51 protein-coding genes and 1 pseudogene (1 of these 52 only partly in view) are annotated in these 57671 nt (G+C 61.6%); 22 read left to right on the top strand and 30 right to left on the bottom strand.

Going from position 1 to position 57671, the window contains the following annotated elements; genetic code table 11:
* Positions 1-1208 carry the 3' portion of a precorrin-3B C(17)-methyltransferase gene (gene cobJ / locus J3P96_RS24785; RefSeq protein WP_434653779.1) on the top strand. It extends 490 nt beyond the left edge of the window, so only the last 1208 of its 1698 coding nucleotides appear in the window; its start codon lies beyond the left edge, outside the window; it ends in the stop codon at positions 1206-1208.
* A gap of 23 nt (positions 1209-1231) precedes the next feature.
* Here cobJ and J3P96_RS24780 read toward each other — a convergent pair whose 3' ends face one another.
* Entirely contained in the window at positions 1232-2086 is an 855-nt protein-coding gene (locus tag J3P96_RS24780) for a hypothetical protein (protein ID WP_434653778.1), read from the bottom strand.
* 22 nt (positions 2087-2108) lie between these two features.
* On the opposite strand from J3P96_RS24780, the gene J3P96_RS24775 reads away from it, so the two are divergent.
* Entirely contained in the window at positions 2109-2930 is an 822-nt protein-coding gene (locus J3P96_RS24775; RefSeq protein ID WP_434653777.1) for a hypothetical protein, read from the top strand.
* A 4-nt stretch (positions 2931-2934) separates the two neighbouring features.
* Here the strand turns inward: J3P96_RS24775 and J3P96_RS24770 are convergent, their stop codons facing one another.
* From J3P96_RS24770 to J3P96_RS24710, 13 genes and pseudogenes are all read right to left on the bottom strand, one after another.
* Complete coding sequence (locus tag J3P96_RS24770; protein ID WP_039593516.1) at positions 2935-3531, bottom strand: MarC family protein; 597 nt, start codon at positions 3529-3531, stop codon at positions 2935-2937.
* A gap of 62 nt (positions 3532-3593) precedes the next feature.
* Positions 3594-6368: a response regulator gene (locus J3P96_RS24765; protein WP_434653776.1), complete on the bottom strand. Its 2775-nt coding sequence runs from the start codon at positions 6366-6368 to the stop codon at positions 3594-3596.
* A 99-nt stretch (positions 6369-6467) separates the two neighbouring features.
* A complete protein-coding gene (gene purD, locus J3P96_RS24760) occupies positions 6468-7763 on the bottom strand; it encodes a phosphoribosylamine--glycine ligase (RefSeq protein WP_434653775.1) in 1296 nt (431 codons plus the stop codon).
* Between the two features lie 188 nt (positions 7764-7951).
* Complete coding sequence (purH, locus tag J3P96_RS24755) at positions 7952-9559, bottom strand: bifunctional phosphoribosylaminoimidazolecarboxamide formyltransferase/IMP cyclohydrolase (RefSeq protein WP_434653774.1); 1608 nt, start codon at positions 9557-9559, stop codon at positions 7952-7954.
* 83 nt (positions 9560-9642) lie between these two features.
* Positions 9643-9963, bottom strand: a complete 321-nt coding sequence (fis, locus tag J3P96_RS24750; RefSeq protein WP_025211617.1) for a DNA-binding transcriptional regulator Fis — start codon at positions 9961-9963, stop codon at positions 9643-9645.
* Positions 9960-10967 (bottom strand): tRNA dihydrouridine synthase DusB, encoded by a 1008-nt coding sequence (gene dusB / locus J3P96_RS24745; RefSeq protein WP_434569938.1) that lies wholly within the window; start codon positions 10965-10967, stop codon positions 9960-9962. The genes fis and dusB overlap by 4 nt, the downstream gene beginning before the upstream one ends.
* A gap of 184 nt (positions 10968-11151) precedes the next feature.
* Positions 11152-12381, bottom strand: a complete 1230-nt coding sequence (locus J3P96_RS24740; protein ID WP_434653773.1) for a DUF3426 domain-containing protein — start codon at positions 12379-12381, stop codon at positions 11152-11154.
* Between the two features lie 30 nt (positions 12382-12411).
* Complete coding sequence (gene prmA / locus J3P96_RS24735; RefSeq protein WP_434653772.1) at positions 12412-13290, bottom strand: 50S ribosomal protein L11 methyltransferase; 879 nt, start codon at positions 13288-13290, stop codon at positions 12412-12414.
* A 152-nt stretch (positions 13291-13442) separates the two neighbouring features.
* On the bottom strand, positions 13443-14801 hold the full coding sequence (gene accC / locus J3P96_RS24730; protein ID WP_007971365.1) for an acetyl-CoA carboxylase biotin carboxylase subunit: 1359 nt from the start codon (positions 14799-14801) through the stop codon (positions 13443-13445).
* Positions 14802-14818: 17 nt separating this feature from the next.
* Positions 14819-15283: an acetyl-CoA carboxylase biotin carboxyl carrier protein gene (accB, locus tag J3P96_RS24725; protein ID WP_053118072.1), complete on the bottom strand. Its 465-nt coding sequence runs from the start codon at positions 15281-15283 to the stop codon at positions 14819-14821.
* A gap of 48 nt (positions 15284-15331) precedes the next feature.
* The gene (aroQ, locus tag J3P96_RS24720) at positions 15332-15784 is read right to left on the bottom strand and encodes a type II 3-dehydroquinate dehydratase (protein WP_305497076.1); all 453 of its coding nucleotides are present in this window, start codon (positions 15782-15784) and stop codon (positions 15332-15334) included.
* A gap of 360 nt (positions 15785-16144) precedes the next feature.
* A pseudogene (locus tag J3P96_RS24715) lies at positions 16145-16651 on the bottom strand (methyl-accepting chemotaxis protein); the annotation flags it as partial.
* Between the two features lie 1492 nt (positions 16652-18143).
* Complete coding sequence (locus J3P96_RS24710; protein ID WP_434569935.1) at positions 18144-19814, bottom strand: diguanylate cyclase; 1671 nt, start codon at positions 19812-19814, stop codon at positions 18144-18146.
* A gap of 429 nt (positions 19815-20243) precedes the next feature.
* Here J3P96_RS24710 and J3P96_RS24705 point away from each other — a divergent pair, with 429 nt between their 5' ends.
* The 6 genes from J3P96_RS24705 (at position 20244) to J3P96_RS24680 (ending at position 26900) form a co-directional block, all read left to right on the top strand.
* Entirely contained in the window at positions 20244-21311 is a 1068-nt protein-coding gene (locus tag J3P96_RS24705; protein WP_434569934.1) for a DUF2333 family protein, read from the top strand.
* A 3-nt stretch (positions 21312-21314) separates the two neighbouring features.
* The gene (locus J3P96_RS24700; RefSeq protein WP_434602708.1) at positions 21315-21872 is read left to right on the top strand and encodes an NUDIX hydrolase; all 558 of its coding nucleotides are present in this window, start codon (positions 21315-21317) and stop codon (positions 21870-21872) included.
* 171 nt (positions 21873-22043) lie between these two features.
* Positions 22044-22415, top strand: a complete 372-nt coding sequence (locus J3P96_RS24695) for a translation initiation factor Sui1 (protein WP_434626306.1) — start codon at positions 22044-22046, stop codon at positions 22413-22415.
* A 208-nt stretch (positions 22416-22623) separates the two neighbouring features.
* The gene (gene speA / locus J3P96_RS24690) at positions 22624-24537 is read left to right on the top strand and encodes an arginine decarboxylase (RefSeq protein ID WP_039593533.1); all 1914 of its coding nucleotides are present in this window, start codon (positions 22624-22626) and stop codon (positions 24535-24537) included.
* Between the two features lie 246 nt (positions 24538-24783).
* On the top strand, positions 24784-26106 hold the full coding sequence (locus J3P96_RS24685; protein WP_434653771.1) for a type VI secretion system Vgr family protein: 1323 nt from the start codon (positions 24784-24786) through the stop codon (positions 26104-26106).
* Positions 26103-26900: a DUF4123 domain-containing protein gene (locus J3P96_RS24680; RefSeq protein ID WP_434653770.1), complete on the top strand. Its 798-nt coding sequence runs from the start codon at positions 26103-26105 to the stop codon at positions 26898-26900. Before J3P96_RS24685 ends, J3P96_RS24680 begins: the two co-directional genes overlap by 4 nt.
* A 5-nt stretch (positions 26901-26905) precedes the next feature.
* Here the strand turns inward: J3P96_RS24680 and J3P96_RS24675 are convergent, their stop codons facing one another.
* Positions 26906-28255 carry an MATE family efflux transporter gene (locus J3P96_RS24675; protein ID WP_434653769.1) on the bottom strand — a complete coding sequence of 450 codons (1350 nt, stop codon included), beginning with the start codon at positions 28253-28255 and terminating at the stop codon, positions 26906-26908.
* Positions 28256-28475: 220 nt separating this feature from the next.
* Positions 28476-28769, bottom strand: a complete 294-nt coding sequence (locus J3P96_RS24670) for a hypothetical protein (RefSeq protein ID WP_305497064.1) — start codon at positions 28767-28769, stop codon at positions 28476-28478.
* A gap of 164 nt (positions 28770-28933) precedes the next feature.
* Here J3P96_RS24670 and J3P96_RS24665 point away from each other — a divergent pair, with 164 nt between their 5' ends.
* Genes J3P96_RS24665 through J3P96_RS24650 form a run of 4 tightly spaced genes read left to right on the top strand, consistent with a single transcriptional unit; the run spans position 28934 to position 31196 of the window.
* Complete coding sequence (locus J3P96_RS24665; protein ID WP_434569928.1) at positions 28934-29239, top strand: MazG-like family protein; 306 nt, start codon at positions 28934-28936, stop codon at positions 29237-29239.
* Positions 29236-29985 carry a methyltransferase gene (locus tag J3P96_RS24660; protein WP_434569927.1) on the top strand — a complete coding sequence of 250 codons (750 nt, stop codon included), beginning with the start codon at positions 29236-29238 and terminating at the stop codon, positions 29983-29985. The genes J3P96_RS24665 and J3P96_RS24660 overlap by 4 nt, the downstream gene beginning before the upstream one ends.
* A gap of 24 nt (positions 29986-30009) precedes the next feature.
* Positions 30010-30618 carry a DUF4136 domain-containing protein gene (locus tag J3P96_RS24655; protein WP_305497058.1) on the top strand — a complete coding sequence of 203 codons (609 nt, stop codon included), beginning with the start codon at positions 30010-30012 and terminating at the stop codon, positions 30616-30618.
* 20 nt (positions 30619-30638) lie between these two features.
* A complete protein-coding gene (locus J3P96_RS24650) occupies positions 30639-31196 on the top strand; it encodes a DUF4136 domain-containing protein (RefSeq protein ID WP_434569926.1) in 558 nt (185 codons plus the stop codon).
* Between the two features lie 120 nt (positions 31197-31316).
* On the opposite strand, the gene J3P96_RS24645 is transcribed toward J3P96_RS24650, so the two are convergent.
* Entirely contained in the window at positions 31317-32171 is an 855-nt protein-coding gene (locus tag J3P96_RS24645) for a MaoC family dehydratase (RefSeq protein ID WP_434653768.1), read from the bottom strand.
* Positions 32172-32173: 2 nt separating this feature from the next.
* Entirely contained in the window at positions 32174-33526 is a 1353-nt protein-coding gene (locus tag J3P96_RS24640; RefSeq protein WP_434653767.1) for a 3-oxoacyl-ACP reductase, read from the bottom strand.
* 181 nt (positions 33527-33707) lie between these two features.
* Here J3P96_RS24640 and J3P96_RS24635 point away from each other — a divergent pair, with 181 nt between their 5' ends.
* Positions 33708-34985 (top strand): acetyl-CoA C-acetyltransferase, encoded by a 1278-nt coding sequence (locus J3P96_RS24635; RefSeq protein ID WP_434653766.1) that lies wholly within the window; start codon positions 33708-33710, stop codon positions 34983-34985.
* Here J3P96_RS24635 and J3P96_RS24630 read toward each other — a convergent pair.
* Positions 34972-36000 carry a bile acid:sodium symporter family protein gene (locus J3P96_RS24630; RefSeq protein WP_434653765.1) on the bottom strand — a complete coding sequence of 343 codons (1029 nt, stop codon included), beginning with the start codon at positions 35998-36000 and terminating at the stop codon, positions 34972-34974. The two genes, J3P96_RS24635 and J3P96_RS24630, sit on opposite strands and share 14 nt — an antisense overlap.
* A gap of 79 nt (positions 36001-36079) precedes the next feature.
* Between J3P96_RS24630 and J3P96_RS24625 the strand changes: the two genes are divergently transcribed.
* Positions 36080-36871 (top strand): AraC family transcriptional regulator, encoded by a 792-nt coding sequence (locus J3P96_RS24625; RefSeq protein WP_434569921.1) that lies wholly within the window; start codon positions 36080-36082, stop codon positions 36869-36871.
* Positions 36872-37076: 205 nt separating this feature from the next.
* Positions 37077-37970 carry a PA4780 family RIO1-like protein kinase gene (locus J3P96_RS24620; RefSeq protein ID WP_072410317.1) on the top strand — a complete coding sequence of 298 codons (894 nt, stop codon included), beginning with the start codon at positions 37077-37079 and terminating at the stop codon, positions 37968-37970.
* A gap of 359 nt (positions 37971-38329) precedes the next feature.
* Here the strand turns inward: J3P96_RS24620 and cueR are convergent, their stop codons facing one another.
* The 3 genes from cueR to J3P96_RS24605 all read right to left on the bottom strand — a co-directional run bounded on the left by cueR (position 38330) and on the right by J3P96_RS24605 (position 41589).
* Positions 38330-38719, bottom strand: coding sequence for a Cu(I)-responsive transcriptional regulator (gene cueR / locus J3P96_RS24615; RefSeq protein WP_434653764.1), 390 nt, complete (start codon positions 38717-38719; stop codon positions 38330-38332).
* A complete protein-coding gene (locus tag J3P96_RS24610) occupies positions 38716-41109 on the bottom strand; it encodes a heavy metal translocating P-type ATPase (protein WP_434653763.1) in 2394 nt (797 codons plus the stop codon). The genes cueR and J3P96_RS24610 overlap by 4 nt, the downstream gene beginning before the upstream one ends.
* Positions 41110-41205: 96 nt before the next feature.
* Positions 41206-41589 (bottom strand): hypothetical protein, encoded by a 384-nt coding sequence (locus tag J3P96_RS24605; RefSeq protein WP_434569918.1) that lies wholly within the window; start codon positions 41587-41589, stop codon positions 41206-41208.
* A gap of 148 nt (positions 41590-41737) precedes the next feature.
* Between J3P96_RS24605 and J3P96_RS24600 the strand changes: the two genes are divergently transcribed.
* Positions 41738-41935, top strand: coding sequence for a heavy-metal-associated domain-containing protein (locus J3P96_RS24600; protein WP_434569917.1), 198 nt, complete (start codon positions 41738-41740; stop codon positions 41933-41935).
* A gap of 95 nt (positions 41936-42030) precedes the next feature.
* Positions 42031-43233 carry a multidrug effflux MFS transporter gene (locus tag J3P96_RS24595; RefSeq protein ID WP_434653762.1) on the top strand — a complete coding sequence of 401 codons (1203 nt, stop codon included), beginning with the start codon at positions 42031-42033 and terminating at the stop codon, positions 43231-43233.
* 1 nt (position 43234) lies between these two features.
* Here the strand turns inward: J3P96_RS24595 and J3P96_RS24590 are convergent, their stop codons facing one another.
* The gene (locus J3P96_RS24590; RefSeq protein ID WP_305497035.1) at positions 43235-43405 is read right to left on the bottom strand and encodes a hypothetical protein; all 171 of its coding nucleotides are present in this window, start codon (positions 43403-43405) and stop codon (positions 43235-43237) included.
* Between the two features lie 146 nt (positions 43406-43551).
* Positions 43552-44565: a zinc-binding alcohol dehydrogenase family protein gene (locus J3P96_RS24585; protein ID WP_434653761.1), complete on the bottom strand. Its 1014-nt coding sequence runs from the start codon at positions 44563-44565 to the stop codon at positions 43552-43554.
* 321 nt (positions 44566-44886) lie between these two features.
* Between J3P96_RS24585 and J3P96_RS24580 the strand changes: the two genes are divergently transcribed.
* A complete protein-coding gene (locus J3P96_RS24580) occupies positions 44887-45621 on the top strand; it encodes an ArsR/SmtB family transcription factor (RefSeq protein ID WP_434653760.1) in 735 nt (244 codons plus the stop codon).
* Positions 45622-45758: 137 nt separating this feature from the next.
* Entirely contained in the window at positions 45759-47093 is a 1335-nt protein-coding gene (locus J3P96_RS24575; protein ID WP_434658323.1) for an MFS transporter, read from the top strand.
* Between the two features lie 117 nt (positions 47094-47210).
* On the opposite strand, the gene J3P96_RS24570 is transcribed toward J3P96_RS24575, so the two are convergent.
* Positions 47211-48164 (bottom strand): adenosine deaminase, encoded by a 954-nt coding sequence (locus tag J3P96_RS24570; protein ID WP_434626287.1) that lies wholly within the window; start codon positions 48162-48164, stop codon positions 47211-47213.
* A 186-nt stretch (positions 48165-48350) separates the two neighbouring features.
* On the opposite strand from J3P96_RS24570, the gene J3P96_RS24565 reads away from it, so the two are divergent.
* Positions 48351-49442, top strand: coding sequence for a calcium:proton antiporter (locus J3P96_RS24565; RefSeq protein ID WP_434653759.1), 1092 nt, complete (start codon positions 48351-48353; stop codon positions 49440-49442).
* Positions 49443-49561: 119 nt separating this feature from the next.
* Here J3P96_RS24565 and J3P96_RS24560 read toward each other — a convergent pair whose 3' ends face one another.
* From J3P96_RS24560 to J3P96_RS24540, 5 genes are all read right to left on the bottom strand, one after another.
* Positions 49562-50920: an 8-oxoguanine deaminase gene (locus tag J3P96_RS24560; RefSeq protein ID WP_434653758.1), complete on the bottom strand. Its 1359-nt coding sequence runs from the start codon at positions 50918-50920 to the stop codon at positions 49562-49564.
* A 172-nt stretch (positions 50921-51092) separates the two neighbouring features.
* Entirely contained in the window at positions 51093-51779 is a 687-nt protein-coding gene (locus J3P96_RS24555; protein WP_434602725.1) for an SDR family oxidoreductase, read from the bottom strand.
* Between the two features lie 441 nt (positions 51780-52220).
* Entirely contained in the window at positions 52221-52814 is a 594-nt protein-coding gene (locus J3P96_RS24550; protein WP_434653757.1) for an IMPACT family protein, read from the bottom strand.
* Positions 52815-52820: 6 nt separating this feature from the next.
* Positions 52821-53471, bottom strand: a complete 651-nt coding sequence (locus J3P96_RS24545; protein WP_305497021.1) for a TetR/AcrR family transcriptional regulator — start codon at positions 53469-53471, stop codon at positions 52821-52823.
* Positions 53472-53576: 105 nt separating this feature from the next.
* Positions 53577-54497, bottom strand: coding sequence for a LysR family transcriptional regulator (locus tag J3P96_RS24540; RefSeq protein WP_434602727.1), 921 nt, complete (start codon positions 54495-54497; stop codon positions 53577-53579).
* A gap of 121 nt (positions 54498-54618) precedes the next feature.
* Here J3P96_RS24540 and J3P96_RS24535 point away from each other — a divergent pair, with 121 nt between their 5' ends.
* Complete coding sequence (locus tag J3P96_RS24535) at positions 54619-55968, top strand: aspartate aminotransferase family protein (protein ID WP_434653756.1); 1350 nt, start codon at positions 54619-54621, stop codon at positions 55966-55968.
* Between the two features lie 63 nt (positions 55969-56031).
* Positions 56032-57525 (top strand): CoA-acylating methylmalonate-semialdehyde dehydrogenase, encoded by a 1494-nt coding sequence (locus J3P96_RS24530; RefSeq protein ID WP_434653755.1) that lies wholly within the window; start codon positions 56032-56034, stop codon positions 57523-57525.
* Positions 57526-57671 lie beyond the last annotated feature (146 nt).

Here is a 57671-nt window from a genome sequence, read left to right as displayed (position 1 = left end):
GGGTCGAAGGCGCGGCGCCGTGGCTGGACCAGGCGCAATTGCCCCAGGATGCACAGGCACGTTTGGCGATACGCATCGATAGCGCCGCGGCTGTGCCCGCGCCGGACGAATTGCGGATCTATCCGCGCAACGTGGTGGTCGCGGTGAGTGCCGGCACGCCGGACGTGTCGACTGCGGTCAGCGACGCGCTGCACCGAGCCGGCCTCGCCGTGCAATCGCTGGCGTGCCTGCTGGCGGCGGACAGCGACATGGCCCGCGCCGAGTTGCACCACGCTGCGCTGGCGCTGGGTGTGCCGCTGCGCTTCGCGCGGGCCAGCGATGACATCGAGCAATGGTTGGGTGATGCGTTGGGCCTGCCGGTTTCGTTGCAACCAATGGGCGGCGTGGCCATCGCCGTGGCTGAGCGGCCCGTCGACCCGCTGCAGCTTGGCCGTGCGCGCGGACGTCTGGCGGTGATCGGCCTTGGCCCTGGAGCGGCAGAGTTGATGGTCCCGGCCGTGCGTGCCGAACTCGACCGCGCCAACGATGTGCTCGGCTATGAGACTTACGTGCGCATGGCCGGGCCTTTGCGGGCCGACCAGGTACAGCATTGCACCGACAACCGCGAAGAAATGCAGCGCGCCCGACATGCCTTCGAACTGGCGGCTCAGGGCCGGTCAGTGGTGGTGGTGTCATCCGGTGACCCTGGCGTATTCGCCATGGCTGCCGCTGTACTGGAAGCGCTGCATGAGTCGACTGATGCCGACTGGCATAATGTCGACCTGCAAATCCTCCCAGGCGTCTCGGCCTCCCTGGCCACGGCGGCCCAGGCCGGCGCGCCGCTGGGTCATGATTTCTGCGTGATGTCCTTGTCGGATAATCTCAAGCCGTGGTCGATCATCGAGAAACGCCTGGACCTGGCGGCCGAGGCGGACCTGGCCCTGGCGTTCTACAACCCGATCTCCCGCTCCCGTCCGTGGCAACTGGGACGAGCGCTGGAAATCGTCGCACAACACCGCGCGGCGGATACTCCAGTAGTGCTGGGGCGGGACATCGGCCGACCGGGCCAGACCCTGCGCGTCACCACGCTGGGGCAACTGGCCCCGGACCAGGTGGACATGCGCACCATGGTGCTGATCGGTTCCTCCACCACCTGCGTATTTCCGCGCGTCGAAGGTGGCGACTGGGTGTATACGCCGCGTTGGTACGGCGATAAGCCCGGGGCATGAAGTAGCGTCAGGGTGTCAGGTGATTAATTGTCCATGGGGCGGTTCTGGCTGAGGTCGAATCGCTCCATGCGTTTTTTTTCCAATCGCCTGTTTATCAATTCTCGCTGCCCGTCGAGTATCGTCTTGTTCAACCTCAGGTAGGCTTTTCGCTGGACTATCCTGGCTGAGCGTTTTTCCCAAGTCCAGAACAGGAAGTTGGTCCTCTTCATGTAGGCGTTCAGCTCAAGTTTGAAAACGGCAATATTGAGAAGGCCTCGCGCGTCGTAGCGGGCTGGAACTACTTGGAAACTGTCCCCTGAACCGCTTTCCCGGTCAAAGGACAACAGCGCCGGGCTGTTGGTTTTCAAGCTGTCGAGCGTGTCGATCATGGCATTGCCTTGCCGGCTATCGCTCATCCCGTTTGCGCTCTCGACCAGAAAGTCCGCCACAGAGCCCGTGAGGATATGTTGTGTTCTGGTAAATATTGCGTCCTGATAGATTGACCAGCCGAGAGCCTTCAACACACCGATATACTGTGCAAGCCAACGCTCCGGATCGTAATAACGGTTGTATTTTTCGTCAGCCAAGAGGATGGCGAAGTTATTACAATCGGCAATATCGTCATGCTCTGACAGGGAGAGTGTCTCGATGTATGAAAAAAGGCTGGGGCCCGTTATGAGGCCGGTGAGTGTTTTATTGACCATTTTTTTATCCGTATAGTTGAGTGTTGTATTTATAAATACAACAACGGATTCGAACTTCAAGTGGCGGGGCTTGTTGTTTGGAAACCGGATGTTTTCAGGGGGGCTGGTAGGCGCCCCGAACATGTTGTAATTGTTTGGCATTTGTTGTTGGTTTGAAAAGTCACTAGATTCGACACTGTCCGCAGGAGCGGTCACTCAAATAACCAAGGAAGATTGTATGGAACTGTCTGAAAGTAAAATCAGCGTCGCAGAAACTATCGAGTTTATTAATGCGCGTATCGACAGGCGCAAGTCATCGGTTCCGGCCGGGCGGCGTGTACGCAGATCCGTTGTGCCCTCGCAGGTCAACCCGACCAAGGAACTCGATGCGCTGATGCTGGGCGACGCGCTGGTGGGTTATGGCAATAACATGACCCTCGAAAATATGACAATCATGGAAAACCTGATGAGCATGGCGATCCTCGAAGCAAACGCCAGCTTTCCCGATGGCAGGAATACGCGTGAGTGGTATGAGGAGTTCATACAGTGCCTGGAGTCTCTAGGGTGTTTCGTGCCCGACAGTGGCTATACCCGTTATTCCGAAAGTTCTGTGCGGGTAGACCTGGACCTGGTGATCAAGGATATCGTCAAAGGAATCATTGATGGAGTGAAGGCCGGTTTCCCGGCAGCGACGGTGCTTGGGGCCGTGGTGGATACCACGATCGATGGTTTGAAGCAGGACGACAAGACCATCAACCTCTTCCACAGCCAGGCGAAGACTTTTGATGGCGCGCGCTTGTCAGTCATCCCTTGTGAGCAGCTTTCCAACGGTCTCCTGATTGCTTCTGCCGCGTCGATAAAACACTCCGGCTCTTCGAATGAAGGCGGTGTTCTATTCGTAAACTGGCGGGCCTCGGCGCGGGAATTTTTCCGTGGTAAATCGTTCGTGACCTTCAACCCGGCCCGTTATGAAACGTTCAGGCAGGAAATCGAGAAATACCTGGGTGAGTATCGCAAAGAAGCATTGAGCAAAAGGTTCAGCCGTCGCAAGCGCGGGTAAATGGCTACGGGGCCAGATACCCTTTTACTCCAGTAAAAATGATCTGCGCCGCCAGCGCGCAGACAAACAGCCCCATCAGGCGGCTGACGATCTGCAGCCCTTGGTCGCCGAGGATCCGTTCGATGCGGCTGGACAGGTAAAGCACGACGCCAACGGTGAAGCTGGCCAGGGCGATGCTGATGATCGCCATGAGCTTGTCGTCCCAGTGCGGCTGGCTTACGCCCATCACCAGCAGGGCACCGATGGTGCCGGGGCCGACAGTCAACGGAATGGTCAGCGGGACGATAGTCACGTCCTGCTGGACATTGTCGGTCTGTACCGCCGATTTGCCCTGGGCCATGCCCAGCGCCGAAATGAACAGCACGCTGCCGGCGCCGATACGGAATGCATCCACGGTGATGCCGAACACGCTGAAGATGACCCGCCCGAACAGATAGAGCAATACGCTGGATACCAGCGTCGCGGTCGCGACCTTCCAGGCCAGCCGACGTTGCTCCTTGCGCGAATAGCCGCGGGTCAGGCTGATAAAACACGACAGCACGAAGAACGGGCTATAAAGCACCAGCATTTTCAGGTAAACGCTGAACAGCACATGGAGCATGGTCGAGGCTCAAGGCGGAGGAGGACGACGGGAGTCTATCAGGGGTTTTGGTGCCTGTCGGCTCAGGATGTCTGCGCCGTACGGTTCTGCTGATCACGCTGGGCCACCCAATGCTCGATCAGCTCGCGCAACTGCGACAGCTCCACCGGCTTGGCCATATGTCCGTCCATCCCGGCCTGGCGCGCGCGTTCCTTGTGTTCGGCCAGGATATGCGCCGTCAGCGCGACCACCGGGGTGCGGGTCCGTTGGTTGCCGACTTCCCAGGCGCGTAACTGCTGGGTGGCGGAGAAGCCGTCGAGTATCGGCATTTCGCAATCCATCAGGACCAGGTCGTAGCGCTGCTCCTTCATGGCCTTGAGGGCTTCTTCGCCGTTGCTGGCGGTGTCGGGTTGCAGGTTGAGCTTGCCGAGCATGCCGCGGATGACTTTGGTGGAAATGCTGTTGTCTTCGGCTACCAGAATACGAAAGTCGCTGGGCACTTTCACCGGCAGCAGAGGGCCGGCATTCACCGGTGCAGTCGGGGCCTGGCCTTTGTTGCGCTGGTTGAGTTCGTCCGCCAGGGTGGTCTTGAGCGTATAACCGGCCACCGGTTTGGCGAGGATGCGCTTGACGCCGCTGTTGCGCGCCACGATCTTGCTCGGCGCGTTGCTGATGCCGGTGAGCATGATCAACAGGATGTCGTGGTTCAGGCTCGGGTCTTCCTTGATCTTGGCCGCCAATTGCATGCCGGTCATGCCGGGCATGTTCTGGTCCAGCAGCACCACGTCGAAATAATCACGCAGGTGCGCCTTGGTGCGCAGCAGCGCCAGGGCTTCCTTGCCCGATGGCACCGCGCTGACGTTCAGGCCCCAGGCGCTGCATTGCTGGACCAACACCTTGCGGCAGGTGTCGTTGTCGTCGACGACCAATACCCGCGCCCCTTGCAGCGGGCTGTCGAGATCGGAAGTCGGGTGTTCGAGGCGGTCAGGGTCCAGTGGCAAGGTCAGCCACAAGGTGCTGCCCTGGCTGCTTCCACTCTTGATGCCGAACTCGCCATGCATCAGCATGATCAACTGGCGGGCGATGACCAGGCCCAGGTTGCCCCCCAGCCGCGTGGCGGAGAGAAAATTCTTGCTGTGCAGCTCGGCGTGCATCAGCGTGTCGCGCTCCTCGGCGTCCATGGGTGAACCGCTGTCCTGCACCGCGATACGCAGGCGTGGCTGGTTGCTGCGTTCATCAAGGGCGACGACGATCAGCACTTCGCCCTCGTCGGTTTTCTTCAGGGCATTTTCCAGCAGGCTCAGCAGGGCCTGGCGCAGCCGCGTCGGATCACCACTGATGACGCGTGGCACCTGGGGCTGGATAAAACTGATCAGCTCGACATTCTGCTGTTCAGCCTTGGCGCGGAAGATACTCAAGCAGTCCTCGATCAGCGCATTCAGGTCGAATTGCACATCGTCCAGCTCGATCTGGCCCGATTCGAGACGGGATATATCGAGAATTTCGTTGATCAGTGTGAGCAGTTCGTTACCGGCGCTGTGGATCGTCTGCACGTAGTCACGCTGCTTGACCGACAATGGCGTGCCCAGCAGCAACTCGGTCATGCCCAGCACGCCGTTCATGGGGGTGCGGATCTCATGACTGATCTTGGCCAGGAACTCGGCCTTGGCGTTGATTTCGGCGTTGCTTGCCGCCAGGTCGCGGCTGATGCTGAAGCGGCTCTCGTTGATCGACCGCTGGCGTTCGCCCAGCGCGACGCTCATCAACAGGCCGCTGATGCAGATGAAGACCAGCAGCGTGACGATCAGGCCTTGCGGCGCGACTTCCGTCAGCCCTTGCAAGGCCGGGAGGATGATCAGCGTGCCGAGGTTGAACACCACCATGGCGGCGACGAACAGGCGTGCCGGGCGGTAGCCTTTCTGCCAGTGCCAGGCGCTGACGAACAACATGCTCAGCCCGGCCAGCGCCACCAGTGCATAGGTGATGATGTTGAGCGGCAGCGTGTTGACGAACAACAGCAGCAGGCTGCATAGCACGATGAAGACGATTTCCCCCACCAGCAGCCGGTTCAGCGGATGCTCGCCCAGCGGCGCGAAGAAACGAAAAGCGAACATCAAGCCGCAGGGCGCAGTCAGCAACAGCGCCAGGTACGCTCCCGGCGTCTGGATCGCCGGCCAGTCAGGCAGCCAGGCCCCGGCCAGGTTCAGCAACAGGATCAGGCTGAGCATCAGCAACCCTTCACAGGCTGCCAGCCACAGGCAACTGCGCGAGCGGGTATAGGCGTAACGGGTGAGGTTGTGCAGGATCAACATGGCGATGCAGCCGAACAGCAGGCCGTAGATCAGCGTCTGGTTCTGGTTGGCCGCCGCCGTTATGGCCGGTTGCAATGTGACGTAGGGGCGCAGTTCGTACCGTGAGGCCAATCGCAGGTAGACGTCGAGGGGCTTGTCGTTGCGCGGCAGTGCCAGCATGAGGTCACTGCTGGGAGCGGACTGTCCGGTATCTGGCGAGGCATTGCCACTGATCTGTTGATCAATCAGCGTATCGCCGTCCAGCACATAAAGATTCAGGCGCGACAGGTCTGGGGCAAAGATGCGCAGAATCTGTTCATGCCGGTCAGGCGCCAGCCGGAAACGCAGCCATAACGCTCCGCCGGGTTCGGCCGCCTTGAGGTGGTCCAGGTCTATCGGGCTGAATTGATTGGTGTAGCGGGCAGAGCGGATGTCGCTCAGCTTCAGGTTACCTTGTTCGTCGAGCAATATCGCCCAGCCACTGCCTGGCGCGGCCTGGGCCGGGAACATGCAGAGCAGCGTCAGCAGGGTAACGGTGAAGCCTATGGCAATCCTGAGCCAGCGCACGGCGAAATCCCTTCATAGGTTGATGCCAGATTATAACTATGCGCGGCGCCCCGGCAGCCAGGCAAGGGCCATGGCCCTCTGCCTGGCTGAACGGCCGGGTTATTCCTGGTTTTCGCCACGCTCACGGGCAATGGCTCGGTAGCCAATGTCGTTGCGGTAGAAGCAACCTTCCCAATCAATCTGCGCGGCAAGCCGGTAGGCCTGCTGCTGGGCCGCATCGACACTGGCGCCCATGGCCGTGGCGCAAAGCACGCGACCACCGGCGGTGACCACCTGTCCATCCTTCAATGCCGTGCCAGCGTGGAACACCTTGCCTTCCAATTGCGCGGCGGCGTCCAGGCCCTTGATGGCGCTGCCCTTGGCATAGTCGCCTGGATATCCACCCGCCGCCAACACTACGCCAACGCTTGGACGCGGATCCCATTGGGCTTCAACCTTGTCCAGCGCCTGGGCCAGGGCCGCTTCGACCAGCAGCACCAGGCTCGATTGCAGGCGCAGCATCACCGGCTGGGTCTCAGGATCGCCGAAACGGCAGTTGAATTCGATGACTTTCGGGTTGCCTGCCTTGTCGATCATCAGGCCAGCGTAGAGGAAACCGGTGTAGACGTTGCCTTCCTCGGCCATGCCGCGCACGGTCGGCCAGATCACCTGGTCCATCACGCGCTGGTGTACCTCGGCGGTGACTACCGGGGCGGGGGAGTAGGCGCCCATGCCGCCGGTGTTCGGGCCGCTGTCGCCGTCGCCGACACGTTTGTGGTCCTGGCTGGTGGCCATCGGCAAGACATTCTTGCCGTCGACCATGACGATGAAACTGGCTTCCTCGCCATCGAGGAATTCTTCGATGACAACCCGCGATCCGGCGTCACCAAAGGCGTTGCCGGCGAGCATGTCACGCACGGCATCTTCGGCTTCGGCCAGGGTCATGGCAACGATCACGCCTTTGCCGGCGGCCAGGCCGTCGGCCTTGATCACGATCGGTGCGCCTTTTTCGCGCAGGTAAGCCAGTGCCGGTTCGATTTCGGTGAAGTTCTGGTAGTCGGCGGTCGGGATCTTGTGACGCGCCAGGAAATCCTTGGTAAACGCTTTCGAACCTTCCAGCTGCGCGGCCCCGGCGGTCGGGCCGAAGCAGTCCAGGCCGCGAGAGCGGAACAGACCGACCACGCCAGCGACCAGCGGCACTTCCGGGCCGACGATAGTCAGCGAGACGTTCTTTTCGGCGAAGTCGGCCAGTTGTTCCAGGGCCAGCACGTCGATGGCAACGTTTTCGCACTTGGCTTCGATGGCGGTGCCGGCATTGCCCGGGGCCACGAAAACCTTCTGCACACGGGGATCCTGGGCCACTTTCCAGGCCAGGGCGTGTTCACGGCCACCGCTGCCAATGATCAAAACATTCATTTCAAAAACCTCGGATGACGCTGATTCTGTTCGGAACCTAAGGCATTTTGCGCCGTAGGAGGTCGCAATGAAGTCGGTAGATGCAAGGCGGAGTCGACTTCGATGAGCGGAGTTGCCTTTTGGCAATGAGCATCATCGAGGTCGGCTCCAACGCAGCAGATATCGGCTTCAGTGCGGCCGTTGTCTTGTTAGTGACGGAAGTGGCGCATGCCCGTGAAGACCATCGCGATCCCGGCTTCGTCAGCCGCGGCAATCACTTCAGCGTCACGCATCGAACCACCCGGCTGGATAACCGCCGTGATGCCGACCTTGGCCGCGTTGTCGATGCCATCGCGGAACGGGAAGAACGCATCGGAGGCCATGACGGCGCCCTGAACCTGCAAACCGGCGTGCTCAGCCTTGATCGCAGCGATGCGAGCCGAGTTGACGCGGCTCATCTGGCCGGCGCCGACACCGATGGTCTGGCGGTTCTTGGCGTAGACGATGGCGTTGGACTTGACGTACTTGGCGACTTTCCAGGCGAAGATCAGGTCGTTGATTTCCTGCTCGCTCGGCGCGCGCTGGGTCACGACCTTGAGGTCCTCGCTGCCGATCATGCCGATATCGCGGCTCTGGACCAGCAGGCCGCCATTGACGCGCTTGTAGTCCCAGGCTGGCGCGCGGTCGGCCGACCACTGACCACAGGCCAGCAGGCGAACGTTGGCCTTGGCGGCAACAATGGCGCGGGCTTCTTCGCTGACGGAAGGGGCAATGATCACTTCGACGAACTGGCGCTCGACGATGGCCTTGGCGGTCTCGGCGTCCAGCTCGCGGTTGAAGGCGATGATGCCGCCGAAGGCCGACTCGGTATCGGTGGCGTAGGCCAGTTCGTAGGCCTGGCGGATGCCGCCCTCGGCGTCCGGGCTTACCGCGACGCCGCATGGGTTGGCGTGCTTGACGATCACGCAGGCTGGCTTGACGAAGCTTTTCACGCATTCCAGCGCGGCGTCGGTGTCGGCCACGTTGTTGAACGACAGTTCCTTGCCCTGCAATTGGGTCGCGGTGGCGATGCCGACTTCGGCTGGCTTGGCTTCCACGTAGAACGCCGCGCTCTGGTGCGGGTTCTCGCCGTAGCGCATTTCCTGGGCCTTGACGAACTGGGTGTTGAAGGTGCGCGGGAATTCGCTGCGGCCTTCGGTGCTCAGGGTCTCGGCCGCCTGGTTCACGGTGCCCATGTAGTTGGCGATCATGCCATCGTAGGCGGCGGTGTGTTCGAAGGCCTTGAGCATCAGATCGAAGCGCTGGGCGTACGTCAGGCCACCGGCCTTGAGGTTTTCCAGGACGCCGGCGTAGTCGCTGGCATTGACGACAATGGCCACGTCCTTATGGTTCTTGGCCGCCGAGCGGACCATGGTCGGGCCACCGATGTCGATGTTCTCGATGGCGGTCGGCAGGTCGCAGCCGGGCTTGTTGATGGTTGCTTCGAACGGGTAGAGGTTGACCGCCACCAGATCGATCGGCTTGATGCCGTGTTCGTTCATGATGGCGTCATCGATGCCGCGACGACCGAGGATCCCGCCGTGGATCTTCGGGTGCAGGGTCTTGACCCGACCGTCCATCATTTCCGCGAAGCCGGTGTAGTCCGCAACTTCCACCGCGGCGACGCCGTTGTCCTGCAGCAACTTGAAGGTCCCGCCGGTCGAGAGGATCTCGACGCCCAGCTGTTGCAGCTCGCGGGCGAATTCAAGGATCCCGGTCTTGTCGGAGACGCTGATCAAGGCGCGGCGGATCGGCAGGCGGGTGGTCTGGTCGGTCATTTCAATTTCCATCAAAAGCAAGGGAAGTCAGCAAAAAAGGCGACCGTTTTTTACGCGGGCGCCTTTCTGGTTTGATTGAATGCTTACAGCAGATCGTACTGCTTGAGTTTCTTGCGCAGGGTGCCGCGGTTCAGGCCCAGCAGCTCACTGGCCTTGGTCTGGTTGCCCTTGACGTAGTTCATCACGCTCTCGAGCAGCGGCGCCTCGACTTCGGAAAGCACCAGGTTGTACACATCCGTGACGGCAGCGCCCTCAAGGTGGGCGAAATAATTGTGCAGCGCCTTCTCGACGCTCCCGCGAAGGGTCTGGCCTTCTTCGCTGGGCGTGTTGAGGTGCTGTTTCAAATTCACGTTGTCGCTCACGGGTGTTATTCCACTCACTAAAGTCTCGGTCATCATCGTCATGCGGCCACCCCTTCGTCCCCTGTCAGGCTCTTGTAACGTTCGGCGAAAAACGCCTGAACGTCGGCGCATTGTGCTTGCGTACCATCCAAACGATTGAAACGGGCGCGAAACTCCCTGGCGCCCGGCAGGGTTGCGAGATACCAGCCCACATGCTTGCGAGCGATGCGTACGCCCATGACTTCGCCATAGAAGGCGTGCAGCGCGGCCAGATGCTCTAGCAGAATACGTTCCACCTCGGACAATTGCGGCGCAGCGAGCTTTTCACCGGTGCGCAGGAAATGTTCGATCTCACGAAAAATCCATGGCCGCCCCTGGGCGGCCCGGCCGATCAACAGGCCGTCGGCGCCGGTCGCGTCCAGCACGTACCGGGCCTTTTCGGGCGAATCGACATCGCCGTTGGCAAACACCGGAATGGACACCGCCTGCTTGATCGCGGCAATGGTGTCGTACTCGGCTTCGCCGGTGTACAGGTCGGCACGGGTGCGGCCATGCACCGCCAGCGCCGTGATACCTGCCTGTTCGGCGATCTTCGCCACCGTCAGGCCGTTCTTGTTGTCCCGGTCCCAGCCGGTGCGGATCTTCAGGGTCACCGGCACATCGACTGCGGCGACAACCGCCTGCAGGATCTCGGTGACCAGGGCTTCATCCTTCAACAGCGCCGAGCCTGCGGCCTTGTTACAGACCTTCTTCGCCGGGCAGCCCATGTTGATGTCAATGATCTGCGCCCCCAGCTCGACGTTCGCCCGGGCCGCCTCCGCCAGCATCTGTGCGTCGCCACCGGCGATCTGTACCGAGCGGGGCTCGGGATCGCCTTCGTGGATCATGCGCAGACGCGATTTGCGGGTGTTCCACAGACTCATGTCGCTGGTGACCATTTCCGAGACCACGAGACCGGCGCCCAATCGTTTGCACAACTGACGAAAGGGCTGATCGGTAACGCCCGCCATCGGGGCGAGGACCAGACCGTTCTGCAATGTATATGGGCCGATGCGTACCGCCGACATAGGACTTCCCTGAAGTGGGGCCGGATCATGAGACTTCGAAAAAGGGTTGGCATGATACCCGCTCTCGATGACTGGATAAAGGTCGAATTGGATAAAATCTGAACAGCTATTTTGTTATCGCCAGCGGTTTGGTCTGGGTGGGTCGAGTCAGAAAGCTGCCGTCAATCAATCGGCCCTGGCGGCTTCATTCGGGTGAATGAAAGCTCAGGCTGTAGTTCACCGCTTTCGGCCCTGGATCGAGGATATCCAGGGCGATATGGATCGGTGTCTGCGGCGGCATTTCCCCCCGGCCTTCGAGATCGCCGCCCAGGTACTCGCCTGGCTTGAAGCGACGGCTGGCGATCAGGTGACCGTTGAGGTCGGCAAAACGCAACTCCAGCAGCGGGAAGGGCTGGGAGAAGGGCGCGCGATTGTAGATGATCGCATCCACCACCAGGGCGCCGCTGAATTCCGGATGGCTGCGCACCACCAGGTTGCTGCTCTTGATCTTGGCGATGTCGACCTTGGACGGGACATCGCAGCCGATGACCGGGCAGATTTGCAGGAACCATGGACGGTACTGGTCCTGGCGGGCCAGTTCTTCGAAATGGTAGGCGATGTACTGGCCGGCCAGCGCTGCCGCGCCGAGCAATATCAACAGGCTCCAGAGCAGGCGACGGCCCCAGGGCGAGCGGCGTTTGCGCCAGTCCAGTTGCAATGGATCATCGTCCAGGTCCTGCAGGGCTTCGGCGCGTATCCCCGGCTCATGGCGCTCGCGCTTCTTGCGCGGCGTTGCCGCAGGCTCCGGCTCGTCATCCAGGTCGTCGGTGGCGGACAGGCGCTCAAGGTGTTCGTGCGGCTCGTCGTCCGGCATGAGGCTGAGCGGGGCGACGGGTTCGTCGTCCGGCTCCAGGGGCTCAAGGGCCAGGGACAAGGAAGGTTCGGTCCGTGGCGGCCGGGCGGGCTCATGAGGCTCGAACGGCTCGACCGGCATTTGCAGAGCGCCTTCGGCGCGCTCGTCGGGGGCTTCGCTGTAGAGGCTGTCGGACCAGGCTTCCTGCTCCTGCGGAAGTTGCTCGCGCTGGGCGCTCAGGTTGTCTTCGCGACGCCGGCCAAAGCTGTCCGGGGCGCGCTTTTCGAGGCGCTCCAGACGCGCCAGCTCCTTGTCCAGGTCATCGAGGTCGAGCTCGGCGGCGCTCCATTGTTTCTGGCTGATGGCGCGGGGCGGCGGTGTATCGACGGCTGGTGCGGCGAGAGGCGCGAGTGGGGGCGCAACGGTCTTGGCCGTGCGCTGCTCGAGCAATTGTCGCGCGGCGTTGAACACCTGCAGGCACGAGCCGCAGCGAACCACCCCGCGTGCCACGCTCAATTGAGCATGGCTGACACGAAAACTGGTGTGGCAATGCGGGCACTGGGTGACGAAGCTGTCGGTCATGCGGCAATCCGGTCGATACAGGCGGCCATTCTAGCGCCGACGTCCAGTGATGCGCACCCAGCCATCGCGATTGGCAATCGGGTCCAGGTCGAAATCCCCGGCGTAGGCGGCGGCGACTTCTTCGCCCTGTTCCGCCAGGATGCCCGACAGCGCCAGGCGTCCGCCCGGCTTGACCAGGCTGGACAGCTGCGGTGCCAGCGACACCAGCGGGCCGGCGAGGATGTTGGCCACCAGTACGTCGGCCTGTACTTGGGGCAGGTCTTGGGGCAGATACAGCGGGAAAAGTGCTTCGGCAATGTTGTTGCGACCGGCGTTGTCGCGGGACGCTTCCAAGGCCTGGACATCAATATCGGTGCCGACCGCTTCCTTGGCGCCCAGCAGCAGCGCGGCAATGGCCAGGATCCCCGACCCGCAGCCGAAATCCAGTACGTGGCAGTCCTTCAGGTCCTGGCCGTCGAGCCACTCCAGGCACAGCGCGGTAGTCGGGTGGGTGCCGGTGCCGAACGCCAGGCCCGGGTCCAGCAGCAGGTTGACCGCGTCCGGCTCCGGTGCGGCATGCCAGCTCGGCACGATCCACAAGCGCTGGCCGAAGCGCATCGGCTGGAAGTTGTCCATCCAGCTGCGTTCCCAATCCTGGTCCTCGATCACTTCGCTGTGGTGATCGGGTAGCGGGCCGCCGGTCAGCAGCTCCAGGTGAGCAAGCACGCTGGTGGCTTCGGTGCCACCCTCGAACAGGGCCAGCAGGTGGGTGTGAGACCACAGCGGGGTGGTGTTGAGTTCCGGCTCGAAGATCGGCTGGTCTTCGGCATCCATGAAGGTGACCGAAACGGCGCCAACTTCAAGAAAGGCGTCTTCATAGGTTTCGGCTTGTTCCGGGCTGATGGCCAGACGTACTTGCAGCCAAGGCATGGCGGGCACCTTTGGAAAAATGATGATTGCAGCCTAGCGGCCAGCGAAGCGCGCAAGTTTACGCGAGCGCAAAGCTTTTGTGGGAGGGTTTGCGAAACCTGCAGGAACGACAAAGCCGCCCGAAGGCGGCTTTGTCTGGTGCGGGTTGAAGCTTAGTGCTTCTCGCCAGCAAGCTTGTGCTCGAGGTAGTGAATGTTCACGCCCCCTTTGCAGAAGCCTTCGTCGCGGGTGAGGTCGCGGTGCAGCGGGATGTTGGTTTTGATCCCATCCACGACGATCTCGTCCAGCGCATTGCGCATGCGCGCCATGGCTTCGTCGCGGGTTGCCCCGTAAGTGATCAGCTTGCCGATCAACGAGTCGTAGTTCGGCGGAACGGCATAACCGCTGTACAGGTGCGAATCGACGCGAACGCCGTTGCCGCCCGGGGCATGGAAATGCTTGACCGTGCCAGGGCTTGGCATGAAGGTTTTCGGGTCTTCGGCATTGATCCGGCATTCCAGCGCGTGACCGCGGATGACCACGTCATCCTGAGTGAACGACAGCTTGTTGCCAGCGGCGATGCTGAGCATCTCCTTGACGATGTCGATACCGGTGACCATTTCCGAAACCGGATGCTCCACCTGAACGCGGGTGTTCATTTCGATGAAGTAGAAACGACCGTTCTCATACAGGAACTCGAAAGTACCCGCGCCGCGGTAACCGATATCGATGCAGGCCTTGACGCAGCGGGCCAGGACTTCCTGGCGAGCCTGCTCGTCGATGCCTGGTGCCGGCGCTTCTTCGAGGACCTTCTGGTGACGACGCTGCAGCGAGCAATCGCGGTCGCCGAGATGAATCGCCTGGCCTTGGCCGTCGGACAGTACCTGGACCTCGACGTGACGTGGGTTGGTGAGGAATTTTTCCAGATAGACCATCGGGTTGCCGAACGCCGCGCCTGCTTCGGAGCGGGTCAGCTTTGCCGAGGAAATCAGGTCTTCTTCCTTGTGCACCACACGCATGCCGCGACCACCACCGCCGCCAGCGGCCTTGATGATCACCGGATAGCCGACTTCGCGACCGATGCGCAGAGCGGTTTCTTCGTCTTCAGGCAGCGGGCCGTCGGAGCCCGGAACGGTTGGCACGCCTGCAGCGATCATGGCGTGCTTGGCCGAAACCTTGTCGCCCATCAGGCGAATGGTTTCGGCTTTCGGACCGATGAAGGCAAAACCGGAGTTTTCCACCTGTTCGGCGAAGTCGGCGTTTTCCGCGAGGAAACCGTAGCCAGGGTGAATGGCGGTAGCGCCGGTCACTTCGGCGGCGGCGATGATCGCCGGGATGTGCAGGTAGGAGTGCGCAGCCGACGCCGGACCGATGCAGACGGATTCATCCGCCAGGCCCAGGTGCATCAGTTCTTTGTCGGCCTTGGAGTAAACGGCGACGGTCTTGATGCCCATCTCTTTGCAGGCACGCAGAATCCGCAGGGCGATCTCACCGCGGTTAGCGATCAGAACTTTTTCCAACTTCGCAGTCATCAAAGGCTCTCCGCGGTTCAAACGATGGTGAACAGCGGTTGGTCGTACTCAACCGGCTGGCCGTCTTCGACGAGGATGGACTCGATCACACCGCTGGTTTCAGCTTCGATGTGGTTCATCATCTTCATGGCTTCGACGATGCACAGGGTGTCGCCTTTCTTCACGGTCTGGCCAACTTCAACGAAGGACGGCGAGCTCGGGGAAGACTTGCGATAGAACGTGCCCACCATCGGCGAGCGAGCAACGGTGCCGTTCAGCGTCGGCGCGGCCGGTGCGGCAGGTGCCGCGGCGGCAACTGGCGCAGCTGCCGGAGCAGGTGCAGCGGCTGGCGCTTGCATCGGTGCCGGTGCATAGAACTGCTGGGCCGGGGTCTTGCTGTGGCGGCTGATGCGTACGGACTCTTCGCCTTCCTTGATCTCGAGCTCGTCGATGCCGGACTCTTCCAGCAATTCGATCAGTTTCTTAACTTTACGGATATCCATGAATCATCAACTCCCAAGGGTCGGTCAGGGGCGTTTAACGCTTGTTGTTCAAGCTGTTGCCTGTTTTTCAAGCTGCTCTAGAGCGGCCTCCAGGGCCAGTCGGTAACCGCTGGCGCCAAGGCCGCAGATCACGCCTACTGCTACATCGGAGAAGTAGGAGTGATGGCGGAAAGGTTCGCGTTTGTGCACGTTGGACAAATGCACTTCGATGAATGGGATGCTCACTGCCAGCAGCGCGTCACGTAAAGCGACGCTTGTATGTGTAAAAGCCGCGGGATTGATCAGAATGAAGTCCACGCCTTCGCCGCGCGCGGCATGGATGCGGTCGATCAATTCATATTCGGCATTGCTTTGCAGGTAGAGCAAATGATGGCCGGCGCTACGGGCCCGTTGCTCCAGGTCCTGGTTGATCTGGGCCAGTGTCACGGCGCCATAGACGCCCGGTTCACGGGTGCCCAGCAGGTTCAGGTTGGGTCCGTGCAGGACCAGAAGAGTCGCCATCTGCTGTTCCTTGTTGTCTGTGAGCAGGTGTCAGAACCCGGAGACTATGCCGCAAAGTCTTTGTGACTGTCCAGTTCCCGGCAATAGCCGGCACGTTGACCGATGTTTGCGCGAAGTTTGTGACCATGCCCCCGGGTTCGGTCACTCGCAGCCATGAGCCCGCATTTGAACCCTGTGGGAGTAATACTCTTAAGGCAATCGAACCATCCGTGGCGAGGGAGCTTGCTCCCGCTCGGCTGCGCAGCAGTCGTAACCGGCGGGCGTGGTGTGCCTGATGCTCCGCACATGGCAGGTTTTGGGGCCGCTTCGCGACCCAGCGGGAGCAAGCTCCCTCGCCACAGGTTTAGTGGGCTTCTGAAATCACACCCGGAACGCCTGCACCGCCGTGTGCAACCGCCCGCCCAGGAGCAGCAGGTTGTCGCCCTGTTCCCGGCCCTGACCGATGCGCTGCAGGTTATCCCCGCCCAGTTGGTGGATCCGCTCGCTGTGATCGCGGATTTCGCTGACGGCGCCGCTTTGCTGGGCGGTGACATCGGCGATGCGCACCGCCGTATCGGCGATGGTCTGGATCGCCTCGACGATTTTATCCAGTGCACCATCGGCCGCCTGGGCCTGGCTGGCGGTGGCTTCGGCGTGTTCGACCTGGGCGCGCATGCCTTCCACGGACTGGCGTGCAGCCTGCTGCAAACGGGCAATCAGCGCCTGGATCTCGGCCGTGGCGCCTGCGGTGCGTTGAGCCAGGGAGCGGACCTCCTCGGCCACAACCGCAAAGCCGCGGCCCATTTCCCCGGCGCGGGCGGCTTCGATGGCGGCGTTGAGGGCCAACAGGTTGGTCTGGTCGGCAATCGAGCGGATGACGGTCAGCACGCCGCCGATGGTCGCCGACTCCTCAGCCAGCTGTTCGATCATCTGTGCATTGCCCTGCACTTCGCCGACGAGCGAGTGCAAGCCGGCGAGGCTCATGCCGATCACTTTCTGGCCTTGCTCCACGGCATGGCCCGCACTGCGACTGGCATCCGCGGCCTGGCTGGCGTCGCCGGCCACTTGCTGGATGGTCGCTTCGAGCTCACTGAGGGAGTCACGGATCAATGCCGTGTCACCGGCCTGGTCTTCGGCACCGCTATGCAATTCGCCACTGAGCTCGGCCAGGGTCCGGCTGCTGCCGGCCACCTGTTCGGCGTTCAGGCGGATGGTACCGACCAGATCCACCAGATAGGCGCGCAGGCGATTGAGCGAGGCTTCGATGTCCTGCAATTCACGGTTGCTGGCGCCGACACGGATATCGCCACTGAAATCGCCTTCGGCCCAAGTGGAAAGGGCCGGCGCCAGGCGGGTCAAGGTCCGGGCCAGGCGTCGCTGCAAGGTATCGATAAGAAGGGCGATCAGCAGAATCAGGCCGATCATCACCCCTTGGATGACCCGTACTTCGCCCTGGATCTGCCCATGTTGGGCACGGACCGCAGGCTCCATGGCGTCGATTGCCTGTTGCACATCGGTGGTTTTCAAGTGCGTGGCATCGGCCAGCTCGGTGCGTTTCTGGATCAGTTCGCGCGTGCGCGCCAGTTCCGCGGGATAACGCCCGAGCAGGCTGTTGAGTTCGCGCTTGAGGGCAATCCCGGCGTCTTCGGCGGCGGTCTTTTCCTCGGTTTCCAGACCCATCAACGCGGCGAAGTCATCGCTGCCCGATGCGTTGCTGGCGGTGACGCCGAGCAGCGGCAGACTGTCCAGTTGCTGGGCCTGGGTGCGGACGTTGGCCAGTTCCCGTTCGACATCGGCGGCCAGTTCACTGCGGCCGCTGCTGACCAGTTTGTCCCGGGCGAGGGACAACCGGCCCAAATGCTGTGAGGCAGCAAACAGCGGCGGCAGATAAGCCGGCGCGCCGTTGGCGTACTGGGCAAGTTGGTCCAGGCTGGCGCTCAGCTCACGTTCAGCCTGCAACAACAGGGCCTGTGGATCAGCCGCCAGTTTGCCGGCGGCCAGCAGGTCGGTCTTGCTGAAACCGTCAAGGTTCGACAGGCTCGGGCTTAGCGTCCTGGCCAGCTCCGGCGGGAACTGGTCCAGATCTTTTTGCAGGGTTTCCAGGGCCTGGGTGGCTGCGCTGAGGCGCAAGGCGTCGCCGCTGGCCAGGTAATCTTCGATGTTGCGCGCCACTTCGCCCTGGAACTGCCGCGACAGGCCCAGGTAGCGTTCCATCAGCAGATAAGGACGCTCCAAGGCAATCTGCGACCACCATAGGGTGGCGCCGAGGCCAAGGCATACGGCAACTAAAAGAACAGTGTTGAGGTTGGTCAGCAGCTTCAGGCGCATCAAGGGTCTACCGGGGGCAGAATCGTAAGTGCCTGAAGTTATTGCGTTTGCGTTACACGTTTATGACCGAATCAGTCGATTCCGATGAAAAGGTGGCACTTTGCTTTGATTGCCGGGCGCTCTGCACCCGATTGCGCCCGGCGTGCTTGGCACGGTACAGCGCCTCGTCCGCCTGGCTGGCCATCATCAGGCTGTCGGACTCTTCGCTCATCTCCACCACCCCGGCGCTGAAGGTGCACCACAAGTCCTGGGGTTGGGCCGGGTAGTGAATCTCGGCAAAGCGCTGGCGGATTTCGTCCAGCACTGTGCAGGCGGCATCAATATCGGTGTCCGGCATGACGATGGCGAACTCTTCGCCGCCGTACCGGCCGATGAAATCGGTTTTGCGCAAGCGTTGCTTGAGAAACAGCGCCAGGCTCTTGATCACCCGGTCGCCCATGGGGTGGCCGTGGCTGTCGTTGACCCGTTTGAAATGGTCGATATCGAGCATGGCGAAGCTCAAGGGCTTGCCCTCACGGCGGGCGCGGAAGCTGCAATCTTCGAGCAATTGCAGGATATGAGTGTGGTTGTACAGGCCGGTGAGGCTGTCGCGCACCATCCGCGCCTTGAGATTGCGGGCCCGTGCTGCACGGTTGCGCACAGTGGTGATCAGGTGCCTGGGCTTGATCGGTTTGGTCAGGAAGTCATCACCGCCCTCGCTCATGGCGTCGAGCTGTTTGTCCAGGTCGTCTTCGGCGGACAGGTAAATGATCGGCACGCTGACGTAGCGGTCGTTGTGGCGGATCACCTTGGCCAGTTCCGTACCGGTGCAGGCGGGCATGTACATGTCGAGGATGATCAGGTCGGGCTGGAAGTCCGCCAGCTCGGCCATGGCCTGGATCGGCTCGATCAGCGTGCGCGTGACAATGCCGGCGCTGTTGAGCAGGCGTTCGGTGTGCAGGGCCTGGGCGCGGGAGTCATCGATGATCAACACTTTGTAGGGTTCGTACTGGGCGACGCAGGTCAGCACTTCGATTTTTTCCAGCAGGCTCGAGGCCTCCAGCGTGCCGGTGAGAAACTCCTGCCCGCCGGCGCGCACGGCGGCCAGCCGCGTTGGTGTATCGGTTTCCAGCAAACTGAAAAACAATAGCGGCAGTGGTTGATCCAGGCCTTCCTGGGCTTGGGCCGCCAGCTTCAGGCCCACGCCCGGGCCGCTGAAATCCACGTCCATGACAATGGCCGCAGGCAGGCGCTCGACCATCGCGGCCCGGAATGCAGCGACGCTGTCCAGGGACTGGGCGCTGAGGCCGAAGAATTCCAGTTGCTTGGCCAGCCGTTCGGCACGGTCATGGTCTTGCAGCAATATGTAGATGGGCTTGCGCAGCGGCGGCAGGAAGGTTTGCTCGAGCTGGTCGCCATGGCGCAAGCCGGTGCGGGACAGGCGTTGCATCAAGCGATTGATTTCGGTGATCAGCTGGCTGCTCAAGCGCCCGCGATTGGCGTCTACCGCTTGCAACGACTGACCGATACCTTGGGCAAGCTGGCAATGCTCAGGTTGCTCGAAGCGCTCGGCAAAGCGCAGCAGGCGCAGATTGGCTTCACTGAGCTCCGACAGATCGGTACTCGACCATTCGCTGCGTTGCAGGCGCTGCCATATCTCCAGGATCTGACGAGCCTGATGAATTACCCGCTGGGCAAAGTGGTGCTTGAGGCGCTCGCGGCTGGGGTCTTCTGGCTCGGTCATATCCTGACTACTAGTTAGGGGGCATGCTGAGATCGACTGGTGGCTCTATGCTAGCACCTCTTTTCCCTTACATGAGTGTTCTACATCAATAATCTGCCAGGAGGCGCCATTCAGTTTCTGACCTATCGGTCTGGAATTGCCTTTGCGGACGTGGTGACGGCCCGATGAATAAAGGTCTTCAGGGGTTTTCAATAGCCGATCCAAGCTATTTCGGTACGGCACAACGACGCGGCTTCGGGATGTTGCCTGCGCTTTTCTTCGACGTTGTTTCTTCGATTTTCCAGCCGATGAGGTTCAGGGATTCCCCTAGGCGGGTCTTTGTCTCATGGTCGTAATTCTCCGATAAGCCCAACGACGGATGCCGGCCAAGGCACGTTGATGTAAGGTTGTGGTCGAACCGTGAACTCAAGTGATTGAAGGGACATCGCCATGCTGGACTGGAAGAACCGCGCGGGCAGCGCGCCTGAACGCGCCGCCGAACCGAAATCGGACACCCGCAGCTATCTGGGTGGGCTGTTTTTCAGTCGGGCGCTGGCCACGCTCATTGGCCTGTACCTGCTGGTGACTATTGCAGTCGGCTGGTATTGGAGCCAGGAGCCCGAGTTATTTCCGGTACAGCAGAACGCCCAGGCAGCGGCCGAGAAGGATGGCCGGCAGATGGTGGTCGGCTACACCACCGTGGAAACCCTCAAGACCGTCGCCGGAACCTTGCTGACCAAGCAGGGTGGCTACATTTCCAACGACCGCTTCCCGCCAGGCCTGTGGATGGACAACATGCCCAGTTGGGAATACGGCGTGCTGGTGCAGGTCCGCGACCTGAGCCGTGCCCTGCGCAAGGACTTCGCCCGTTCCCAGTCGCAGTCCGCCGAAGACGCCGACCTGGCCAAGGCCGAGCCGCGCTTCAACTTCGACAACCGCAGTTGGGTGCTGCCGTCCAGCGAATCGGAATACCAGGAAGGCATCAATTCCTTGAGCCGTTATCAGGCGCGCCTGTCCGATCCAAGTCAGAAAAGTGCGTTGTTCTACGCCCGCGCCGACAACCTGAACAACTGGCTGGGGGATGTCGGTACGCGCCTGGGGTCGCTGTCCCAGCGCCTGTCCGCCAGCGTCGGCCGGGTCAAGCTCAATACCTCGCTGAAGACCGAGGTCCCGGCGCCAGGCCAGGTGCCGCAGGTTGACGAAGAGGTGGTGGAGACACCTTGGCTGCAAATCGACAACGTGTTCTACGAGGCTCGTGGCCAAGCCTGGGCGCTGTCTCACTTGTTGCGCGCCATCGAGGTGGATTTCGCAGACGTGCTGGCGAAGAAGAACGCGACGGTCAGCGTGCGGCAGATCATTCGCGAACTGGAGGCTTCACAGGAGCCGATCTGGAGCCCGATGATTCTCAACGGCAGCGGCTTCGGGGTGTTGGCGAACCACTCGCTGGTCATGGCCAACTATATTTCTCGCGCCAATGCGGCGGTGATTGACCTGCGGCAATTGCTCAACCAGGGCTGAAGGATGGACGAAAGCACCCGGGAAGACGCTCACCGAGTGGCCTCGGATGCCGAGCTGATCGCTTGGGTCGACGAAGACGACAATCTGCTCGGCAGCCTGGTGCGCTCGGATCTGCGCGAGCGAGGCCTGATCGGACGCGGCACCTACATCATGCTGTTCAATTCGGCGGGCGAGCTGTGCGTTCATCGAAGGACTTTGAGCAAGGCTATCTACCCCGGCTATTGGGATGTCGCGGCAGGGGGAATGGTTCAGGCCCACGAGACGTACGCCGAGTCGGCGGCGCGCGAGCTGGCCGAAGAACTGGGCGTGAGCGGCGTCGAATTGGTCGCCCACGATCATTTCTATTTCGAGGACGCTGGCAGTCGCCTGTGGTGCGCGGCGTTTTCCGCCGTGTGGGACGGGCCGTTGGTCCTGCAACCGGAAGAAGTCCTGGAAGCGCGCTTTCTGCCCGTCGAGCAGGTGCTCGATGAAATCCGCCACAAACCGTATTGCCCGGACTCCCTGGCGGCGCTTGGGCGCTATTTGCGCGCCCGTGAGCGCGGTGTCGCAAAGAAGCTGTAAATTGGCGCTGATTGGCCCTTAGCAAGTGGGCTTTTTGTCGTTACACTGCGCGACTTTTCAAGCTTGGCCGACTTCGTTCGGTCCAGCTGCGCTGCCCCTGCCTGAGTGGGGCTTCGCGGTCGAGGCACTTTCGCCCCTCGACCAGTCTTTGTCCTCCGAAGAGGATTGCCGGTGGCCAAAAAAGCCGCATCCTTCGCCGCCCTGGGCGGCCTGGTATTTTCTACCGACGCCGGTCGTCATTGCCCTGATTGCCGCCAGCCGGTGGATGCCTGCATCTGCAAACAGACCGCCATACCCGCCGGAGACGGCATCGCTCGCGTACGCCGCGAAAGCAAAGGCCGAGGTGGCAAGACGGTGACCACGGTCACCGGCGTGCCGCTGGCCGAGGACGCGCTCAAAGAACTGGCAACGACGCTGAAAAAGCGCTGTGGTACCGGCGGCGCGTTGAAGGATGGCGTCATCGAGATCCAGGGCGATCACGTCGAGCTCTTGCTGGCGGAACTCACCCGACACGGTTTCAAGGCAAAGAAGTCCGGCGGCTAGCAGCTTCTGTGAAACCCACCCTGGCTTGATCCGAACCCCGGTTCGCGATCGCCCACATGGTTTTCACAGAGCCTGTTCTGAACGGGGTTCTAAACTCAGCGCTGCGGGCAGGGTCTACCTGCTTACAGGCAAATCGTCATTTCCATTCTCTAGACTGCGCCAGCCTCCGACCGGATGGTGCATTTTGACTTCTTTATAGGGGACTTCGATGTCCGTACGACGCACACGCAAAGACGATGGCAGCCAATGGACAGTTGCGGACAGCCGCAGCGTTTATGGGATCCGCCATTGGGGGGCCGGGTATTTCGCGATCAATGAAGCCGGTCGCGTCGAAGTCCGTCCGAACGGCCCCGACAGTTCGCCGATCGATTTGTACGAGCAAGTCGATCAGTTGCGCCAGAGTGGCCTTTCGTTGCCGCTGTTGGTGCGCTTCCCCGATATCCTGCAAGATCGGGTGCGTCAGCTCACCGGCGCGTTCGACAGCAACATTGCACGCCTGGAATACCAGAGCCAGTACACCGCGCTTTACCCGATCAAGGTAAACCAGCAGGAGGCGGTGATCGAAAACATCATCGCCACCCAGAATGTCTCCATCGGCCTGGAAGCCGGTTCCAAGCCCGAGTTGCTGGCGGTGCTGGCCCTGGCGCCAAAGGGCGGGACCATCGTCTGCAATGGCTACAAGGACCGCGAGTTCATCCGCCTGGCGCTGATGGGCCAGAAGCTGGGCCACAATGTCTTCATCGTGATCGAGAAAGAGTCCGAAGTCGGCTTGGTGATCGAAGAGGCTGCGTCGCTCAAGGTCAAGCCGCAGGTCGGTCTGCGGGTGCGCCTGTCGTCCCTGGCATCGAGCAAATGGGCCGATACCGGTGGCGAAAAATCCAAGTTCGGCTTGTCCGCAGCGCAGTTGTTGTCGGTGGTCGAGCGCTTCCGCGGCGCCGGCCTCGACCAGGGTATCCGCCTGCTGCACTTCCACATGGGCTCGCAGATCGCCAACCTGGCGGACTACCAGCATGGTTTCAAGGAAGCGATCCGTTACTACGGTGAGCTGCGCAACCTCGGCCTGCCGGTGGATCACATCGATGTCGGCGGCGGTCTGGGCGTGGACTACGACGGTACGCACTCGCGCAACGCCAGCTCGATCAACTACGACATGGACGACTACGCCGGGGTCGTGGTGGGGATGCTCAAGGAGTTCTGCGATGCGCAGAGCCTGCCGCACCCGCACATCTTTTCCGAGAGCGGCCGCTCGTTGACCGCCCACCACGCGATGCTGGTGGTCCAGGTCACCGACGTCGAGAAGCACCATGACGATGTGCCGGTGATCGAAAACAAGGAAAGCCTGCCGGAAACCGTGCAATGGCTGGTGGACCTGCTGGGCCCGACCGATATCGAGATGGTCACCGAGACCTACTGGCGTGCCACTCACTACATGAGCGACGTGGCTGCGCAGTACGCCGATGGCAAGCTGACCCTGGCGGAAAAAGCCCTGGCCGAGCAGTGCTACTTCGCCGTGTGCCGTCGTCTGCACAACTCGCTGAAGGCCCGTCAGCGCTCGCACCGTCAAGTGCTCGATGAGCTCAACGACAAGCTGGCCGACAAGTACATCTGCAACTTCTCGGTGTTCCAGAGCTTGCCGGACACCTGGGCGATCGGCCAGGTGTTGCCGATCCTGCCGTTGCATCGTCTCGATGAAGAGCCACTGCGCCGCGCCGTGCTGCAAGACCTGACCTGCGATTCCGACGGCAAGATCAAGCAATACGTCGATGAGCAGAGCATCGAGACCAGCCTGCCAGTCCATTCGCTCAATCCGGGCGAAGACTATCTGCTGGGCATTTTCCTGGTGGGTGCCTACCAGGAAATCCTCGGTGACATGCACAACCTGTTTGGTGACACCGATTCGGTGAACATCTACCAGAACGCCGACGGCAGCGTGTACCACGCCGGTATCGAAACCCACGACACCATCGAGGATATGTTGCGCTACGTGCACCTGTCGCCGGAGGAGCTGATGACTCACTACCGTGACAAGTGCGCCAGCGCCCGTATCACGGCGGCAGAACGCACCCAGTTCCTGGATGCCCTGCGTCTCGGGTTGACTCGTTCCTCCTACCTGTCTTCCTGACAGGGCAATAGCGCCAAGCGCAACGCCCTCCGGGGCTGTCAGAAAATACGTCGCATGCCGCGGGTATTTTCGGACAGTTCCGGAGGGCGTTTTGATTTGCGCTGTGGAAATTTCCTCACACGGGGGCAGCTAATCGGAAAGGTCCTTATTTCGTGTAGTCCCGTTCCTTACTTGTACTTGGCCCCTCTACTCGACCCGGGCTCTCGGCCAGAATGCCCGGTCGCCCCCTCCTGTAGAGAAATGCCGATGTCCTGTCCAGCCCGCGAGTCATCATTTCGTCTGGAGATAGCCGGTCTGCCCGAGTCCTTTGTTGTCGTGGCCTTCACCGGCAATGAAAACATCAGCGAACCTTTCCTGTTCGAGGTGGAACTGGTGACCAGTGACACGCCGCTGGACCTGGCGGGCCTGCTGTACCGCAGCGTCTGGTTGAGTTTCGGGAGCTGCGGTCGGGGCATTCACGGACAGCTCCACGAAGTTGTGCAGCACCGTCATGGAGGTAATTGCCATGTGCGCATCGAGCCGAAGCTTGCATACCTGGCGCAGCGCTTCAGCCAGCGGGTGTTCAGTGGCCGCTCGGTACCGCAGATCATTCGCCAGGTCTTGAGCGGGCACGGCATCGGCGGGCGCGGGCTGTGCCTGGACTTGAGCGGTGATTTTGCGACGCGGGATGTCTGTAGCCAATACCGGGAGTCCGACCTGCAATTTTTGCAGAGAATATGCGCCCAGGCTGGTATCCGGTTCCATTTCGAGCATGCCCGGGATGGGCACTGCCTGGTTTTCTCCGATGCGCCGGGCAGTGTCTTTTCCGCTGACGAGGTTATCTACGGCGGTGACGGCCAGGCTGACGCAGTGCACGCCTTCAGCGCTCAGGCTGGCTCCGAGGGTATCGGCATACAGGCCGCCGAGGGCCAGAGCGATTTGATGCACTTGCACAGCGGGCAGACCCTGACCCTGACCGCTCACCCTTTCAAGGACTGGAACCGGCGCTGGTTATTGACCAGGGTCGAGCATCGTGGCCAGTCAGGTCGATATGCCAACCGGTTCCGAGCCATTCCCTTCGGGCTGTCGTTTGTGGCAGAAAAGGTGCCTGCGAAGCCGGTCATGGTGAGCCGGCAACGCGGATGGGTGGTAAACGTGGATGAGCCTGCAAACCAGGTGCCTGGGCGAGTGGCGGTGCAGTTCGACTGGGTCTATCAAGGCGAAGGGGCCAGCGCCAGCCATTGCTGGCTGCCGTTGGCGCCTGAGCTGGCGGCCTGCGCAGGCGATCGGATTCGTGAGGGCACCGAGGTCCTGGTGAGCTTTATCGAGGGTGACCCGGATCGCCCGCTTATCTGTGCCTTTCTCGGCCCACTGCCCCTAATTGGCACACAGCCAGCGCCAGCCAGTGCGAGTTTGTCAGAAACTCCCGGGACGCCTGGAGTCGATGACCACCTGTTGTCTGCAGTGCGCGGTGGCGAGCCGCTGTTCCTGCTGTGCCTGTTGCCCGGCGCAGGGGCGTTCAACCCCTGCGCCCGTGCGGTGTGCATCTGCCGCCTGGTGACGCAACGTGGTGCGGGCGCAGCGCCATGAACGCTGCCGCCATGCCTGGGGCCACGCCGCAATGGCTACTGCTCGACGCGCCGAACGGCCGCGGAGCCGCGCTGCGCCTGCGGGAGCAATTTGCCGAGGCACGGTGCTTTCTTCTGTTCGAAAACACCGATCTTCACGAACTGAGGGACGATGGACCGCTATTGGTTGATCTGCAGCGATCGCCAGCGCTGGCCAGCCTGTGCCATCTCGATAGCCGGTCCTGGCCGGGGTTGTTGATAGTGAGCGCTGCGCCTGTCGAAGCGTTGCTGATGCATTTGCGACGCATGCTGACGGTCACGCTGGGCCTGCACTACAAGGCTTTGTTGAGCTATTACAACCCACACACCGCGAGTTATTTTTTTGATGGTTGCGACCCTCGGGAACTCAGTTGCTGGCTGGGGCCGATCAGCCTTCTGCGCTGGTTCGGAGGCACCTGGGCTGATCGGACCATGGGCTCGGAGGGCTGGCAACAGCTCGCCAATCCTGGCTTGTCGGTGCCGGCGCTGGAGAACGAGCCGGGCCTCAGTGACAGGCAACAAAGCCAGTTGCAGGCGTGTGTATTGGAGCGTCATGTCTGGCGTTGGTCCTGCTCCATTGGGCATGACTACTGGTCGCTCTGGGAATATTTGCAGCAAGGGTTGGCGCTGGGGTTCAGCGAACAGAGCGCCCTCGACGGCTGGTTGTGGCTACGCTTGCAATACCCTGATGCTCAGCCAGCGCCGGAGCTGGCTGGCGGCTCGCAACACGAACGTCTGGAGCAGTTGCGGCGGCTATGGCAAGGCAACCAGGATTGAAGGCCTCACCGGGCATTGCCACCGAGCCAGCTGTCGTGTCGTTGCAAACGCCAGGCGAAGGTGCCGAGCGTCAGGCTGCGCAAGGCCATGAACAGCAGGAAAGTGATCCACAGGCCGTGATTGCCCAATCCTTGCAGGACCCAGGCGAACGGCAACGTCAGTAGCAGGGTCAGGAGCATGCCGTTGCGCATTTCCCGGGCGCGGGTGGCGCCGATGAACAGGCCATCGAGCAGATAGCTCGATACCGCAATCAACGGTAACGCCGCCAGATAAGGCAAGTAGTGGTAAGCGGTGTTCCGCACTTCGGTGATGTCGGTCTGCATGTCGATGAACAAATGCCCAGCAAGCAGGAACAGCAGGGCAAACCCGAGGCTGGCAATCAGTGACCAGCCGCTGGCAACGACCAGCGCGCGGCGCAGGGCCAGGCGGTCGCGAGCCCCAATAGCGTGGCCGCACAGTGCTTCCACGGCGTGGGCCAGGCCGTCCAGGGCGTGGGCCGTCAGCAGCAGGCCGTTGAGCAGCAGGGCATTGGCGGCCACGGTCGCATCGCCCAGGCGCGCGCCTTGCACCGTGATCAGGAAAAACACCGATTGCAGCACCAGGCTGCGGATGAAAATGTCCCGGTTCACCGCCAGCAACGGTCGCCAGCTCTGCCACAAGCCCAGCGCCGCCCAGGCTATCTGCCCAGGCCAGTTGCGCAGGGTGTTGCGCGCCAAGGCCAGGCCTACCAGCGCGCCCGTCCATTCGGCGATGACCGACGCCCGGGCCGAACCGGTCACGCCCCAGTCCAGGCCGATCACGAACCAGAGGTTCAAGGCGATGTTCACCAGGTTGGTCACCAGCAGGATCGCCAGCGGCGCGCGGGCGTTCTGGGCGCCGAGGAACCAGCCGACCAGCGCATAGCTGGCCAGCGCCGCCGGCAAGCCGAAAAGGCGAGTGTGGAAGAAATCGCGGGTCAACTGGTTGAGTTCGGCGGACGGTTGCATCAAGTGCAGCGCCACGTCGCTCAAGGGAATGCCGACGGCACCGAGCAGCACCGCCAGCCCCATCGCCAGCAGCAGGCCCTGCAACAACACCTGGCGCAACGCCGCGCCGTCGGCACGCCCGGCCGCCTGGGCGGCGAACCCGGTGGTGCCCATGCGCAGGAAACCCATGGCCCATGCCAGCACCGTATACAGACTCGCTCCGACCGCCACTGCGCCCAACTGATGGGCATGGGGCAAATGGCCGATGACGGTGCTGTCTACCAGCGCCACCAGCGGCACGGAAATGTTCGAGAGAATCATCGGCGCAGCCAGCGCCCAGACCCGGCGATGAGTAAGGCGGTCGCGCCAGTCGGTAATCAGCTTGGGCATGCGGGCTCCTTGAAGGAGCGCGATTGTAGCGGGTTCCTGATAATCGTTCCCTCAGCGTTCGGATTCATCGTGGCGAGGGGATTTATCCCCGCTGGGCTGCGCAGCGGCCCCAAAACCAAACACTGCGGTACGCCAGTTGAACCGTTCCGCCCGGTCTGCGACTGCTACGCAGCCGAACGGGGATAAATCCCCTCGCCACAGGTATTCGGCGGTGAACGCCTCAGTGAATAATCCAGCTCAACAGCCACAACCCCAGCACCAGCCAGATGATGCCCATGACGATCGACGCCCGCATGAAGGCGCGGATCGCCGAGTACAGCAGCATCAGCCCGAGGATCAGCGCAATGATGCTGATGATTGAAGTATCCATTCCCAGCGTCCGGGACAGGCCTTCGACAAAATTGCCGCCGGCATTGGCCAGGGTGTTGAACAGGCCACTGAGCAGATCGACGATAAAACGGATCACCGAACCGAGCGCCTGACCGAGCCATTCGAAAAAGCTTTCTACCTGCATGTATGCGTCCTGATGAGAGGGAATCCACGTTGAGCCTTTTGCTCCTGAATGTAGGAGCGGTCCGGGCCGGGATCGTTCGATTATGGGGCAAACCGGCGCTTTGTATCGAGACTCTTGCCTTACCTCGTCATCCCCTCGAAGCTATGCGCATCCAGGAGAGCCCGATGAACCTTGTTGAACTGACCGAACGCCTGCATGCCATCCGTGATCGTAACGATTGGCGGCAGTTTCACAGCCCGAAAAACCTGACCATGGCCGCCAGCGTCGAAATGGCTGAATTGGTGGAGATTTTCCAGTGGTTGACCGAGGAGCAGTCACGCCAGTTGCCCGCGGAAAAACTTGCCCACGCCGGGCAGGAAATCGGTGACATCGTCTTGTACCTGTTGCTGCTGTGCAGCGAGCTGGGCCTGGACATGGACGCCGTGGTGCGCAGCAAGTTGGCCGACAGCGAACGGCGGTTCGGCCAATGAGCGATCGCCATTTCGATCAACTCGCCACGCGTTTTGCCGAAAAAATCTACGGAGGAGCCAAGGGGGCGATTCGGCTGGCCGTGCTTCAGGCCGATCTCCTTGAAGCGTTGCCGGATCGCCCCTTGCGAGTGCTGGATATTGGCGCGGGGCTGGGCCACATGTCGCTGTGGCTGGCCGAGCGCGGGCATCAGGTCACCCTGGCCGAACCGGCCGAGCCGATGCTCGAAGGCGCTCGCCAACGCTTTGCCGAGGCGGGCCAGGCCGCAACGTTCATCCAGGCGCCGTGGCAGGATCTGCTCGGCCAGCTCACCGAACCCTACGATCTGGTGCTGTGCCACGCGGTGCTCGAATGGCTGGCCGAGCCCCATGCGATCCTGCCGGTGCTGCATCAGTTGACGGTGCCTGGCGGCTGGTTGTCCCTGGCGTTCTACAACCGCGATGCGCTGGTCTATCGCAACCTGCTCAAGGGGCACTTTCGCAAACTGCGTAAAAACGACATGGCCGGCGAGAAACAGAGCCTGACCCCTCAGCAACCGCTTGATCCACGAGAATTGGCGGCGCAACTTGAAGGCCTGTGGCAGGTCGAAACCCAGAGTGGGGTGCGGGTTTTTCACGACTATATGCCGGTGGAGTTCCAGGGCCGTGCAGAGCTTGCGCAACTGCTGGAGATGGAACTGGCCCACCGTCGCCATCCGGCCTTTGCCGGCTTGGGACGTTATCTGCACTGGGTTTGCCGTCCCCTCTGATCCGCAAAGCAATCGGAGAGCGAAATGAAAGGTCGTTCAGGGTTAATGGTGTTGTGCCTGGGGCTGGCGGCCTGTCAGGGCAGCAACCCTTATGTCGCGACATCCAGGCCGCTGCCGCCAGCACCACCCGAGGCCGCCACGGTATTCGATCGCAGCGCCTATCCCGCACCGCCCCGGGATTACGGGCGCTATCGCAGCTGGGCCTGGCTCAACGGCCGACTGCCACCGGGCACGGCCTGGGCGGACTCGGCGCAGGTGGCCGAAGCGGTGAGCAATGCCCTGGACCAGCGCGGCCTGCGCCCGCTGCATGACAATCGGCCGGCGGACCTCTTCGTCAGTGCCGACCTGCGCCTGGAGACCCGCGTACGCCAGGTTCGCGACGATTATGATTCAGGCTACTACGGCGGTTACAACCGATACGGGCCGGGTTATGGCATGTACAACAGCGTCCCCGTGGTACGCACTTACCGGGAGCAGGTCGTGGTGGTTCGGGTTGATCTGTTCGATGCCCGCAACAACCAACCGGTTTGGAGTGCCAGCGCCGAGACCAGCCAGCGAGGCAGTCAGAGCGAACGCAGCGATGCCATTCGTGAGGCGGTGGAGAAGGCTCTTTCGGCTTATCCTCCCAGTTGATTACGCAACGGAGAAAAACCATGTTTCGCCGTATCGCCCCATTTGCCCTGGCCTTGTTGCTGGGCGCCTGTACGTCCAATCAGGTCAATCATGACTTCGACACTACTCGTGATTTCGCGGCCTACCGCAGCTGGAGTTGGAAAGAGCCGGCGTTGCAGTATCGGCCGGATGACCCGCGCATCAAGAGCGACCTGACCGAACAGCGGATCCGCCAGGCCATTGCCGATCAGCTTGATCAGCGCGGCTTGCGCCCGGCTCCGTCCGGTACCCGCAGCGATGTGCAGGTCCAGGCCTACCTGATCGTCGAGGACCGTCAGCAACAGGTGACGACAAACTACGGCGGCGGCTGGGGCGGCCCCTGGAATGGCTATTGGGGAGGGCCGATGTATAACGAAACCCGCAACGTCAGCTACAAAGTCGCCACGGTGCAGATCGACCTGCTCGACGGCAAGGACGGCAAGCTGGTGTGGCGCGGTAGCGATGAGCAACTGCTCAGCGAGTCGCCCAACCCTACGGAGCGCAGCACGAAGGTGCGCGAGACGGTGGGGCGGATCCTGTCGAATTACCCACCGCGTTGATTGAGCATTTCCTGTGGGAGCGAGCTTGCTCGCGATGGCGGTGGGTCAGTTTGCATACTCGTTGAGTATGCAATTGTCATCGCGAGCAAGCTCGCTCCCACAGGATTGATAGGGACACTTTCAGGAAACCGGCTGCCAACTGCCGAGCATGTGCTCCAACTCTCCAGCCCCCACCAGCCGCAGTTTTCCACTGGACCCCGCGGCGCTCGCCAGCAGCGTCACCTCGCTGGGCAGGCGCACCGGTTTCCTGAAGGTCACTTCGATCTCGATGTTGGCCTCGGGCAAATGGTCGTCCAGCGCCGCTAACGTCCGGGCCTTGTTCCACAGGCCGTGGGCGATGGCGGTGGGGAAGCCGAACAGCCGAGCGCTGGCGGCGCTCAGGTGGATCGGATTGTAGTCGCCGGACACCTTGGCGTATTGCCGGCCGATGTCGGCAGGTGCTGTCCAGTGTGCCACTTCCGTCAACTCAAGGGCGGCAATCGCCGGTTCCTCCACCAGCGCCCCATCAAGCTGGACGCCTTTGCACAGCATCTGGCTTTCGGCCTCCCACAGCGGTCCCAGCTGATCTTCAATGCGGGTCACGAGATCGAACACCGCGCCCTTGGCGTGCGGCTGGAGATTCTCGACATTGACGCTGGCGCGCACCTGGCTGACCCCGCCCATGGGCCGCAGTATGCGGATGCGGTTGCTGAGGTGGATCAACCCCAGCAGCGGGAACGGAAAATCCCGATCCGTCAGTAGCTGCATTTGCAGGGCGAACGCCAGCACATGGGGATAGGTCGGTGGCAGCAGGCCGTTTTCGGTAAAGCCGCAGACCTTGCGATAGGCCGCCAGGCGTTGCTGATCAACCTGGATCACTTGGCGCAGCCCAACGTCCGGCAGGGTAGTGCCGGTGATCTTGCGGCGTGTCGCGGCCTTGGCGTACAGCCCGGACATCGACGGCGCGGCGTGTATCTCATGCCATTGGATCGTCATGATCAGGCCCCCAGCAGGCTTTGCCCACACACGCGCAGCGCCTGTCCGGTCACGGCGCCGGTGCCCGGTTGCGCGAGCCAGGCCACGGCTTCGGCGACATCCTGGGGCAGGCCGCCCTGGCCCAGCGAGCTCATGCGTCGCCCGGCTTCGCGCAGGGCGAAAGGAATATCTGCGGTCATGCGGGTTTCGATGAAGCCTGGCGCCACGGCGTTGATGCTGATGCCTCGGGCCTGCAGGGTTGGCGCCCAGGCTTGAGCCAGGCCGATCAGCCCGGCCTTGCTCGCGGCGTAGTTGGTCTGGCCGCGATTGCCGGCGATGCCACTGATGGATGCCAGCAGGATAACCCGGCCGTTATCGCGCAGGGTGCCGCTGTCGAGCAGGGCCTTGGTCAGCACTTGCGGCGCATTGAGGTTGACTGCCAGCACCGCGTCCCAGAATTCCGGTGTCATGTTGGCGAGGGTCTTGTCCCGGGTGATGCCAGCGTTATGTACAACGATGTCGACGCCGTCGGGCAGGTGTTCAATCAACTGCGTGGCTGCGTCTTCTGCGCAGATGTCCAGCGTCAGGCTGCGCCCGCTCAGGCGTGCGGCCAAGGCATCGAGGTCGGCCTTGGCTGGCGGTACGTCCAGCAGGATCACATCGGCGCCATCGCGGGCCAGTGTTTCGGCAATGGAGGCGCCGATGCCACGGGCAGCGCCGGTAACGAGTGCCTTGAGCCCCGTCAACGGACGGGTCCAGTCCTGGACCTGGGTTGCACAGGCCTTGAGACGAATCACTTGCCCGGAGACGTAGGCACTCTTGGGCGACAGGAAAAACCGCAGCGCACCTTCCAGCTGGGTTTCGGCGCCTTCGCCAACGTACAGCAACTGCAGCGTCCCGCCATGGCGCAGCTCCTTGGCCAGGGATCGACTGAAACCCTCCAAAGCCCGCTGGGCGCTGGCGGCGAACGGGTCGTCGAGGTTTTCCGGAGCGCGGCCGAGGATGACGACATGAGCGCTGTGGTCCAGATTTTTCATCAGCGGCTGGAAAAACTCGCGCAACTGCTTGAGCTGGTCGACCTGTGCCAGGTGGCTGGCGTCGTACACCACAGCCTTGATTTTCGGGCCGTGCCCGGGGATCCATTCAGTGGCGAGCGTCGGTTCGCCACCGTAGATGAAAATGGCGTCGGTCAGGCGCTTGGCGAATGTGCCGACCTGTTCGGTCAGCGGCCCGCCGCCCAACAGCAAGGCACCCTCGATTGGCCGCAGGCGCCCGGCTTGCCAACGCTCCAGGCGTACCGGCGATGGCAAGCCGAGAGCGCCAACCAGACGCAGGCCAATGGGCGAATTGGCAAAGTCTATGTAACGGTCTGACATGGAACACACTCCGGCTGATGAGGTTCCAAGTGTGGACCATGTTTGGCAATCAGTCGTTCGATCGGCGGGATAAAGCCTAAGCTGTGTTCCAGAGCACCGCCTTCACATGGGAACAAGCCTGCTCCCATGGGTGATGGGTCAACGCTGACGGCACATTTGGACATACAAAGGGGAGTTCTACATGGCACAGCTACGCCGCGTCGCGATCATCGGCGGTAACCGCATTCCTTTCGCCCGCTCCAACGGGCCCTATGCCACCGCCAGCAACCAGGCGATGCTGACCGCTGTTCTTGAGGGCTTGATCGAGCGCTACAACCTGCACGGCGTGCATATCGGGGAGATGGCCGCGGGGGCGGTGCTGAAGTTTTCCCGGGACATGAACCTGACCCGCGAGTGCGTGCTCGGCTCGCGGCTGTCGCCCAGCACACCCGCCTATGATGTGCAGCAGGCTTGCGGCACGGGGCTTGAGACGGTGCTGCTGGTGGCCAACAAAATCGCCCTCGGGCAGATCGACAGCGCAATTGCCGGCGGCGTGGACACCACCTCCGACGCACCGATCGGCGTCAATGAAGGGCTGCGCAGGATCCTGCTGCAAGCCAATCGCGCGAAAACCACCGCCGATAAAATCAAGACGTTTTTGCAATTGCGCCCCGGGCACCTGGTACCTGACCTGCCGCGCATCAACGAGCCGCGCACTGGCCTGAGCATGGGCGAGCACTGCGAGTTGATGGCGCAAACCTGGCAGATCCCCCGACAAGAGCAGGATCAGTTGGCTTTGGAGAGTCATCAAAAAATGGCCGCCGCTTACGCCGAAGGCTGGCACAACGACCTGATGACGCCGTTTCTCGGCCTGACCCGCGACAACAACCTGCGCCCGGACCTGACCCTGGAGAAACTCGCTTCCCTCAAGCCAGCCTTCGAAAAAACCGCGAAGGGCACGCTGACGGCGGGCAATTCCACCCCACTGACCGATGGCGCCTCGCTGGTGTTGTTGGCGAGCGAGGAGTGGGCCAACGCCCGTGGGCTGCCGATCCTGGCCTACCTGCGTGACGGCGAAACGGCGGCGGTGGACTTCGTCAACGGCGCCGAAGGTCTGCTGATGGCGCCGGTCTATGCCGTGCCGCGGCTGTTGGCGCGCAACGGCCTGACCTTGCAGGACTTCGACTATTACGAGGTTCACGAGGCGTTCGCCGCCCAGGTGCTGTGCACCTTGAAAGCCTGGGAAGACGCGGATTACTGCAAGGCCCGCCTGGGCCTTGATGCGCCGCTGGGTACTCTCGACCGCAGCCGGCTGAACGTGAAGGGCAGCTCACTGGCCGCCGGACATCCATTTGCTGCAACTGGCGGGCGCATTGTCGCCAACCTGGCCAAGCTGCTGGACGCGGCAGGGAAGGGCCGGGGGCTGATTTCCATCTGCGCAGCCGCCGGCCAAGGGGTGACCGCTATCATCGAGCGCTGACGATGGCCTCGCTCTTTTGCGATGCCTGCGCCCGTTGCCGGCTTGCATAGCGTTCGGCGAGGATCGAGCAGACGATCAGTTGCAGCGGGTGATAGATCATGATCGGCAGCAGGATCAGCCCGAGGCCGGAGTTGTTGCCGAAAATCAGCGCCGCCATCGGCACTCCGGCGGCGAGGGATTTCTTGCTCGCGCAAAATACCGCGGCGACTTCATCGGCGTTGTTGAAACGCAGGGCGCGAGCGGTGCGGGTGGTCATCCACAGAATGACAGCCAGCAACACCGCACTGCCCAGCACGGCGCTGAGCAGCACGCCATGACCTTGTTGTTGCCAGATCCCGGAAATCATCGAATTGCAGAATGCGGCGTAAACCAGCAGCAGAATGACCAGTTTGTCGATGATGCTGGTATAGCGCTTGTAGCGCGCGAAAAAACCGGCCAGCCAGCGCCGCAAAAACTGCCCGAGCACCAGCGGCAACAGCAACATCATGCACAGGTCGAGCAGCGTCGAGCCCAGGTCGATGCCGTCGGCACCGTTGCCGACCACCAGGCTGACCAGCAGCGGCGTCAGGAGAACCCCCAGCACGCTGGACAGGCTGGCGTTGAGAATCGCCGCAGGTACGTTGCCGCCGGCGCTGCCGGTCAGGGCCACCGAGGACGAAATGGTCGAAGGCAACGCGCACAGGTAAAAGAACCCCAGCATCAACAAGGACGGCACATGGCTGCCCAGTGTCCAGTTGCCGAGTAGCCAGATCAACGGAAATACCCCAAAGGTAAAGCCTTGCACCATCAGGTGCAGTCGGATGTTTTTCAGGCCATGGCGGATCTGCTCGCCGGACAGATTGACGCCGTGGAGGAAAAACACCACGAAGATGCCAATGTTGACCACCCATTCGGCATGCATGGCGCCGCCGGTAGCGCCGAAGCGCGGGAAGAAATACGCCAGCAGCGTGGCGAGCAACATGCCGCACAGGAACCAGTCGGTCGCCATGCGCTTGAGGTGTCTGAGGATGTGCATAGGGCACCGTGGATTGTAAGAAGAGTCGTCTTAGCCTAACGTCGGTCTACCCAGTCGTCTTGCGACATAAGGCCAATCAATGCCGACTAACGGACACCAACAGCTCGAACGACGTATTCCGGACCTGACGGAGCTGCCTCGGCCGCTTTATGCCCGGGTCGAAAGTCTGAATGCCGGTTCGTGGACCCAGGCTCATCGCCACGATTGGGTGCAATTCTCCTACGCGATCAGTGGCGTGCTCGGCGTCCATACGGCCGAAGGCAGCTTCTTCGCGCCACCGCAATGGGGCATCTGGATCCCGGCCGACCTGGAGCATCAGGTCGTGACGTCCATGCGCGCGGAAATGCGCAGTCTTTACGTCCATCGCCAGGCGTGCCCGTGGGCCGAAGATCGTTGCCGGGTGCTCGAAGTTACACCGCTGGCGCGGGAGCTGATCAAAGTGTTCTGCCAGTTTCCCGCCGCTTACCCACAGGGCGAGACCCAGGAAACACGCTTGGTCCAAGTGCTGCTGGACCAATTGGCGGCGCTGCCGGAAGTGGGCTTTTCTCTGCCATTGCCCCGTCATGCTCGTTTGCTGGAACTGTGCAACGAATTGATCGAGCAACCCGAAGGCAGCGTGACCCTGCAAGCCTGGGCCGAGCGCCTGGGCACGTCGGAAAAAACCTTGATGCGCCTGTTCCAGCGTGAAACCGGCTTGAGCTTCCGTGCGTGGCGCCAGCGCATGCGCCTGTTGTCTTCCCTGGAATCGCTGGAACAGGGCGATAGCGTGACCAGCGCGGCCTTGTCCTGTGGGTATGATTCGACGTCCGCTTTCATTGCGGCATTCAAGGGACTGTTCGGTTTTACGCCGGGGGAACTGTTCAAGCGCTGACTCGTTTGGCTCTTGTCGCAACCGCTTGCTATTCACTGAGCAACCCCACGCCCGGTCTCGACTATGATTTGGCTCGGTTGTCCGACCCGGCACAGTGTGTGCATTCAGGGTTCATAGGTCGGACCCCCTCCCCGTGGAGGGAGGATTGCCGTATAACGACCTGTCATTCGCGTGTTTGGTAATAAAGGACCCAGAATAAAAGCTGATGAAGACTCCAAAACGCATTGAACCCCTGATCGAGGACGGTCTGGTCGACGAGGTGCTGCGCCCACTCATGAGTGGTAAAGAAGCAGCTGTTTATGTGGTGCGCTGCGGCAACGAGCTACGTTGCGCCAAAGTCTACAAGGAGGCGAACAAGCGAAGTTTTCGCCAGGCGGCCGAATACCAGGAAGGCCGCAAGGTGCGCAACAGCCGTCAGGCCCGGGCCATGGCTAAAGGCTCGAAGTTTGGCCGCAAGGAAACCGAAGACGCCTGGCAGAACGCTGAAGTGGCCGCGCTGTTCCGGCTGGCCAGCGCCGGCGTGCGGGTTCCGAAGCCGTATGACTTCCTCGAGGGCGTGCTGCTGATGGAATTGGTGGCCGACGAATACGGCGATGCGGCGCCGCGTCTCAACGACGTGGTGCTGGAGCCGGATCAGGCCCGCGAGTATCACGCTTTTCTGATTTCCCAGATCGTGTTGATGCTGTGTACCGGTCTGGTGCACGGCGACCTGTCGGAGTTCAACGTGCTGCTGACGCCGACGGGGCCGGTCATCATTGACCTGCCGCAAGCGGTGGACGCTGCCGGGAACAACCACGCCTTCAGCATGCTGGAGCGGGACGTCGGCAACATGGCGTCCTACTTCGGTCGGTTTGCCCCGGAGCTGAAACGCACCAAATACGCCAAGGAAATGTGGGCCCTGTATGAAGCAGGCACCCTGCACCCGGCGAGCGTGCTGACCGGTGAGTTCGACGAGCCGGAAGAACTGGCGGATGTCGGCGGGATCATGCGCGAAATCGAGGCCGCGCGCCTGGATGAAGAGCGCCGCCAGGCCGTACGCGCCGCTGACGATGCGCCACCCGGCAAGACCGAAGAGCCGCCTCCGCCGTGGATGCAGTAATCGGTTGACCTGAAACCCGGCCATGGCCGTAATGCGGTCCACAGTGATGGCCCTGTGGCGAGGGAGCTTGCTCCCGCTCGGCTGCGAAGCAGTCGTGAATCTGCGGGTACGGTGTATCTGATGCTCCGCATTTGGCAGGTTTTGGGGCCGCTTCGCGGCCCAGCGGGAGCAAGCTCCCTCGCCACGGGTTTGTCGGTGCCTTGAGTGAATCGCATCAGGCCGAGGCCGGGTTTTTGATGATCAGCTTGAATCCTTGTGGGAGCGAGCCTGCTCGCGAAAGCGGTGGATCAGCTTGCATCAATGCATTGGCCGCCGTCCTCGCGAGCAGGCTCGCTCCCACAGGAGGTACCAGGTCTACATCACCCCGACGCCAATTTCTTGAGGATCGGGCAGTCCGGGCGATGATCGCCCTGGCAGTGCTCCACCAAGTCCTGGAGCGTGTCGCGCAGTTCGGCCAGTTCACGGATTTTCTGGTTCAGTTCGTCGATATGCTGCCGGGCCAGGGCCTTTACGTCGGCGCTGGCGCGTTGACGGTCCTGCCACAAAGCCAGCAACTTGCCGACCTCTTCCAGGGAAAACCCCAGATCCCGGGAGCGCTTGATGAATGCCAATGTGTGCAAGTCATCGGCGCCATAGATCCGATAACCACTGTCCGTGCGATGGGCTGCCCTGAGCAGGCCGATGGATTCGTAGTACCTGATCATCTTTGCGCTGAGGCCGCTCTGGCGGGCTGCCTGGCCAATGTTCATCGCTTGTCCTCCAGATGCGCGGGTGTCCAGAACTTCAACAACAATGCATTGCTCACCACGCTGACGCTCGACAGCGCCATGGCTGCGCCGGCCAACACCGGGTTGAGCAAACCGAACGCCGCCAGCGGAATGCCGATCAGGTTATAGACGAACGCCCAGAACAGATTCTGACGGATTTTTGCGTAGGTCTTGCGGCTGATGTCCAGCGCCGCCGGTACCAGGCGCGGATCGCCGCGCATCAGGGTGATGCCGGCGGCCTGCATCGCCACGTCGGTGCCGCCGCCCATGGCAATGCCGATGTCCGCGGCGGCCAGGGCCGGAGCGTCGTTGATGCCATCGCCGACCATCGCCACCACCGAGTGGGCTTTCAGTTGTTGAACGATGGCGGACTTGTCGCCCGGCAACACTTCGGCGTGGACGTTGGCGATTCCCAATGCCTGGGCAACGACCCGAGCGCTGCCCCGGTTGTCGCCTGTGAGCAGGTGGCTGGCGATGTGACGTTGCTTCAAGGCCTCGACCGCCGCCAGAGCGCCGGGCTTGAGGGTGTCGCCGAAGGCGAACAGGCCCAGGACCCGAGGCGTTGCGCCTTGCTCGACGAGCCAGGAGAGGGTTCGGCCTTCGGTTTCCCAGGCTTGCGCCGACTCGGCCAGCGAACCGGGGGGCAGGCCCAGCTCTTCCAGCAGACGACGATTGCCCAGGGCCAGGCGGCGCCCGTCGAGGCTACCGGCGATGCCGCGACCGGTCAGGGACTGGCTATCGCTGGCATCCGCTACGCTCAGGCCGCGTTCGGCGCAAGCGTCCAGCACCGCTTTGGCCAGCGGGTGTTCGCTGCCGCGTTGCAAGGCGCCGGCCATGTTCAGCAGTGCGTCCTCATCACCGTCAAGCGCGGCCAGATGGGCGATGCGTGGCGTGCCGGACGTCAGGGTGCCGGTCTTGTCGAACACCACCGTGCCGACTTCATGGGCACGCTCCAGCGCCTCGGCATCCTTGATCAGAATGCCGTGGCGGGCGGCCACGCCAGTGCCGGCCATGATTGCCGTCGGCGTCGCCAGGCCCAGGGCACAGGGGCAGGCGATCACCAGCACGGCGACGGCGTTGATCAGCGCCGTCTCCAGCGGCGCACCGTAGAGCCACCAGCCCGACAACGTTGCGAGCGCCAGAAGCAACACGACCGGCACGAAGACCTGGCTGACCTTGTCCACCAGTTTCTGAATCGGCGCCTTGGCGGCCTGGGCGTCTTCCACCAGGCGAATGATGCGTGCCAGCACGGTCTCGGCCCCCAGGGCCCGGGTGCGCACCAGCAGGCGCCCTTCGCCATTGATCGCGCCGCCAGTGACCTGGTCACCGGGCTGCTTCGGCACGGGCAGGCTTTCCCCGCTGATCAACGCCTCGTCGGCGTGACTCTGGCCCTCGAGCACTTCACCGTCCACCGGGAAGCGCTCGCCGGGTTTGACCAGCACCAGATCATTCAAGCGCAGGGCACTGATGGCGACGTCCCGTTCCTGGCCGTCGACCACTTGAATCGCCCGCTCCGGTCGCAAGGCTTCGAGGGCGCGGATGGCGCTGGCGGTCTGTCGTTTGGCGCGGCTTTCCAGGTATTTGCCCAGCAGCACCAAGGCAATCACCACGGCCGACGCCTCGAAATACAGGTGCGGCATGCTCCCCGGTCGGGCCATCGCCCACTCATAGAGGCTCAAGCCATAGCCGGCGCTGGTGCCCAGGGCAACGAGCAGGTCCATGTTTCCGGCGCCGGCGCGGACGGCTTTGAACGCCGCGACGTAAAACCGCGCACCGAAGATGAATTGCACCGGCGTCGCCAGCGCGAATTGCGCCCAGGCCGGCAGCATCCAATGCACGCCGAACGGCTGCAACAGCATCGGCAATACCAGCGGGATCGACAGCAGAATCGCCAGCACCAGGGCTACGCGCTCGCGGCTCAGCTGATCGGCTTGGGTTTTTCGAGGCTGCTCGACTTGCCAGACACTGGCGTCGTAACCGGCGCGCTTGACTGCATCGATCAGGCTTTGCGGATCAACCTGCCCGAGCAATTCGAGGTGTGCTCGCTCATTGGCGAGATTGACACTGGCCCGGTTCACCCCGTCAACTTTCCCCAGCGCCCGTTCGACCCGGCCAACGCAAGAGGCGCAGGTCATGCCCTCGATACTCAACTCCAGGGTCTGGACGGGAACGCTGTAACCTGCCTGCTCGACTGCTTGCATCAACGCCGGCAGGCTTCCCTGCGGGGCCTGGATCCGCGCCTGTTCCGTTGCCAGGTTGACGCTGACGGCGCTAGCGCCGGCGACCTTGCTCAAGGCTCGCTCGACGCGCCCGGCACAGCTTGCGCAGGTCATGCCGGAAATCGGCAGATCGAAGGTGGTGGACTCGGACATCGGACAGGCTCCCTGTAGTGAGTGACTACAGGATCAACCTTGCCACGCAGGCAAGGTCAAGCACCAGTTCAAAAGCTTGGGTGGACCCTTGTGGGGTCAGTAACCGAGATCAGCCTGCTTGAGGTACATGCCCTCATGCGTCATGGCGATGCGGTACTTCAGGATGTCGCCGGCCTTGAGCGTGATGTTCTGCGAACCGGGGGCAAGCATGCCTGGGTTGCAGCCCGGCGCCTGGCCTGGCAGCAATTTCAGACGCAAGGAGAACTGCCCCGGCGGCAAATTGAATGAAGTGCTCTGCTCCTGGAACAGCCTGGCCGCGAGCTGGTCCTGAATGTAGATGCCGATTTCGCAGCTGGTCGACACTTCCAGGCGCTCGCGGGAAATGATCAGCACACCGAAATCTTCGCCGGCGGCCGATGCCTGGGGCACCAATGCAGAAAAACCGAGCATGCAAAACAGGCTGAACGCTGACCAGCGCATGGCTGAACCTCCGGTATTAAATCCTTGATGTGTGCAGCTTGGCCGAGCGCGCTGCCGAATGCCAGCCCGGCAGTTTCCGTCAGAACTTGACCTTGCCATGATGGCAAGCTTGAAACTGCGCACAACCTCAAACCAAGGAGTCATTTTCATGCAGATCTTCAATGTTCAAGGCATGTCCTGCGGTCATTGCGTAAAGGCCGTCACCCAGGCTCTTCAAGCCAAGGACCCAGACGCCGAGGTAAAGGTAGATCTGGGCGCCAAGACTGTTGAGGTCCAAAGCAAGTTGTCGTCCGATACCGTAATCGAGGCAATCAGGGAAGAGGGTTACGAAGCCAGTCTTGCTTGAAACTTTTCAATCGTTAGCGAGCTATCGGAATGTTCAAGAGCGCCAAGCCCGGCTAGACTGTCGGGCTGCCGACTGACGCCTGAGCTGGACGCCCGATGAACCTCCGCACCATTCTGATTCTTGGCGCCTTGAGCGCTTTTGGTCCCTTGGCGATCGATTTCTATCTGCCGGCCTTCCCGGCAATGGCGATCGCCTTTGGCACCGATGAAAACCATGTCCAGCTGACCCTGGCCGCCTACTTCCTCGGGCTGTCCCTCGGGCAACTGGCCTACGGGCCGGTGGCGGATCGCTTTGGACGACGTATCCCGCTGCTGACAGGCGTCGGCCTGTTCACCGTGGCATCGCTGGCCTGTGCCTATGCGCCCAGTCTCGAATGGCTGATTGGCGCTCGCTTCGTCCAGGCGTTGGGCGGCTGTGCCGGGATGGTGATCTCCCGGGCGGTAGTCAGCGACAAATGCGACGCGGTGGGCTCGGCCAAGGTGTTCTCGCAACTGATGCTGGTGATGGGCCTGGCGCCGATCCTGGCGCCGATGCTCGGCGGCTTGCTGGTGAACCTGTACGGTTGGCAATCGATTTTCATCGGCCTGACCTTGTTCAGCGCGCTCGCGGCGACGGCCGTCGCGTTGTGGCTCCCGGAGAGCTTGCCGGCCCACGTACCTCGGCAACCGTTATCGGGCGCGTTGCGTCAGTACGGTCGGCTTCTCACAGACTCGGTTTTCCTGGGGCACGCCCTGACGGGCGGCATCGCGATTGCCGGGATGTTTGCCTACATCGCCGGTTCGCCATTTGTCTTCATCAAGCTTTACGGCGTACCGGCCGAACACTTCGGCTGGTTGTTCGGTACCAACGCGGCGGGTTTCATTCTGGTGGCCCAGGTCAATGCCCGCTTGTTGTCCAGGCGAGGCCCGGCATTTTTGCTGGCTCGCGCCGTCTGGGTCTACTGGATAGCCGGGCTCAGTTTACTGGCTGTCAGCGCCTTGCAGCCGGAGCGTTTGTGGCCGTTACTGATCCCATTGTTCATCTGCATCGCCAGCCTTGGCTGCATCCTTCCCAATGCATCGGCCTGCGCCATGAACGGGCAGGGAGCCCGGGCCGGTAGCGCTTCGGCGATGCTGGGGTGCCTGCAGTTTTCCGTAGCCGCCGGGGCCGCCGCACTGGTGGCGGCGCTGCATGACGGCACGGCAGTGCCGATGGCGATAGTAATCAGCCTGTGCGGACTATTGGTGGTGGGTGCCGCGATGCTGACCCGTCGGCTGCAGAACGCCCGGGCGCTCGCTCAGGCGGGCCAGCAAAACTGAGTCAGCTGGCGGCACGTTGCTGATGTTCGGGAAATTGATGCGGCGCATGGATGCGCGCTTGCAAGGTCGCGGCGAAAGCCTGGGCTTCGGCTTCGGAGCGAAAGGTCACGACGTGCTGGTCAAGACGCACTTGCCATTGGGATTTTGCCACTTCTTTTATCAGGATCTTCATTGCTGACCTCCTCACGTAAAAGATTGCGTTGCAAAGGCCTCGAGTGTAGACCCGAATGCCAGCGCAGTTGTGACGACGGTCAATTGTCGGACTAACGGTGCAGTTGCCCCCAGCAGGATTGTTTGCAGGGCAACTGCCCGCTGCAGTCAGAAGCCCTCTAGCACGATCTTGCCCTTGGATTTGCCGCTTTCCAGCAACGCGTGAGCCCGGCGCAGGTTCTCGGCATTGATGGTGCCAAAGTGTTCGCCCACCGTGGTCTTCAACGTGCCGGCATCGATCAGTCGGGCCACGCGGTTGAGCAGCTTGTGTTGTTCAAGCATGTCGACGGTCTCGAACAGTGAACGGGTGTACATGAACTCCCAATGCAACGACAGGCTCTTGCGCTTGAGCTTGGTCACGTCCAGCGATTTGGGATCATCGATCAGTGCCAGTTTGCCTTGGGGCGCCAGGGCTTCGACCAGTTGGTCGAGGTGCTGATCAGTCTGCGTCAGGCTGGCGACGTGGGTCACTTGGGCCTGGCCCGCCTCCTTCAGTGCTTCGCTCAGCGGCTGGCTGTGATCCACGACAAGGTGGGCGCCAAGGCCTTGCACCCATTCCTGGGTCTGCGGCCGGGAAGCGCTGCCGATGACGTTCAGTCCGGTGAGTTGGCGGGCCAGTTGCGTCAGGATCGAACCCACACCCCCGGCGGCGCCGACGATCAGCAGGCTCTGGCCCAGATCGCTCTGGCCTTCCTTGATCTGCAATCGATCAAAGAGCAATTCCCAAGCGGTGATAGCGGTCAACGGCAATGCGGCCGCTTCGGCGAAACCGAGGGTTGTCGGCATATGACCGACGATGCGCTCATCGACAACGTGCAACTCGCTGTTGCCTCCGGCCCGGGCGATCGAACCGGCGTAGAACACCTTGTCTCCGGCCTTGAACAGCGTGACTTCGCTGCCTACGGCCTTGACCACGCCGGCCACGTCCCAACCCAGCACCTTGGCCGCGCCTGCTTCGGGCTGGACGTTCTGGCGGACCTTGGTGTCGACGGGGTTGACTGAAATGGCCTTGACCTCCACCAGCAGGTCTCGGGGACCCGCAACCGGTTCGGGCAGTTCGATGTCCTGCAGCGACTGCGGGTGGGTGATAGGCAGCGATTGGTAATACGCGATGGCTTTCATACAGCAGCTCCGTAAGGGGGTTCGATGAAGCCCATGTTTGGCTATTCAGACGCGAGATTAAAGCAGCTGGAGCGACAGGCTCTTTCAATGATTTTTTGATAATGGCCATAGTCGCGGATAAATAGAGACTTTTCCCTCACGAACAATCGCCTCCAAAGGTTTCCGGAGGACAGGCAACCGTGATCCGCGCGCTTATACTAGCGGCCGAGTGTATCGGCATGGCATCGAGCACGGCTGCAACCGGCCAGGAACCGGCCGGCACCTCATTACGGCTCAGTACGCCCAGAGCAGTAGACGAACGATTCAACAGGGAGTGAATACATGGAACATGCACCTTGCATCAGCCAGATCGCCACGCTGCTGGCCGACCCCAAGCGCAGCGCAATGATGTGGGCGTTGATGGACGGTACGGCCCGGCAAGCTGAAGAGTTGGCCTTGCTGGCCGGGCTTTCGCCATCCTCGGCCAATGCCCATCTGGGACGTCTGTCTGCCGGTGGCCTGGTGAAGGTCGAAATCCGTGGCCGCAAGCGGTTTTTTCGCCTGGCGGCACCCGAGATCGGCGCTGCCGTTGATGCATTGGCGAGCGCAACCCTGGCCAGCACGCCGCGACAGGTTCCGGAAGTCTTCAAGCGCAGCCTCATGCCAACCAGGACACCAACGGCGCCTGCCTCGTTGATGCGGGCCAGGCTTTGCGATGACCACCTGGGAGGCACACTGGCGGCGGACCTGTATCAGCGGCTGTTGGAAGCCGGATGGCTCGAACAGCTTGAGCATCGGGTGGTCGTCACGCATAAAGGTGCCAGCCAACTGGCTGGGCGAGGTCTGTTCATCCAGGCACTGGCTCATCGCGAGACTCGTATGGCCTGCGCCTGCCCCGACTGGAGCGAACGTCGTCCACATCTGGGAGGGGCGCTGGGGGCGGCATTGCTGCAATTGTTCATGCAGTCCGGCTGGCTCAGCCTGCCCAGCGACTCCAGGGCGTTGCAGGTAACCGCGCTCGGTCAACAGGAAATCCATCGATTCGCCAGGCAAGAGGTTCTGGAAATGGCGCTCTAGAGCGGTACGCAGGTCGTTATCAGCAATAGCCGCCCGTGAGGTTCGCGCACACTCGGTCCGGGGTTCTATCGGATGGGGGGAGCGCAATAGTGGACACTCACGTTTACAGTGCAGCGGAACGTCTTGAGCGGTTGCCCATGAGCGGCTATCACCGGGTCATCTTCATTATTATCGCGCTGGCTTTTTTCTTTGATTCCATGGATCTGGCCATGATGACGTTCCTGCTGGGCTCGATCAGAACCGAGTTCGGCTTGAGCGCCGCCCAGGCCGGTTTGCTGGCCAGTTCAAGCTTTTTCGGCATGGTGCTGGGCGCCTCGTTGTCGGGAATGCTTGCCGATCGCTTCGGACGCAAACCGGTGTTCCAGTGGAGCATCGTCTTGTGGGGGCTCGCCAGTTACCTGTGTTCCACCGCCCAGGACGTGGAGACGCTGACGCTGTTTCGCATCCTGTTGGGCGTCGGCATGGGCATGGAGTTTCCGATTGCCCAGTCGATGCTCTCGGAGCTGATACCGGCGAGGCAGCGCGGACGCTACATCGCCTTGATGGATGGCTTCTGGCCGCTGGGCTTCGTGGCGGCGGGGGTGCTGTCGTATTTCCTGCTGCCGCTGATCGGCTGGCGGGACATTTTCCTGGTGTTGGCGGTGCCCGCAGTGTTCGTCCTGGTGATTCGCTTCTTCATCCCCGAGTCGCCACGTTGGCTGGAGCAGGCGGGGCGGGGCGCCGAGGCGGATGCCGTACTCAAGCGGATCGAAGACAAGGTCCGGGCCTCGCTGGGTCGCCAGGACCTGCCCGAACCGATTCGCCTGCCGACGCTGTCGACGGCGCCCGGCAATTTCTTTTCGGCTCTGGCGCAGATCTGGTCACCGCTGTACCGCCAGCGCACGATGATGATCTGGAGCGTCTGGTTCTTTGCCTTGCTCGGCTTCTACGGGCTGACGTCCTGGCTCAGCGCGCTGCTGCAGCAGTCGGGGTTTGCGGTGACCCAGTCGGTTTATTACACGGTGCTGATTTCCCTCGGCGGGATTCCCGGTTTCCTGATGGCGGCCTGGCTGGTGGAGCGGTGGGGGCGTAAACCGGTGTGTGTCATCACGCTGCTGGGCGGCGGGGTCATGGCATTTCTTTATGGCCAGAGCGCGGTGTTTGGCGGGAACGTCACGCTGCTGATCAGCTCCGGGCTGCTGATGCAGTTTTTCCTGTTCGGCATGTGGGCAGTGCTCTACACCTACACCCCGGAACTGTATCCCACCTCGGCGCGAGCCACGGGGTCGGGCTTTGCCTCGGCGGTCGGTCGCATCGGTTCGCTGCTTGGACCGCTGGTGACCGGCTTGGTCTTTCCGATCACCGGGCAGGGCGGAGTGTTCGCCCTTGGCGCCCTGTGTTTTGCCGTGGCGGCGGGCGTGGTCTGGTTGTTTGGAATGGAGACGCGGGGCAAGACGCTGGAGGAGCTGAGCGAGGCGACGGTCGCTGACTAAATACAATCCCCTGTGGGAGCGAGCTTGCTCGCGATAGCGGTCCGACATTCAACATTGATGTCAACGGATAGACCGCCATCGCGAGCAAGCTCGCTCCCACAGGGCTGAACGCCAGTCTTAAGGTTTCACCAACCGCGCATCCAGGCTGTTCTGCGCCAACCGCCTGGCCTGGTCCTGGGTCATGCCCAGATGCGTGTGCAATGCGTGGAAGTTCTCGGTGACGTAGCCGCCGAAGTACGCCGGGTCATCGGAGTTCACCGTCACCTTCACGCCGCGTTCGAGCATGTCGAGGATGTTGTGCTGCGACATATCATCGAACACGCACAGCTTGGTGTTGGACAACGGGCAAACCGTCAAGGGGATCTGTTCGTCGATGATCCGCTGCATCAACCGCTCGTCTTCGATGGCTCGCACGCCGTGGTCGATGCGCTGGATTTTCAGCAGATCCAAGGCTTCCCAGATGTACTCGGGGGGGCCTTCTTCGCCAGCATGGGCGACGGTCAGGAAGCCTTCATTGCGCGCCCTGTCGAACACCCGCTGGAACTTGCTCGGCGGGTGGCCCATCTCCGAGCTGTCCAGGCCGACGGCCACGAACGCGTCGCGGAAGGGCAGCGCCTGGTCGAGGGTTTTTTCCGCCTGTTCTTCGCTCAGGTGACGCAGGAAGCTCAGGATCAGCCCGCTGGTGATGCCCAGTTGTTGCTCACCGTCCTTGAGGGCGGCGGCAATACCGTTGAGCACCACTTCGAATGGAATGCCCCGGTCGGTGTGGGTCTGCGGATCGAAGAACGGTTCGGTGTGAATCACGTTCTGTGCCTTGCAGCGCAGCAGGTAGGCCCAGGTCAGGTCGTAGAAATCCTGGGAAGTGCGCAGCACGTCGGCGCCCTGGTAATACAGGTCGAGAAACTCCTGCAGATTGTTGAAGGCATAGGCCTGGCGCAGGGTGTCCACGTCGTTCCAAGGCAGGGCAATCTTGTTGCGCTCGGCCAGGGCAAACAGCAGCTCGGGCTCCAGCGAGCCTTCCAGGTGCAAGTGCAGTTCAGCCTTGGGCAAGGCGTTAAGCCAGTCGTACATGGTTTTTTCTCATCAGCGAATCAATGGCGGCATTCTACAGGGGTGGACGCCGATGTCTGGTAAAACCTGACCGGCTGATCCACTAACCGCGCAAGCCTGAACGACAGCTACGGCACATCCGAAGGAAACGTTCCCGTCACGTCACAGTCTAGTAGCTCATGACCCGTCCATGGCGATAGGCCCACGATGCTGACGTTGATCAAGCAAGAAAAATTGCTGCTGCTGGCCCTGGTTGCCGCTTTTGTCGCCTACCCGCTGGAGCATTGGCTGCTGGGCAGCGGGCAGGTCGTGGCGTTGGTTGGCGGCCTGGTGCTGATCGGTTTCATCGTCGCGGCCTCCATGCGCGTGGCCCATCACGCCGAGTTGCTGGCGGAAAAGGTCGGCGATCCTTACGGCACGATGATCCTGACCTTGTCGGCGGTGCTGGTGGAAGTGGTGATCCTGGCGATCATGATGAGTAACGAGGCGTCGCCGACCCTGGTACGGGACACGATCTATTCGGCGGTGATGCTCGATATCAACGGCATTCTCGGGCTGGCGGCGCTGATGGGTGGGCTCAAGCACGGCGAGCAGGTCTATAACGACGATTCGGCGCGTACCTACAGCGTGATGATCCTCACCGCCATGGGCGTGTCGATGGTGGTGCCGGAGTTTATTCCGCAGGAAAACTGGAAGCATTATTCGGCATTCACCATCGGCGCGATGATCGTCTTGTATACCTTGTTCTTGCGCATGCAGGTGGGGCCACACAGCTATTTCTTCAGCTACAGCTACCCGGAAAAACGCCGCAGGAAAGAACCGGTGGAAGCCGAGCCGAAACCCATCAGCCTGGCGTTTTCCATCGGCGCACTGGTGTTCGGCGTGGTGGTCATCGGTGCGCTGGCCGAAGTCATGTCCAAGGCTATCGACCTCGGGCTGGAAGGCTCCGGCGCGCCGCCGGTGGTCACGGCAATTCTGGTGGCGGTCATCTCCGCTGCGCCGGAAATTCTCACCGCCCTGCGCGCAGCCTTGGCCAATCGCATGCAGTCGGTGGTGAACATCGCCTTGGGCGCGTCGCTGTCCACCGTGATCCTTACGGTGCCGGTGATGGAAGCCATGGCGCTTTACACCGGCCAGCCTTTCCAGATGGCGATGACCCCGGTGCAGACGGTGATGATCTTCATCACCCTGATCGTCAGCGCCATCAACCTCAATGATGGCGAAACCAACGCCATCGAAGGCATGACCCATTTTGTGCTGTTTGCCACGTTTATCATGTTGTCGTTGCTCGGTCTTTAAGCCTGTCACAGTCCTGTGGGAGCGAGCCTGCTCGCGATGAGGCCAGGTCAGTCAATATCAGTGCCGGATATGAAACCGCTATCGCGAGCAGGCTCGCTCCCACAGGTTTTCTGGTTGGGTCAGGTACCCGCGATCAGCTCCCGCGCCGCCTGGCTGTGGTCGGCAATCAAGCCCTTCAGGTCCAGCCCTTCGACCTGTCCATCGATCACTCTCCACTGACCCGCGACCATCACCCGGTCCGCCCGATCAGCACCGCACAGCAGCAGGGCCGAGATCGGATCGTGGCTGCCGGAAAAGCGCAACTCATCAAGCTTGAACATCGCCAGGTCGGCTTGTTTGCCCTCTGCCAGTTCGCCGATGTCGCTGCGCCCCAGCAATTGGGCCGAGCCCCGGGTCGCCCAGCCCAGCACCTTTTCCGGCGTGATCGCTTGCGCGCCATAGCGCAAGCGCTGGATGTATAGCGCCTGACGGGTTTCCAGCAGCATGTTCGACGCATCGTTGGACGCCGAGCCGTCTACCCCAAGGCCCAATGGCGCGCCGGCTGCGGTCAGTTCAAGCGTCGGACAAATGCCCGAGGCCAGGCGCATGTTCGAACTGGGGCAATGGCAGATGCCGGTTCCGGCGGCGCCGAGACGGGCGATTTCGTCAGGATTGAAATGAATGCCGTGGGCCAGCCAGGTACGTGGGCCCAGCCAGCCGACGCTGTCGAGGTAATCCACGGTGCGCAGGCCGAAGCGCTGCCGGCAGAAGTCCTCCTCGTCGAGGGTTTCGGCCAGGTGGGTATGCAAGCGTACGTCGAGCTTTTCCGCGAGCTCGGCGCTGGCGCGCATGATCTCGGGCGTGACCGAAAACGGCGAGCAAGGCGCCAGGGCAATCTGGATTTTCGCGCCGGCACCGCGCTCATGGTATTGAGCGATCAGTCGCTGGCTGTCGTCGAGAATCACCTGGCCCTGCTGCACGGTCTGCTGCGGCGGCAAGCCACCGTCGGCCTCGCCCAGGCTCATGGAACCACGGGTCAGCATTGCGCGCATGCCCAGCTCACCGACGCATTGCACCTGCACATCGATGGCGTTTTCCAGTCCTTCGGGAAACAGGTAGTGGTGGTCGGCCGCCGTGGTGCAACCCGACAACAGCAATTCGGTCAACGCGACTTTGCTCGCCAGCGCGAGTTTTTCCGGAGTCAGCCGCGCCCACACCGGATAGAGAGTCTTCAGCCATGGGAACAACGGCTCGCTTACGACGGGGGCCCAGGCGCGGGTCAGGGTCTGGTAGAAGTGATGATGGGTGTTGATCAGCCCCGGCAGGATCACATGTTCTCGAGCATCGAACACGGTGTCACAAGGCTGTGCGGGCTGTTGCCCGGCGCTGAGCAGCTCAACGATCACACCGTCCTGCAGGACGAGACCGCCACGGGCATCGAGGCCGTTGGCCGTGAAAATGGCGAGGGGATTTTTTAACCAGGTACGGGTCGCGGGCATGGTGGCCGGCTCCTCTGAAAGTGGGTTCAGGTTAGCCAGCTCAGTGATGCCCTGTCTGCTGATCCAGGGGCGCCTCGGAGGGCGCGGTTCGGAGTGTACTCAGGTTCCCGGACACATTTCCAGTGCCCGACAAAAGTCCTGCAAGATGGATGCTCCAGGGGTATGGGGGGGATTACCAGGGAATCGTCTCGCCTTTGTAATTGACGAAGTGATGCCCACCCTTGCCGGCAAAGGCATTGACCTGATCGATCAGCCCACGGGTGCTGGTCTCGACATCGATGGCCGCGCCTTCGCCGCCCATGTCGGTCTTTACCCAGCCCGGGTGCAGCGACAGGACGGTCAATGCCTGCTCGCCCAGCTGACTGACAAAACTGTTGGTCATGGAGTTGAGCGCGGCTTTGCTGGCCTTGTACAGCGCCAGTTCGGGGGCGTCGGGCATGGTCACGCTGCCCAGCACCGAGCTCATGAAGGCCAGCACGCCGCTGCCGTCGCGGATCTGCCCGACGAAGCGTTGGGCGAGGTTGATCGGTGCCACGGCATTGGTGAAGAACAGCTGACCGACCTCAGCCAGCGTTGCGCCGCCCGGGCTCTGGTTGTCGGGGCCTTTGACGCCGGCATTGACGAACAACAGGTCGAAGGTCTGGTCCCTGAGCTGCTGGCTCAAGGCGATGACGGCTTGCTGGTCGTCCATGTCGAGCTTTTCGATTCGAACCGGGCCCAGCGCCTTCAAGGCCTCGGCGTTCTGTGGGTTACGTACCGTGGCGGTCACGTTCCAGCCATCACCCAGAAGCGTCTTCACCAAGCCGAGGCCCAGTCCCCGAGAGGCGCCGATGATCAATGCGGTTTTTGCCGAATTCATGAATGCTTCCTTGAAAGAAAAGTCACGGAGTTAATGGACAACATTGCCCGGGCGGTTGTTTCAGCTTGCGGCACAACGTGTCGGGAGCGGTTATGCGGTTTCGATCAGGTTCAGGTCCTTATAATGTCTGGTTAAAAATGATCAGATGGCTGCAAGCCATGCTGTTCTTGGGGCCGCTGGAGCCATGAACGGGTTATCCACAGGTTGCTCCACAGTTATTGTGCGCAAGCCTGAAAGTCGGGCATAAGCCCTGTGCGGCTTTCTTCTAAAGGTGATAAAGCATCGCAACCATTTGTTTTTTGACGTATTCGCCGGATCGGCGAATTTTTGTATGAAAAACGAACAATGCTCGAAAACCCGCATGACAGAAGGGTTACAGCTGGATGCGCCCAGGTTATCCACAGGCAGGTGCACAGCGCATGTGGGCAAACCTGTGCTTTTTCATGAGGCTGCCGGGTGCTCAAGTCGTATCTGTCCGCGACTCAAGTCGGCCAGTCGCGTCTGCAGGCTCTCGATGTGTTCTTCACCGACTGCCAATTGAAGTTCCACGCCGTTGGCGGTGAAATCCTCGGCGAGGACCAGACCGCCGCATTCAGCTATCCGCAGTTTCACCAGGGCCAGCTCGGCGAAACCGCACAGGCAACGCAGCGCTACGCGGCTGATCAATTCGACCTTCTCGGCGGTTTGCAGGCATTTGTTCGCACCGCCGCCATAGGCGCGGGCCAAACCGCCGGTACCCAGCTGGATTCCGCCGTACCAGCGTATGACCAGCACCACCACCTGATCGCAATCCTGGGCCTGGATGGCCGCGAGGATCGGGCGCCCGGCGGTGCCGCCCGGCTCGCCATCGTCGCTGCTGCGATATTGGTCGCCCAGTTTCCATGCCCAGCAATTATGCGTGGCGTCCAGGTCGCTGTGCCGCTCTATAAAGGCCTGGGCCTCGGCGGGGCTGGTGATGGGGGCGGCGAAGGTGATGAAACGGCTTTTGCGGATTTCTTCACGGTATTCGCAAAAGCCGGCAAGGGTATAAGGCATGGAGTCCTAGAGGTCTGGTGTCAGGCCGCAGCCTTTGAGAATGATGCGGATGAGATTGTCGCCGGCGTCGATCATGTCTTGCCTGGTCAATTTGCTACGCCCGGTCACGCGGCAGATCTGGGTGGCGAAATCGGCGTAATGCTGGGTGCTGCCCCACAGCAGAAAAATCAGGTGAACCGGATCGACCGGGTCCATTTTGCCCGCATCGATCCAGGCCTGGAACACGGCCGCGCGGCCCTTGAACCAGGCGCGATAGTCCTGGTTGAAATACTCGCTCAGGCATTCGCCGCCGCTGATCACTTCCATGGCAAAAATGCGCGATGCCTGGGGCTGGCGCCGTGAGAATTCCATCTTGGCGCGGATGTAGCGGGTCAATGCCTGCGCTGGATCGTCCTCGGCGGTCAGAGAGTTGAAAGTGCTGTCCCACAATTCGATGATGTTGCTCAGCACGGCAACGTAGAGCCCGAGCTTGTTGGTGAAGTAATAATGCAGGTTCGCCTTGGGCAATCCCGCCTTCAGGGCGATGGCGTTCATGCTGGTGCCCTTGAAGCCGTGGCGGGCGAACTCATCCTCGGCGGCCCTGAGGATGGTTTCCTCGTTTTTCTGACGAATACGGCCGGTAGGCTTGCCACCATGGGCAGGAACTTCAAAGGTCATGGACGTTTCCGGGCTGGGTCTGTGGGGGCGGGCAAGTGCGTTCATAGCGCACCGGCGCGGATCCGACAAGTGCTGCTGCCATAAAAGCCGTGTACTGCAAAAATGTCAGCGGGTTGCCGCCAGGTTTTCGAGAAAACTTTCCAGCACCAGGTGCGGGCGGCGACCCTTGCGTGTGACCGACGCCAGGCTCAGATCATAAAAACGTGCCAAGGGCTTGAGGGCTCGCAGCCGTCCTTGCTGAACCCATAGATTGGCGTAGTGATCCGGCAGATAACCAATGTAACGTCCGGTGAGGATCAGGAACGCCATGCCTTCGCGATCCGAGGCGCTGGCGGTGCAGTTGAGTGCCTGGTAGTGAGCCTGGATCTCGGCGGGCAGGCGAAAGGTTGGCGCGATAGCGTCCTGGCTGTTGAGCCGAGCGTCTTCGAGCTGTTGGTCGTCCACATAAAACAGCGGATGACCTACTGCGCAATAGAGCAGCGAGCGTTCACTGTAGAGCGGTTGGTATTCGAGTCCGGAAAGGGCGCTGGCCTGGGGCACTACGCCGACATGCAGGCGCCCGTCGAGCACGCCTTGTTCGACTTCGTTGGGAGCGATCATGCGAATCTGGATCTGCACGTCCGGCCCGCGTTCTTTCAACTGGGCCAAGGCGTGAGTGATCCGCATGTGGGGCAGGGTGACAAGATTGTCCGTCAGGCCGATGGTCAATTCACCGCGCAAATGCTGGTGCAGGCCGTTGACCTCGGTGCGAAAGCTCTCCAGCGCGCTCAATAACTGCAATGCCGATTGATAGACTTCCCGCCCTTCCTCCGTCAGTGAAAAGCCCGCGCGTCCACGCTGGCACAGACGCAGGCCCAGACGCTGCTCCAGATCGTTCATCTGCTGGCTGATAGCCGAGCGGCCGATGCCAAGCACGGTTTCCGCTGCCGAAAATCCGCCGCATTCCACTACGCTGCGGAAAATGCGCAGCAAGCGGATATCGAAGTCGCTGACTTGGGCCAGTGGATCGGGACGACGAGCGCTCATAGTTTAGTGATTCGCTGACTGAAGATTAGAAAAGCTGGATTTCACCGACTTTATCGTCGTGGCAACGTAGCCGCAAGAACGCCTTGGCTTCATGCCGCTCATACCTTGCGAGGTTTTGTCGATGAACATGCCCGAACACGCTGTTGGTTCCCTGGCCGGCCAGCTCAAGCTGGATGCCCACTGGATGCCCTACACGGCCAATCGTAACTTCCAACGCGATCCCCGCTTGATCGTCGCCGCCGAGGGTAGCTGGCTGACGGATGACAAGGGGCGCAAGGTCTACGATTCGTTGTCGGGCTTGTGGACCTGTGGCGCCGGGCACACTCGCAAGGAAATCCAGGAGGCGGTCGCCAGGCAATTGGGCACCCTCGATTATTCCCCGGGATTCCAGTACGGCCATCCGCTGTCGTTCCAGCTGGCGGAAAAGATCACCAGCCTGACCCCGGGCAACCTCAACCATGTGTTCTTCACCGACTCCGGTTCCGAGTGCGCCGATACCGCAGTGAAGATGGTCCGTGCCTACTGGCGCCTCAAGGGGCAGGCCACCAAGACCAAGATGATCGGCCGTGCCCGTGGTTATCACGGCGTGAACATCGCCGGCACCAGCCTGGGCGGTGTCAGTGGCAACCGTAAATTGTTCGGCCAGGCCATGATGGACGTTGATCATCTGCCCCACACCTTGCTGGCCAGCAATGCCTATTCCCGTGGCATGCCGAAGGAAGGTGGCATCGCTCTGGCCGATGAGCTGCTGAAATTGATCGAGCTGCACGACGCTTCCAACATTGCGGCCGTATTTGTCGAGCCGATGGCCGGATCCGCCGGGGTCCTGGTCCCGCCTGAGGGTTATCTCAAGCGTCTGCGGCAGATCTGCGACCAGCACAACATCCTGCTGGTGTTTGACGAAGTCATTACCGGTTTCGGTCGCACCGGTTCGATGTTCGGCGCTGATAGCTTTGGCGTGGTTCCGGACCTGATGTGCATCGCCAAGCAGGTCACCAACGGCGCCATCCCCATGGGCGCGGTGATTGCCAGTTCGGAAATCTACCAGACGTTCATGAACCAGCCGACGCCCGAATACGCGGTGGAGTTCCCCCACGGCTATACCTATTCGGCGCACCCGGTGGCCTGTGCGGCTGGCCTGGCGGCACTGGATCTGTTGCAGAAGGAAAACCTGGTGCAAAGCGTGGCCGAGGTCGCGCCGCATTTCGAGAATGCCTTGCATGGTTTGAAAGGCTCGAAGAACGTGCTCGACATTCGCAACTTCGGCCTGGCCGGGGCGATCCAGATTGCCCCGCGCGACGGCGACGCCATCGTGCGTCCGTTCGAGGCCGGGATGGCCCTGTGGAAAGCCGGGTTCTATGTGCGATTCGGCGGCGACACCCTGCAGTTCGGGCCAACGTTCAACAGCAAGCCGCAGGATCTGGATCGTCTGTTCGATGCGGTCGGTGACGTGCTGAATAAAATCGACTGATTTCTTTCTTATATAGAGACGCTCGTTCAAGAGCGTCTGGCGAGCGAATTGTCTGGAGTCCCCATGAGCCTCATCCCGCATCTGATCAATGGCGAATTGCTGAGCGACAGCGCACGCACAGCCGACGTCTTCAACCCATCCACCGGGCAAGCAATTCACAAGGTCCCGCTGGCGGATCGCGCAACTGTCCAGCAGGCCATCGATGCCGCCAAGGCGGCTTTCCCGGCCTGGCGCAATACGCCGCCGGCCAAGCGTGCCCAGGTGATGTTTCGTTTCAAGCAGTTGCTGGAGCAGAACGAGTCGCGCATTGCCCAGTTGATCAGCGAAGAACATGGCAAGACCCTCGAAGACGCCGCCGGTGAGCTCAAACGCGGTATCGAAAACGTCGAGTTTGCCTGTGCGGCGCCGGAAATACTGAAGGGCGAATACAGCCGTAACGTAGGACCGAACATCGACGCCTGGTCAGACTTTCAACCGTTGGGCGTGGTGGCAGGCATCACACCGTTCAACTTCCCGGCGATGGTGCCGCTGTGGATGTATCCGCTGGCGATCGTCTGCGGTAACTGCTTCATCCTCAAGCCATCCGAGCGTGACCCGAGTTCGACGCTGCTGATCGCCCAGTTGCTGCTGGAAGCCGGTCTGCCCAAAGGGGTGTTGAGTGTGGTCCATGGCGACAAGGCAGCCGTGGATGCGCTGATCGAAGCGCCGGAAGTGAAGGCGCTGAGTTTTGTTGGCTCGACGCCGATTGCCGAGTACATCTATGCCGAAGGTACTCGTCGCGGCAAGCGCGTTCAGGCGCTAGGCGGTGCCAAGAACCATGCGGTGTTGATGCCGGATGCCGACCTGGACAATGCCGTCAGCGCGCTGATGGGCGCAGCTTACGGTTCATGCGGTGAGCGTTGCATGGCGATTTCGGTGGCGGTATGTGTCGGCGATCAGGTGGCGGATGCGCTGGTGGCCAAGTTGGTGCCGCAGATCCAGGCACTGAAGATCGGTGCCGGTACGTCTTGCGGTCTGGACATGGGGCCGTTGGTGACCGGGCAGCATCGGGACAAAGTCAGCGGTTATATAGAAGAGGGTGTGGCGGCAGGCGCCTCGCTGATTGTCGATGGTCGCGGCTTGAGTGTGTCTGGGCATGAAGAAGGGTTTTTCCTGGGCGGTTGCCTGTTTGATCGCGTAACGCCCGAGATGCGTATCTATAAGGAGGAAATCTTCGGGCCGGTGCTGTGTATCGTCCGGGTCAACAGCCTGGAAGAGGCGATGCAACTGATCAATGATCACGAGTATGGCAACGGTACTTGTATCTTTACCCGGGACGGGGAGGCGGCACGGTTGTTCTGCGATGAGATCGAAGTCGGGATGGTCGGTGTAAACGTTCCATTGCCAGTGCCTGTTGCCTATCACAGCTTTGGCGGTTGGAAGCGTTCATTGTTTGGCGACCTGCATGCCTACGGTCCGGACGGGGTGCGTTTTTATACCCGTCGCAAGGCCATTACCCAGCGCTGGCCGCAGCGTGCCAGCCACGAGGCTTCGCAGTTCGCATTCCCCAGCCTGTAATCGGCGTAATACAAAGGCCGGTGCCCTTGGGCACCGGCCTTTGTATTACAGGGCTTTTTGACCGATATGACAGAATTGTGAAAATAACGGTTGACGGCAAATTCTGGATGTCTATAATTCGCCCCACTTCCGGCGCAGTCGAAACG

Source organism: Pseudomonas sp. R3-56 (assembly GCF_051132075.1).
In the GTDB taxonomy this organism is placed as follows: domain Bacteria; phylum Pseudomonadota; class Gammaproteobacteria; order Pseudomonadales; family Pseudomonadaceae; genus Aquipseudomonas.
This window is presented reverse-complemented; position numbering and strand designations above follow the sequence as displayed.

Coding starts and splice junctions, on each gene's coding strand:
- J3P96_RS24610 (WP_434653763.1), bottom strand. CDS start 41,109: ATGTCCGAGTCCACCACCTTCGATCTGCCGATTTCCGGCATGACCTGC.
- J3P96_RS24545 (WP_305497021.1), bottom strand. CDS start 53,471: ATGACCTTTGAAGTTCCTGCCCATGGTGGCAAGCCTACCGGCCGTATT.
- J3P96_RS24705 (WP_434569934.1), top strand. CDS start 20,244: ATGCTGGACTGGAAGAACCGCGCGGGCAGCGCGCCTGAACGCGCCGCC.
- accB (WP_053118072.1), bottom strand. CDS start 15,283: ATGGATATCCGTAAAGTTAAGAAACTGATCGAATTGCTGGAAGAGTCC.
- J3P96_RS24710 (WP_434569935.1), bottom strand. CDS start 19,814: ATGACCGAGCCAGAAGACCCCAGCCGCGAGCGCCTCAAGCACCACTTT.
- purD (WP_434653775.1), bottom strand. CDS start 7,763: ATGAATGTTTTGATCATTGGCAGCGGTGGCCGTGAACACGCCCTGGCC.
- J3P96_RS24645 (WP_434653768.1), bottom strand. CDS start 32,171: ATGACGATCCAATGGCATGAGATACACGCCGCGCCGTCGATGTCCGGG.
- J3P96_RS24685 (WP_434653771.1), top strand. CDS start 24,784: ATGTCCTGTCCAGCCCGCGAGTCATCATTTCGTCTGGAGATAGCCGGT.
- J3P96_RS24655 (WP_305497058.1), top strand. CDS start 30,010: ATGAAAGGTCGTTCAGGGTTAATGGTGTTGTGCCTGGGGCTGGCGGCC.
- J3P96_RS24680 (WP_434653770.1), top strand. CDS start 26,103: ATGAACGCTGCCGCCATGCCTGGGGCCACGCCGCAATGGCTACTGCTC.
- J3P96_RS24565 (WP_434653759.1), top strand. CDS start 48,351: ATGCTGACGTTGATCAAGCAAGAAAAATTGCTGCTGCTGGCCCTGGTT.
- J3P96_RS24650 (WP_434569926.1), top strand. CDS start 30,639: ATGTTTCGCCGTATCGCCCCATTTGCCCTGGCCTTGTTGCTGGGCGCC.
- J3P96_RS24740 (WP_434653773.1), bottom strand. CDS start 12,381: ATGACCGACAGCTTCGTCACCCAGTGCCCGCATTGCCACACCAGTTTT.
- J3P96_RS24540 (WP_434602727.1), bottom strand. CDS start 54,497: ATGAGCGCTCGTCGTCCCGATCCACTGGCCCAAGTCAGCGACTTCGAT.
- J3P96_RS24560 (WP_434653758.1), bottom strand. CDS start 50,920: ATGCCCGCGACCCGTACCTGGTTAAAAAATCCCCTCGCCATTTTCACG.
- cueR (WP_434653764.1), bottom strand. CDS start 38,719: ATGAACATTGGCCAGGCAGCCCGCCAGAGCGGCCTCAGCGCAAAGATG.
- prmA (WP_434653772.1), bottom strand. CDS start 13,290: ATGCCTTGGCTGCAAGTACGTCTGGCCATCAGCCCGGAACAAGCCGAA.
- J3P96_RS24700 (WP_434602708.1), top strand. CDS start 21,315: ATGGACGAAAGCACCCGGGAAGACGCTCACCGAGTGGCCTCGGATGCC.
- J3P96_RS24775 (WP_434653777.1), top strand. CDS start 2,109: ATGGAACTGTCTGAAAGTAAAATCAGCGTCGCAGAAACTATCGAGTTT.
- J3P96_RS24630 (WP_434653765.1), bottom strand. CDS start 36,000: ATGCACATCCTCAGACACCTCAAGCGCATGGCGACCGACTGGTTCCTG.
- J3P96_RS24660 (WP_434569927.1), top strand. CDS start 29,236: ATGAGCGATCGCCATTTCGATCAACTCGCCACGCGTTTTGCCGAAAAA.
- J3P96_RS24570 (WP_434626287.1), bottom strand. CDS start 48,164: ATGTACGACTGGCTTAACGCCTTGCCCAAGGCTGAACTGCACTTGCAC.
- J3P96_RS24635 (WP_434653766.1), top strand. CDS start 33,708: ATGGCACAGCTACGCCGCGTCGCGATCATCGGCGGTAACCGCATTCCT.
- dusB (WP_434569938.1), bottom strand. CDS start 10,967: ATGTCGGCGGTACGCATCGGCCCATATACATTGCAGAACGGTCTGGTC.
- J3P96_RS24675 (WP_434653769.1), bottom strand. CDS start 28,255: ATGCCCAAGCTGATTACCGACTGGCGCGACCGCCTTACTCATCGCCGG.
- J3P96_RS24580 (WP_434653760.1), top strand. CDS start 44,887: ATGGAACATGCACCTTGCATCAGCCAGATCGCCACGCTGCTGGCCGAC.
- J3P96_RS24595 (WP_434653762.1), top strand. CDS start 42,031: ATGAACCTCCGCACCATTCTGATTCTTGGCGCCTTGAGCGCTTTTGGT.
- J3P96_RS24605 (WP_434569918.1), bottom strand. CDS start 41,589: ATGCGCTGGTCAGCGTTCAGCCTGTTTTGCATGCTCGGTTTTTCTGCA.
- aroQ (WP_305497076.1), bottom strand. CDS start 15,784: ATGGCGACTCTTCTGGTCCTGCACGGACCCAACCTGAACCTGCTGGGC.
- accC (WP_007971365.1), bottom strand. CDS start 14,801: ATGACTGCGAAGTTGGAAAAAGTTCTGATCGCTAACCGCGGTGAGATC.
- J3P96_RS24550 (WP_434653757.1), bottom strand. CDS start 52,814: ATGCCTTATACCCTTGCCGGCTTTTGCGAATACCGTGAAGAAATCCGC.
- J3P96_RS24670 (WP_305497064.1), bottom strand. CDS start 28,769: ATGCAGGTAGAAAGCTTTTTCGAATGGCTCGGTCAGGCGCTCGGTTCG.
- J3P96_RS24530 (WP_434653755.1), top strand. CDS start 56,032: ATGAGCCTCATCCCGCATCTGATCAATGGCGAATTGCTGAGCGACAGC.
- J3P96_RS24665 (WP_434569928.1), top strand. CDS start 28,934: ATGAACCTTGTTGAACTGACCGAACGCCTGCATGCCATCCGTGATCGT.
- J3P96_RS24585 (WP_434653761.1), bottom strand. CDS start 44,565: ATGAAAGCCATCGCGTATTACCAATCGCTGCCTATCACCCACCCGCAG.
- J3P96_RS24770 (WP_039593516.1), bottom strand. CDS start 3,531: ATGCTCCATGTGCTGTTCAGCGTTTACCTGAAAATGCTGGTGCTTTAT.
- J3P96_RS24590 (WP_305497035.1), bottom strand. CDS start 43,405: ATGAAGATCCTGATAAAAGAAGTGGCAAAATCCCAATGGCAAGTGCGT.
- J3P96_RS24640 (WP_434653767.1), bottom strand. CDS start 33,526: ATGTCAGACCGTTACATAGACTTTGCCAATTCGCCCATTGGCCTGCGT.
- J3P96_RS24535 (WP_434653756.1), top strand. CDS start 54,619: ATGAACATGCCCGAACACGCTGTTGGTTCCCTGGCCGGCCAGCTCAAG.
- J3P96_RS24625 (WP_434569921.1), top strand. CDS start 36,080: ATGCCGACTAACGGACACCAACAGCTCGAACGACGTATTCCGGACCTG.
- J3P96_RS24620 (WP_072410317.1), top strand. CDS start 37,077: ATGAAGACTCCAAAACGCATTGAACCCCTGATCGAGGACGGTCTGGTC.
- J3P96_RS24575 (WP_434658323.1), top strand. CDS start 45,759: ATGAGCGGCTATCACCGGGTCATCTTCATTATTATCGCGCTGGCTTTT.
- speA (WP_039593533.1), top strand. CDS start 22,624: ATGTCCGTACGACGCACACGCAAAGACGATGGCAGCCAATGGACAGTT.
- fis (WP_025211617.1), bottom strand. CDS start 9,963: ATGACGATGATGACCGAGACTTTAGTGAGTGGAATAACACCCGTGAGC.
- purH (WP_434653774.1), bottom strand. CDS start 9,559: ATGACCGACCAGACCACCCGCCTGCCGATCCGCCGCGCCTTGATCAGC.
- J3P96_RS24600 (WP_434569917.1), top strand. CDS start 41,738: ATGCAGATCTTCAATGTTCAAGGCATGTCCTGCGGTCATTGCGTAAAG.
- J3P96_RS24555 (WP_434602725.1), bottom strand. CDS start 51,779: ATGAATTCGGCAAAAACCGCATTGATCATCGGCGCCTCTCGGGGACTG.